The organism is Candidatus Harpocratesius sp. (assembly GCF_054039255.1).
On record NZ_JBPLBG010000019.1, the window covers coordinates 1 to 57,671 of the forward strand.

Consider the following 57,671-nt stretch of genomic DNA (forward strand, 5'->3'; position numbering starts at 1 on the left):
CAACCTCTCCTTCTCCCGGGCTTAAATGACCGACAAAAAACTTTTTGGGATAGGCGGCGGAAGTGGGAGGCTGAATTGGCAAAAAAGCGAAAAAACTTATAATTCTAAGATCTTAAAATACACTCAATTCTTTGGAGAATATTTAAGAATTATTCCATTAAGTGAAAAATAAATAGACAAAATGAATTTTTTGAATAAAGAATGATTTTTTGCAATAAAAAGGTGAATAAAAATGGATGAACTAGATGAATTATGGATAATACACGAATCAGGAGTGTGTCTTTATAATTATGCAATAGAAAAAAAAATGAATCCTGCACTTTTTGGTTCTTTTTTTGCAGCTATTAATCAATTTGGTGAAGAATGTGCAAATACTTCAATTGATGATATAACTATGGGCAACAATTTCCTTTCAAATTATAAAATACCAGAATATCATGTTACTTTAATTGGAAGATCAACAAAAACAAAGAAACGGAAAACAATGCAAAAAATATTAGAAAAAATCGCAAAAATCTTTAAAACTCAATATTCTCCCGAAGAAATTGCTAATTTTGATGGGAAGATAGATCGATTTAGTAATTTGACCGCGTTAATTGATTATTTTTTTAATCAACAGGAACATATGATAGAAGAACTTAAAATGATTTTTTAATTATGTTTTTTCGAAAAATTACAAAAAAAGGAGAATAGAATAAAAAGAAAAAAAACAGAATTTATACAACTTCAGTTGCACTTTTTGCATTCTTCTCGATAGATTTGGCTTTTTGCATCAAGTAAAATTCTTCTTTCATTAAATCCAATGCTTTAATCAATACATTCGAATTTTGGGCTTTGGTACGGTATTGTTTACGGATTGTATCTAAAAGATGAAGCGGGAAATATTTTTGAATGAAAAAATCGCTGATCAAACTATAATACTCGTTTCCTTTATCATCTTGAAACACCGCAATCATTCGATTTTCCCAGAATTTCCGAAGTACAAGATCTAATTCTTCAACTCCTTTCTTTCGAAGTTTTTCTAGATCATTCCGTGTTACCATTGCTTCCCTTAAAAGTTTCAAAACTTCATAACACTGAGGATCCAACATGATATCATCGATAATTTTAAGATTATCTTTATCATTTGGTTTGTATGCTTCAAAAAAGCTCCGAACTTCTTTAAGATAATCATTTTTTAAAGATTCTGGAAGATGTCGATCTACAGGATCTTTAATTAATTCCTTGGGAGGAATACGCAATATCATCAATCCTTGAGCAAGAAAAACCATATCAGACGATAAACCTTTTACAGAAGCTATTTTAACCAAGCCACTTTTTACCATTCCTGTTAAAATATTCTCAACATCAACGAATCCTTCACGATATTGATCTTTTAACCATATAGCAATTTCTGATTTACTTACGGCAGCTTCATCCCGAAGACGTTGAATAATCAAACGCTTAACCTCGCTGTTGTAATCCATACACATCCTTTGTTCATCTGTAAGAGTAGGATACACAGATAACCTTTGAAAAAGAGGAGGTAAAAGTGCATCAAGATTTCCTGAATCGAGATTTGGGATTATCTGACGCGAAGTTTCAGCTAATATTTCTTCATATACATCGCCATCTTCTTCAGCGGTAAGAAGCAAGATTATGTATACTGCAGAATCAGGTCCAGTATAATAGGATGCTAAATTAATAGCACCAGCAGTAATTGAAACAAGACCTGCTTCTCCAGTAAACTCATGTTGAGAATATAACTGCATTAGCGTTTTTTCTTGAATTTGTGTTTCCTTTGGATAAGCTCCGAGAATTTCCACACCTATTCGCTCATCCCAGTGCATGATAACCATTCCTGTGGGCATTTTAAAGACCTCCTTCTGCAGATGAACCTAATTCATCCATAGATTCAGGTGTTTTTGACTTTCCTACTCCCAGAATTGAAGTGATATCTAAGTCTAGTAGCTCCCAATAATCTTTGAAGCGATCAGAAATTTCTTCTTCGTAGGTTTTTGTAAGATTCTCATCAGATATTACTTTGTTTCCTGAAATCATCTTTTTAGTTTTATCTATTTGTTTGATAATCAGCGGAATTCGTGCATATCGAATATATCGGGTTGTTCCAGCAATTGCTATGGCAATTAAAGCCACACTACCACCAATATAGACAAAAATCTTAGGTACCCCTACTCCACCAACAGTAAATTCTGGAGGAGTAACCGAGATTGTGATATCAAAGGGTGCGATAGTATAATTTGCTTTTTCAACTGTGATTGTTGCTGTATCAGTAATAGCGGCCACTAAGGCGTTGTATTCTTCAGAATTTGTATCAATAACATATTTGTATAACCCAGGTGTATCCGTTTCTGGAATTGGAATATTTTTTCCTCGATAATGCATTGTAACGGTTGCACCCGTTAATGGTGCATTATCAACTGGGTCTGTCAGGTTAAACTCGATAACAATCATATTTCCTTCAGGAGTTTCTGCCACTTTAGAAGCAATTTGTTCTCCTAATTCAACCACAACTGGTCGTTCCTTGATAATTAAAGTTATTGTTGCAGATCGAGTTACGAAATTATTCTTTCCAAGATACACAGCAATGAGATAGGTTCCAACTGGTTTACTGATTGTATCAAAATCCATTCGGTAGTATCCATTTTCCATATCGGTTAACAATCCCGAATGTGTCCCAGAAGAATCTTCCCATTCAAAATAGGCAACATTTGCACCAGTTATAGCCGTTCCATCAATTTCACCGTATGTTATATAGAAATAATGAGTTGTACTAACATTAATGCTGATATCGTTTCGCAAGAATATAGTATTATTAATTCGTGTCTGAATTGGATCAATTACCAAATAAAATGTTATTATTTGGGTAGAATATTGGTACTTTTCAGCAGTAACATATAGGGTATAACTTCCAACACCTGCAAAATCGGTAGAATTTATGGCAATGGAATAGATCCCTCCTGCTTCATGAGATAATATTCCAGTCAATCCTGCTTGCTGACCAACATAGAATGAAACAGTACCATCTGTTATTCCAGTGCTTCGGTATAAATCTGTAAATTGAACAGTAATAATGAATTGATCCCGCCAGGTTACAGTATAATTTGTTTGTTCTGTGGTAAAGCTGGTTGGAATGACTAAAATATGGATTGTTAATACTAATTGCTGTGTTTCATATTGATTCTTAGTTGCAGTAATTCGGAATGTATATGTTCCAGCTTGGCCGAAATCAATAGACTGCAAATCAAATGTATACATTCCATCATTTTGTGGAAGTAAATCTCCATTTGGCATTCCTAACGAAGCAGCATAATAAGAGACAGTGGCATCTCCAATTCCTACTGGAGCACTTGAATTGATTAGATTATCGAATGATACAGTTAAATTCTCTGATTCACCCCAATATAGAGTAATTGTATCGTTTTCATAGGAAGAAGACAATTCAGTTGGAATGGTCATTATTGTAACCGTAATTACCAATGTCCGTGTGGCATATTGAGGCTTTGAAGCAGTAATTTCGAATGTATAACTTCCTGCTTGTCCAAAATCAAAAGAACTTAAGAATAATTCATAATTTCCATTCCCAGCATTTGAAAATGCACCAGAATCACTGTAATCTCCAGTCCCACTTACAACGTAACTTACTGTTCCACTTGAAATAGCAACCGGATTCAATGAATCATAAATATCAAAATAGCTTACAGATAATGTACAATTCATTTCCCAGTAAATGTAAATTTTTGAGGCATTCGTGGTGAAATTTACCGGTCGAATTCCGATATCAACATTAATTACAAGCTGTTGTGTTTCATACTGATTTTTTGAAGCTGTAATTGTAAATGAATAGGTTCCATTTGTTCCAAAATATGTTGAATTAAATTCGATTACATAAGCATTAAGAACAATTGAATAGAGAATTGATCCGTTATATTCAGGATGTCCTGTAACTGTGTATGTCACAGACCCATCTGTGATATTTTCTGAATTATCTTCATCAAAGTAGATAACGCTTATTGTAAAATTATCATTCCATGCTACAGCAATTGTGTCACTTGCAGTTGTTAAAGTTGTATTAATAACGGCAATATTTACAGTAATTGAAAGGCTTTGTGTTAAATATTGACTTTTTTGAGCGGTGACTAAATAAGTATAAGTCCCTGCAACGAATTGTCCACCCTCAATTGCATCAAATGAAATAGAATACCACCCAGTTCCTAAAGATGTTAAAAATCCAGAATCTGCAAAATCATTCGGTCCTGATGCAGAATAACTAATAGTTCCATCATTGATTGCAATTAAATTATAGAGATCTTCATAATATACTGAAAGTTCAAATGATTCACCCCAATTCACCGAAATTGACAAATGTTCTGCAGTTAACTTTGTTGGAATGATGTTAATGTTTACTGTAATTGTTACAGTTTGAGTTTCGTATTGATTTTTCATTGCTGAAATTACAAATGTATAGGTCCCATTGAACCCAAAATCAGTAGAATTCAAAGTATCTCGATAAGTTCCAGGATAAGATGCATAATGAAGTAAAGTTCCAGAACCAGAATAACCAACAGGACCTGTTACAGTATAAGAGACAGTTGCCCCGGTTGTGATTGGCACAGAATTTAGAAGATCACGAATATCTTCGAAATAAACTGAAAGTGTAAACTCCTCTCCCCAATAAACATTAATGTTTTCAGTAGAACTTAGATTTGTGGGAACAGTTTCAATGTATACTGTGATTGTAAGTGTTTGAGTTTGATGCTCAGATAATTCAGCAGTTATAGTGAACGTATAAGTTCCTGTTCGGTTAAAATCAATATCGCTAATGAAATCTTTTGAAAATACTCCACTACCAACATGAGGTAACGATTGAATACTTGTAGTTATACCTGAACCTGTAATAGTATAGCTAACACTTGCATCTACAAGAGGAGAACTATCCCGTGCATCGAGATAAGTAACTGCAATTGTAAAGCTTTCTTCCCAGAACAGAGTGATTGTTGTATTTGAAGTAGTCAAGGTTGTTGGAATAATTTCTATATTTACAATTACTGTTAAAGTTGAAGTTTGATATTGATCTTTTGTAAAGGTTATTTGAAAACTAAAAGTACCTACTTTACCATCAAAATATGAAGATGTATTAAATGAATCTTCATAATATCCACCTCCAACTGAACTTAAAAATCCAGATTTTGTGAAATTTTGACCTGTAACTGTAAAACTTACTGTTCCGTCATAAATACTAATCGGAGAGCCTGAATTTCTAATATCTTCTGCTTTAACTGAAATTGTAAAAACTTGATTTAATTCCTTATTATATTCTGATTGACTAGTTGAAAAATTAACAGGTATAATAAGAATTTCTACAGAAATACTAATTGATTGAGATTCATAATTTGGTTTAACAGCATCAATTTTAAAGGTATAGATACCGGCTTTTGAAAAATGAGTTGTATTAAATTCTATCGAATAAATTCCATTTCCGTCATTTATCAATGCTCCAGATTCACTAAATGAAGAACCTGTTATACTATAACTTACAGAAATATCACTAATTGGCAACGAGTTATGCGTATCAGTATAATTTACTGAAATAGAAAAGTTTTCAAGCCAGTATGGTGTTAAATCAGAAACTTGAGAAATAAAGGATGTAGGTAGAATATTAATTGTAAAAGATACCCACATTTGCTGTGTAACATAATTATCTTTCATTGCAACTACTTGAAGGGTATAATTCCCCACTTCACCAAATTGTGTTGAATTTATTTCTATTTCATAGATTCCAGTCGTTCCAATTTCATTAATCGTATATTCATGAAATGCTGAATCACCAACTATAGTATAATAAACGTTAGCACCAGAAATAGTCTGTGAATTATAAGTATCAGTATAATTTACAGTAACTGAAAAGTTTTCTTTCCAATACATTTGAATTCGATCAAGATAATCGTCAGAATTAATTGTTGTGGGTATTTCTACTACATCTAAATCAAAGTAAATAGTTTGAATAGTATGATTCTGCAAATTTGCTGTAATATCCACCCGATATTTATCTAATGAAGTGACTTTAGATGTATCAATTGCTACAGTATAATTTGTATAACCATTACCTGATTGCTCAACCATCGTTAATCCATGGTCATAATACCAATCCAAAATCACTGTAGCACCACTTAAATCTGATGAATCATCACTACGTTGATATGTTACTGTAACATTGAAGATTTCGCCCCATTTCTTCTCAATTATAGTAGATTTAATCGATAACCCCGATGATGTCTCGAAAACATCCGCTTGAGTAGGAACTTGATTAACAGTAATCCGAACTTCATCTTGATAACTTGGATCAGGATAACCGGCTTTTGTAGCTCGAAATCGTATAGTATATTGAGTGTCAGCAATTACGTGACTACTATTAAAATTAAACTCATATTCACCATCTTTTATCCAACTCATTTCACCTGATGCAATTAAACTTAATTCAGCGTCATAAACCAAATACTCCATTTTGTCAACAGGTAACGAAACAGGATCATTTGTGCCTTGAATGTAGGTATAATTAACTTGAATGAGTTGTAATTCACCCCAAACAAGAGTAACCGCAATTGATGGATCAATATTGGTAACATTAATTTGTGTCTCATAATTAGTATCTCGAAAATTCACCAAAACATCCTTCTGCACTTTTGTGTCCAGTGTAAATTTCTGAGTTTCACCCCAATCTGAAAGTGCATCTGTAGGATTGTTAGTTTGATTAATATCAGCTAAAGCACCAACAAATCTCACTTGTAATGTGAAATTTCCATAAGATTCAGGAGTATAACGGAAATACGTAAAATTAATTAAACCAGAAGTTGTTGTGGTGATATTTGCGATAGATTCACCACTTGTTTCATTTGCTAATAGAATAACAGCATTAGCTAATGGTTCTATTGAAGTACCTGTATCTCCACTAATATTCAATGTAATAGTAGAAATATTACAAATCAAAGTTTCAGTAGTGCGTAAATAATAACTCACATTAATAACACCTGATTGTAGTGGTGCCACACCACTATCTACTATACGAATTTTGAAATAGGATATCTCAAAACCATTTACATCAAATGATACATTTTCAGGGAAACTTCCAGATTCGCTGACTAAAGTTGATTCTACATCATTTCGATCATAACCTAATAATTGGTAACTGGTGATGCTATCTGAAAAATTATAAAGATCAACATGAATAGTTCCTAAAAGAGCATTATTAAAATCATCAGATGTTGTACTAAAAATAGCTAAAGTATTATCAGTATAATTCCCACTACCAACTAAATTCGCTTGATCAACTAAGCCATACTCTACCCAAGTTCCTGAACTCGCAGAATTTCTTGTAACAGTTCCACTCTGAATTTCAATGAAAGGATCTGCATAATTATATAAATCACCTAATTCAGTTGTGTCATAAAATACCTTGTAATCATAACTAGTTGAATCATTTTTATAGCGAATTGTTGTGTATCCATCTGAATCTAAGCTGCCGTTATAGACTGGTTGTCCCGTATCATAAAGAACAACAAAACCATGGTCAATAGGATCTCCATCATGATCACTTATTGAGAATTCCATTGACCAAATCGAAGAATTTATCGTTAAATTATAATTAAAATCGCTAAGTTGCACATTTTCAATGGATGCAATTGAAAATGTTACAGGATTAGCAACTCCTGATGTAGTATAGGAAACAGATACATTATAGATTTGGCCGATGGAAACGTCTGCAAAGCTCTTAACTCCATTGTTATCTGTATATCCTGTTTGATTCCAATCTCGTGTTTGGTTCCAAATTTTAACCTTAGCATTTGGGACAGGAAAACCATCTAAATCAAGTACTGTTATCCGGAAATTTGAGAAGACTGATTCTAATGTAGATGCTGATATACTTGCAGGAGTATTTGGATCTTTTGAGACTGAAACGTTCCAAATGGATAAATCATCATATGTCACTGGAAAATCAGCATAAAATTGATCTCCATCATTATCTGGATCATCTCCAGTTCCATCATCATCATCATGAACATAATAGATATAACGTAACAAATCGTTTGTGAAATGGCTTTGAACATCAAAAACATAATAGTGCCATGTATTTTGAGATTTCAAAAAACTTGTATCATAGTAATTTTGAGTTCCATATATTTGAGGTCCATAAACATATGAAGTAGATGTTGCAAATGATGTAGAAATACAGAGTTCTGCGCCTATGATATCATAATCAGTATAGGTTGGACTTGCAGAGGGAATATCATGTACATAAGCAGAATATGTAAAATAAAGGTATGAATATTTTGATGTATTTATTGGACTATCAAGTGCTTCTCTCAACCATAGATTACCTGAAGTAGAAAAAGCACCATTTCCACGTTTCCCATCAATTGTTGTATTTTGAACGTATGCATAATTTGGATTCCCACTAGCACCAGTTTGTCCACTGTATATTTCAAGAGTTGATTTATAAGTTTGAAATTCCGCTGCAGTATATTCGTATCCTTCATGGTGTAACCTGAAAGGTTTGTACGACATGCTACGTGAATAATCAGACTGAACTATTGGGTTATCAAAGGCATCTGTATTACCCAAACAAAAATATAAATAATAGGTTTTTGTACCAGAGAATGTTCCGCTGATTACCCATGCCAATTCGCCTTGATCTGTCAAACTTGAACCAGTATGATCATATTGAACAGGAATTGTTGATTTAACAATTGCTGAATCTGTCTGCTCAACTATTCGAAGATTAGTGGTATTTACTCGATCATTTTGAGAAAGAGGAATACCATTATCAACCAAAAATTGGCTAAAATTAAGATAATATTCTACAGGATAATCAGTTTGAGAAACCCCTCCCGTAGATACAGTGATTTTAATACGATATTCGTATATTTCATTCCACCAAGGAGAAACATCAGCAGCGGAGTTTGGAATGTAATTATCTGCTATCCGGTTTTCTCGGAGATTTGAAGTTTCTTGGAATGGTGAAAGTGTGTTTAAAGCCAAAGGAAACAATATAGAGGCGCTAATTATAAACCCAATAAGAATCGAAAAGAGTTGGCGCCTATCGAGATGATATTTCTTAAGCATAATTTGAAAACTCCAAAGTGTTTGCTCTTTTAATAAATGCATTACAAATATAAATTTCTTTTTTTTTTGCAACCATGATTTGCCATGCAAAAGAAAATATCTATTTTTGGACAGTTTAGTTTTTCTATTATTGGCCCGATTTTGCATTGTCATTTTTAATTTGAAAAAATGAAATAAGATTATGAAAAAAAACAACTCACTCGATTCATACACATTCGTAGAAAAAGAAGTACAACAAGCAATCGAATTTACTTCAAAGATTATTAGAGAAACAGGTGCCCGAATTACGGGAGACAATAGCACTCATAAAGCTGCCAAACTTATTGCAAATGAATTTCGGCAATACTGCGATACAGTAGAAGAAGAACCTTTTCCAGTTCACCCTAAAGCATTTCTCGGTTGGATTAAATTGATCACTGCTTTATACTTATTTGCCACAATTTCTGTGTGGTTTTCTATTCCCCTTATTTCAGGTTTATTGATTACAATAGGAATTGTGGCGATGGTAATGGAATTCTTTCTCTACAAAGAATTCATCGACCCCTTCTGGCGAAGAAAAATCGGAATCAATGTTGTTGGAAAAATTGAACCAGTAGGAGAAGTAAAGCAACAAATTCTTATTTCTGGCCATCATGATAGCGCTTTTGTGTTCAACTTTTTTGTGCATCAACCCAAATTATATCCAGTTCGATTGTATGGAGGATTGGGTTCAGTTGCGTTACTATGGTCACTATCATGGATATGGTGGATTATACAATTAACCACAAATAAGAATCCAACATGGGTTTTGGGTATTAAAATTTTTGCTGGAATTTCTCTTCTTTTAGTAATCCAAATGTGGTTTTTTAGGGGAAAAAAGGGCACTCCTGGGGCAGGAGATAATATGATTTCTGTTGCTATTGCTAATGAAATTGGAAAGAAAGTGGCTTATTTAAAAAAATCAAAAGAAAATTCTTCTGAATCGGCCTTAAATCATACTCGAATTTTAATTTGTAGCTGGGATGCAGAAGAAGTTGGGTTACGAGGTTCCAGAGCATTTGCAAAAAAGCATAAAAAAGAATTAAACTCCATCGCCACCTATAATTTCAATATCGATTGCCCGTATTATTTGGAAGATTTCTTCTTCATGACATCAGACGTTAATGGAACAGTCAATCTCTCTCAAGATATGGTAAGAGAATGTGTTGAAATCGCACATTCACTAGGATATCCATGTACATCAAAACCTATTGAATTCTTAACTGGTGGAACTGATGCTGGAGAAATGGCGAGAATTGGAGTAAAAGCAACAAATCTAATGGGAATGCCATGGGGTAATTCAAATCGTGCATCAGTTTATCATACCCCTGAAGATACAGTTGATAAAATCGAGCCGCAAGCAATTCAAGCTGCGATGAACATAGCTTGGCAATTTATTATAAAGAAAGAGGAAGAACTCAAGAATAACGAGTAAATATGTGAAAAGATTATAAATTAAATATAGAAATGCGAAAAATCTCATGAACATTTCTAACTTATTTTTTATTTTTCGTTTTTATTATGATTTCTACTTTGATTCAGAATTTTTTCCATGTAATGTGAATAAAGGATGTTAAATTTTTTCAACAATGGTCCATTGCTATTGGATTAATGAATCTTTGGCTGCTGGGAATATCTTGTTATATCTTTGCTTTTGGAATTGCCTTAGGACTACATATATTTCATCGATGGAATGATCCAAATAAGAGAAATTTTAGGATTTCTGAACTTACAGCCGTAATTTTATTTTTTTATCAAGGATTTCAAGTATTTAATCTTTTTACAAAGCCTACAGATAAAACAGCAGAATTTCTTACCTCCATCCTCTTTCTACTTCTTTCTCTTGAATTTTTTATATTATTCGGTGGAAATATACTTCCAAATATTATAAAAAAGAAAAAGAATTTTCAATATCGCGCAGAATATTCATACGAGAATTTTTTATCAGAAATGACGGAAAAAACGCAAAACTTTTCCAGTAAAGCCATTTTATTACGCGATCTTAGTCGTAAAGGTCTTCATATATTACAATTTTTAGGTGTACTACTTATTTATTTAATTTCTGAGGAGATCTATCCGTATCAACTTCTACAAGGGTTAACTTCATGGGAATTTCGTAATTATTTCTATTTCTTAATTAGTGCATTATTCTGGATGATAATGATGATTGGAGATATCACAAGGATTGAAGACTGGCGAGTTCTCCCAAAATGGGCATGGAAATGGTTCGGTACTTCTTTAGATTTGAAGCGTGAAAAATTTACCATAAATGGAGCGACACCAATTTTATTAGCAAATATGGTGTGGATTCATCCATGCATTCCCATTCAAGTTCTTTTAATTGCAGTTTGGATTTCATGTATCTCAGATGCATTGGCGGCACTCGTTGGAAAAAATTTCGGCAGGCATCCACTTCAAAGACTGGGGAAATTTCCAAAAAAAACGTGGGAAGGGCTGATTGCGGGAATTTTAAGTACTATTCTTGGCGCGATCGGGATTTTATTTTTCCTTCCTGCAAATATCCCATTTTTTGGATTGTTATTAATTTTAATTGGAACAACCACTGTATTTGTTTTCGCTGATTTGTTTTGCATCTATCTTAATGATAATTTAGTTAACAGTTTAGCTGGTGGCTTTATTGTATGGATAGTATTTTTGATTTTTCAATAACGGATTAAGAAATAAAATGAAATAATAGCAAAAAAATACTTAGAAGTAGTTGTAAATAATTGTAAATAATTGTAAACCTTATCTGCATTCTTCAATAATTATAGGAGTAGTGAAGTAATAATGGCTGTAAATATTTATTCAATTCCATGGTGGAAGAAAACTACAGTATACCAGATTTATCCACGCTCGTACTATGATAGTAATGGTGATGGTATAGGAGATCTTCCAGGAATTATTTCAAAATTGGATTATATTAAAGAAAGTGGGTTTGAAACTATTTGGTTTTCACCATTTTATGATTCTCCACAGCGTGATTTTGGTTATGATATTAGAGATTACCGAAATGTTGCGCCCGAATACGGAACTTTGCATGATGCTGAAAAATTAATTGAAGAAATTCATAACCGGGATATGAAAATCGTAATGGATATGATTTTAAATCATACTAGCGATGAACATCCATGGTTTGTTGAATCACGAAAAAATCGAGAGAATCCCAAAAGAGACTGGTATATTTGGCGTGATGGCAAAAAACCGAATGGAAAAGCACCACCCAATAATTGGCTATCACAAACTGGAGGTTCCGGATGGCATTATGATCCTTCAACTGATCAATGGTATTGGGCTGCCTTTTTACCCTTTCAACCAGATTTGAATTTCAGAAATCCTGCCGTACAAGAAGAAATGCTAGAAATTATGCGATTTTGGTTGGATAAGGGTGTAGATGGTTTTCGATTGGATATATTGGGATCTCTTTTTGAAGACGCAGATTTTCGTGATAATCCTTTTAAATTCAAGATTTTACCTTCAGATTCAGATCAAGGAATGCTTTTCAGATCTTCAAAAATGACCATTAATCATCCCGATACTATTGCCTTTACCAAACGTTTGCGTGAGTTGACTGATGAATATACACCTACCCGTTTTATGGTTGGAGAGGTTTTTGGTTCATATCAATCAATTCGGGCTTTTTGTGGTACTCCTGAAGCACCAGGCATCCACTCAGTCTTTCAATTTAAAACATTCGAAACACCATTTAGTTATGAAGGATTTTTACGATTACTTCAAGAAAGTGAACGTTGGTTTCCAGATCCATATATGCCGACATGGGTTTTTTCAAATCACGATAGAACTCGCCGAATTACAATTTTAAAAAATGATATCCGAAAAGCAAAATTAAATGCAATGTTTCAGTTAACAGTCCGGGGAATCCCGTACATTTACTATGGAGAAGAAATTGGGATGCGTCAAGGCGATATTCCATTTGAAAAGGCACAAGACGGTTTAGTTTCAAAATTTCTTAATTATCCAAAGTGGATCATTGTCTTATTACAAAAATTAACTGGAGGTGCCATCAATCGCGATGGTTGTCGAACTCCGATGCAATGGTCTTCATCTTTAAATGCTGGTTTTATTAATAATATTAAAAACTCTACAATTACACCATGGCTACCAGTTGATCCTGAATATAAAAAGATAAATGTAGAAGAAATGAAGCGCGATCTGGATTCTATTTGGCATTGTTATCACCGCTTGTTGGAATTACGTAAAAAATATCCTGCATTAGCAATAGGTACTATAAACATTTTTGCACCAGGAATTTTACCAAAAAATGTATTAGGATATAAGCGTTCAACAATTGTGAATGGAAAAGAGCAGAAAATATATGTATTTCTTAATTTTTCTAAAAAAGAAGTGAGTTTTTCCAGCCCAATCCACACACCTAAAATTTTATCTTCGACAACTGTATTAACAGTACCGATAAAAAAAGATGAGATAACTCTCAAACCTTGGGAAGGAATTGTGGTGCAAAAATCATAGAATCTACACCTCATAAAATTCATTCCAAATCCAAATTTCCTTTTCTTTTTTGCTTCTTATTCAAAATATTTTCATATTCTAATTATTTTCTTATTCAGACAATTTTTCTTGCTCAAAAATTAAAGTTCCTATCGGAACGTTAAAAATACCAGCAACAACTGAGCATTTCGCCTTTAACAAATAGAATAATGAACCTTTTGGTTTCAACTTAGATGATTTCGAAATACCTTCTAAAGACTCAAAATTTCCCTGCCCTTTTGAAATAATAAGATCTGCGTTCTGAAATACTTTGATAAATTCAGAAGATACTTCTTCAAATATTACTCCTGGAGATAAAGATCCTTCGACAACTTTACAGATTTCTGATAACCCAATTTCATCCGCTTCAATACGAGTAATATCATTAATTGCAGGTCCACCGCGCACACCATAAATTATTTGTATGCTTGGGTAGTGTTTTTGTATGAATTCTATAAAGATCTTATCAAATACGGCTTCACCGCAATTGTCACCGATGATAAATAATACTCTACTTTGGGTTAATTTCTGACGAAATTGCTTCATAATTTTAGAATTCAATGTAGCATCTTCAATTTTATTTAAATCTTCTTCTATATTAAAGTTGTGAGGTGCCCCAAAATCTATGGTATTGCCGATTACCATTAATTTAACAGCGGTAAATAGAGGATCAGAAGATGACTTCAATACTTGTTTTATTTTGGGAATTAAGGATTGGACAAGGTTATTATCTCGCTGTTTTATCGATCGATAAGGATCTGGGGCTTTAATTTCTTCAGCAATCGTTTGATAAACAATTTTTCCATAATAGGGAAGTTTTATATGGTTTTCATGGATAATTTTTCGCATAACTTTTTTTTGAACTTTTACAATCTCCCCATTTTCTATATTTGGTCGCAATAACCGCATACTTTTAAGAACTTGGGAGAGAAAACAGGACATACATTCTGCTTGAATTTCCATCGCTATTCTTAGAAAGTTTTCTCCAAATAAAAATTTAGTAAAAACAATGATTAAATTACCAATTGTAGATGATTTAAATGAAATACTCCTATAATGATTCTTCCCTTTGATTTCCCACAATTGTAAAATAAAATTTATAGAGATTTTAAATAGAAAGAAAATTTGGTTTAAATATGAAGACTCAAGTCCCTCAAAAATTCAGCTTGAAGGAAATTCGTGCGGCGGGATTGACATTAGATCAAGTAAGGAAGCACAAATTATTAATCGATAAACGACGGAAAGGTATGGATAATGAACGTATTACCTATTTAAAATCCCTCGGAATTCCTGCTCAATATACTGGACCTAAACCCCAGCCACCTAAAATAAAAACACGTATACCTAAAAAACGAAAAGTACAAATCAAAAAACCAAAAACTGTTGAAGTTAAAACCATAGTTAAACCAAAATCCGGCTCCAAGTCTGCTAAAAAACCAGCTGTAAAACCTAAAGTAAAACCTTCAGTTAAACCAGTTAAAAAAACAATTGAAAAACCTGTTGAAAAACCAGCTAAAAAACCAACTAAGAAACAAACTGAAAAATCTGAAGAGAAAAATACATTTACTAAGGATACTTCAAAATCTCTTGATCCTAAAGTGCAAGATGCAATCTCTAAAATCTTCAAGGATACACCATTATTCACTAAAAAATCAGATTTATTAGAAGCAATTGAAAAGCATGTTGCATCCATTACAGACATGAACACTAATCAAATCTTTGATAAGCTAAAAAATGAAAATATTATAAAGTATTCTCGCACAGCTCCTCGAGGATATTCACTTAATTAATTTTTTTTCCATTTCATTCTTTTTTCTATCCTTTTTCAATCCACAAATTATAGAATCCTATACAGAAAAAGACTTTTTTTATCTATTTCAGTTAACAAGCAAGGAACATTATTATTTATTTATAAAACTCCAAATTTACATCAAAATCGCGAAATGGGACTCATTTTGTAATTTTTTTTTGCAATATCATGGATAGTACGTATAAATGCCCTAAAATGATACGAATAAGCTTTTTTATGAAAAAGTGAGATTTTTACTTCTCTAAATATTGAAATAATAAAAAACACGAAAAATATGAAAAAATGTAAGAAAATAATTCAAAATTGTGATTTAAAGATTAATATTTCACAATCACATTTTCTGTATAAATATTTAATCATGATTTTCTTCTATTGTATAATCCAGTTAATGAAACCACTAAAACCCCCATAATTATTGGGGTATAAAATCCAGAAATTTTTAATCCAGAATTATTATCATCATCTGAAGTAAAATCCGAAGAAGTATCATCTGATGAAGTATCATCTGTTTGTGGCTCATCTGGCTGAATTTCATTCAAATTTTGGTAAGGCAAATAACCAGGATGATAAACAGTTAAATTAAAAGTGTTTAATTCAGATGAATTATAAGGAATTTGAATAATACCATCTAGTGAAGAAAATCCTTTAAAGATAACACTTTCATTTCTTGTGATTGTTATTGTTGCATTGACTATTGGCAAATTATTATTATCAGAAATCATTATATTGGTGGAATTTTGATAATAATCTTTGGTTACATTCATAATTTGAGGGCGATCAAACCACAGACGAACCTCTGGATCGCCCATTAAATTCATTTGCTTTAAAGTTTTATTTTCCCAATCTGGATAATATGGTCTATCTGAATTATAATAAAGTGGATTAGCTCTATCTAAGACATAATCTTCTTTTGCTAAAGCTAAAGCAGCTCCAGGTTGTGGATTAGCCATAAGTTGTTCAAAAAATCTGTAAGTTAGTCCATCAGAATACCACCCTCCAAACTCACGCTCATACCATTCATCTTCACCCCATACTACTTGACTTCCTCCAATAGCACCAATAGCAATAGTTTTTAAAAATGTTTCAGTTAAACAATCAGTTGGTGAATTAAAAGTACCTACACTACAACCTCCTAAATAATAAAAACCAAGTACATTTGCATTTGGGGCTAAATCATCATATGTTGTTATCAAAGGCAATGAGAGTGTTTCATCTATTGGAGAAGCATAATAACCAGTGCCATTCCTATCAAATAACCCATCACCATCATAATCCTTTGAAAATAAAGTTCGATACATAGAATATGGATTTCCATGGCCGGCAATTGCTCCAATAGAATAACCATGATTTAACTGCGCAACCAATCCCTCTTCAGAAATACTTTCATTTACAGAATATTTAGTTGGAACAAGCCCTTGAGTTTCTCCCATATAATAAGTGGACCAATTAGTATTGCTATTATTTAACACTGTTTTATCAATAAAGTGAGTAAAACGATTATAATCACCACCTAAATAATCGGGTTGACTGTCATTATCCCAATCTTCATCGAAAAACAACTGGGCGCCTGCCATTAGAGCAGTTCCAAACCAATCACCATCAGGAGGCGCACTTTCATACTGAACAATTCGATCAGCGAGAAATTTAAGTTCACTGTATGAATTTGCTGATAATCTCCCTACATAAACTTCTGGGTGATAATCGAGATTATCATCCAATTCTCCCCAAATTTGATTATTGTTTGAATCCCAATCGTTATCTAAGTCAGTATAATATGAATCACAACTTACATAATCACCATCATTATAATAATCTTCAGGTGCGTATGCTTCACGTGTTGGAACATCGTCTTCATCACCAGCTAAAAGTACCCATTTTGTTTGATAGTTTTCATGATAATCAGTAATACATGCTTTGATTTTTGCAGCTAAATCTATACCATCATAATTACTATTAATAAATCCAATTGGTATTATTACAGCTGAAACACCTTTCTGACTTTTCCAATTAGCCAATGCCTGCACTGCATCCACATTTTCATCAGGAACAATAATTAAATAGTCTACTCCATATAAAAAATCGGATGAATGAATTTCTAATCTGGATACGAATGGATTTTGTGAAAATTCATTTTCTTCATTTATATTTACATTTGTTTTTGAAATTAAATCAGTAAATAAAAACGAATTTATCGAACTTATTATTAAGAATCCAAAAAGAAATAGAAATATTCCTTTAGAATTCATCTGAACATTTATTGTAATTCTTCTCATGAGTTAGAATTCATATTGAACCGAACCATTTAAATTATATGGTCATTTTAAAAAAAATACACAAATATTCGAGATTTTCCCAAATAATTCCCATTTTTCAAAAATAACTATTTATACTAATCTTGCCTTTTGTATATTATAATTTAGTGAGAAAAAGTATAAGAATGTCAATCAAAGGAAAGAATAAAAACGCTTTTTTAGGAAAATATTGGCCTTGGCACTAATTCTCATAAGATTCTTTTATTTATTTTAGTCTTTCTATTTTCATTTAAGAAACTTTTTAGAAATCGATAGTTTTCTATTAAGATTTTTTTTATCGATTTTCTATTAAGTTGTGATTCTGAAAAAAAAGATATGAAATAAGAATGAAATGAAAAAATATGGGACACCAGTGCAATCTTTCAGCCATAGCGTAGGCTACCAACAATAATTTCGGATATTTATCATAGATTTTATATATAATCAAAGATAATTATTTTTGTCAATAGTAATTTATAACTATTGAAGAACTTAGTTGAATGATTAATATGTTATATAATACTAACCAAAGAATACACATGAATTGCAGGAATTCTGCACTATATTCATTGAAGTTGGTATTATCTATCTATTTCTCTTTTTGTTTATTAATTTCATTCACTTTATCTGCTTGGTCTTGGCAGTAATTGACTTAATTATATAGCACTTGATTTTATTTGATATTTTCAATTTAAAATTAAGATTTTGCTAAAAATTATCTACTTCTGAAAAGAAAATGCATATTTTCTGAAATGAAGTATTTTTTTTATTCAAAAAATGCAAAGAAATGAAGAAAATGAATTCAATAAAAACCGGAATAAAATACTTAATTGATGGAAAGAATTTAGACATCCATCATGCTTCTGCGATAATGCGGGAAATAATGGAAGGAAAAGCAAATAATTCTCTAATTGCCAGTTTTTTGACAGCTCTCGTAATTCGTGGTGAAAAACCTGAAGTTATTGCTGGTTCTGCTCAAACAATGAGAAATTTTTCTAAAAAAATATATCCAAAAATAAATGGAAGATTAGTCGATATAGTTGGAACTGGAGGAGATAAATCTTACACATTCAATATATCTACTTTAGCAGGATTAGTTGCTGCAGGGGCAGGAGTTTCAATTGCAAAACATGGAAATCGCTCTGTTTCTTCCAAATGCGGTTCAGCAGATCTTTTAGAATCATTAGGTGTAAATATATCACTTAAACCTAAGGAAGTCGAAAAGATTATTTCTGATATTGGTTTTGGATTTCTTTTTGCACCAAAATTTCATCCAGCAATGAAATATGCAGTTCCAGTTAGAAAATCATTAGGAATTCGGACAATTTTCAATATATTAGGACCTTTGACAAACCCAGCATCAGCATCAGGATATTTAATCGGTGTATATGATAAAGAGTTGATCCCCTTAATGGCAGAATCTCTTTTGGAAATTGGGGTTGAACATGCATTCATTGTAAATTCTTCCCCTGGCATTGATGAAATTATTCCAATTTCAGAAGTTTATTTTGCAGAAATAAAAGATAATAAAATTACTTATTATTCAAAATTTCCAGATGATTTTAGTTTACCAAAATTTAGTTTACAAGATATTCAAACAAAATCTTTAGAAGAAAATCGAAAATTAGCAATAAATATTCTGGAGAATAAAGAAAAATCCGTAAAAAAGGACATTGTAGTAATAAACGCAGCATATGGTATTTTAGCAAGTGGAATTACAAGTGATTTTAATCAAGCAAAAAAATTGGCAGAAAATTCTTTAGAATCGGGCAGCGCACTTAAGAAATTAAATGAATTAGTAAATAAATCGAATAATTTTAATCCAACTGCGTAAAAATCTGGTGAATTGTGATGGAAATATTGAATCAGCTGATCTTTTCTAAAAAAGACGAAATTTTAAAAATGAAATCTTACTGGAATGAAACTGTAATCAAAAAAAGCAAATCAGATAAATATAAAGAAAATGGTAAATTTCAAAGAAAAAGACTTTCTGAAATAATTCCTGCAAACTTACAATCTATTATTGACGATTTTGTCATTATTGGAGAATTAAAAGCAGCATCTCCATCCAGAGGGTTAATTTTACATTCATCTGATTTAAGAAATAATCTGACTGACAGCCTAAAACAAGGTAAATTTCATGATCCAAGTAAAGATAGTTCGATTTTTATTCCAACCATTAGAAAAATCCCTGAAAAAATAAATGCAATGCTTGCAGAAGGAATAACTGCACTTAGTGTCTTAACAATCAGTTATCTTTTTCATGGTTCCTATGGAAATTTAGAAATTGTAAGTAATACTGCACCTCTTAATATTCCTATTCTGCAAAAAGATATAATAATAGATGAAATTCAGTTGAAAATAGGAAAGAAATTAGGTGCTTCAAATGTTCTTTTAATTCCAAAGATATATAGTCAAGAAAGATTCTTCAAATTCTTCAAATCAGCAATTAAAGAAGGTTTAGAACCTTTAGTTGAAATAAATGATGAATTAGACCTAGAGAAAATTAAACCTTTAACTTCCTATTTGTCTTCGTTTGTTATTGGTATAAATAATCGAAATTTACAATCTTTAGAAATAGATTTAAATACGACGAAAAACATGTTTCCAAAAATTCATAAAATTTTTCCTAAAATACCCGTTATTTCTGAAAGTGGAATTCAATCTTTTTCCAATATTTTAGGACTATTAAAAACAGGAATTTCTGGAGCGCTAATTGGTACTACAATAACAAAAAATGGAGATATCAGTAACAATATTAGATTTTTACTCCGAAGAAAGGTCCCTTTTTTAAAAATTTGTGGAATTACAAGTGGAGATATTTTCACCCAGGTTGATTTTCAATATTGCAACGCAATTGGAGTTATTTACAATATTCCACATTCCCACCGTAATTTATCTATTGAAAAAATTAAAAAAATCTTTTTGCAAGTACCTGAATTTTTATCAAAAGTTATTGTCTGCAAAAATATCCTAATAGAAAAAATCTACGAATTAATAGATATTTTATCGCCTGATTTTATCCAAGTTCATGGTAAGGGTAAATTTAAATTAATAAGAGAAATATCGAAACAAAATCCATCTATATTAAAAAAAATCATTTTAGCAATTGAAAATGAAAATGATTTTTGCAAAATGCAAGAGGATATTCCAAAATTAGTTAAAGATCAAATATTTTCGTTTATTCTTGATGCAAGTGAAGGAAAAGCGAAAAGTCTTCATGTAAATTATGCGCGAAAATTGATTTCACAAAATTCTAATTATAGATTTATTATATCAGGAGGAATAAATTCCGAAAATTTCAAGGAAATTTACGATATTACAAATCCATTTGGAATTGATTGCAGTTCATCACTAGAAAATGAAAAAGGAGAGAAAGATATTCAAAAAATATCATATTTTTTAAATAAATTCAAGGAGGCATTTTACATATGAATATAACAAAATACAATGAAAAATATCCTTCAGATAATGGTAAGTTTGGGTCATTTGGAGGTATGTATATTCCCGAGACGCTTGTTTCGGCGATAAATGAGTTAAAAGATGCATACAAACAATTGAAATCAGACCCTTCTTTTATAAATGAGTTAAAATCAATTAGAAAGAATTTTATGGGTCGACCAACACCCTTAACATTTGCAAAAAACTTGAGTAAGAAATATCATTGCCAAATATATCTAAAAAGGGAAGATTTACTTCATGGTGGAGCACACAAACTCAACAATACAATTGCTCAAGCATTAATTGCAAAAAAAATGGGTAAAACAAAGTTAATTGCCGAAACTGGAGCAGGCCAACATGGATTCGCAACAGCAATAGCCGGTGCTTATTTTGGAATGAAAACGAAAATCTTTATGGGCTCTGAAGATATGATTCGCCAAAAACATAATGTTGAACGGATGAAATTATTAGGTGCAGAAATCATCCCTGTTAATTCAGGGACAAAAACCCTTAAAGATGCAATTTCAGAAGCATTACGATATTGGATTACTTGTGTTGAAGATACTTATTATTTAATTGGAAGTGTGGTTGGGCCTCATCCTTATCCATTGATGGTTAGAGATTTTCAAAAAGTAATTGGAGAAGAAATTCGAGAACAACTTAATAAATTAATACAGAAGGAACCCAATGCAATAATTGCTTGTGTAGGTGGTGGATCAAATGCAATTGGTGCATTTTATGAATTTATTGAAAATCCAAATGTCGAATTGTATGGAATCGAAGCTGCAGGAAAAGGTGCAAATACAGATTTCCACAGTCTTGCTTTAAATAGAGGAATAGAAGGAATTTTACATGGTTCAAGGCAATTGTTACTTCAAGATAAAAATAGAAATATCCTAAACTCGTATTCAATTAGCGCAGGCTTAGATTATCCAGGTGTTGGTCCTGAACTTTGCTATTTAAAATCAATTGGAAGAATAAACACAGATTACATCAATGATACTGAAGCGATAAAGTCATTTATTGAATTATCACGAATGGAAGGAATAATTCCTGCTTTGGAATCAAGCCATGCTATAGCTTTTGGATTAAAATTAGCATCAAAACTAGATGAAAATAATGTCATTGTAATTAATTTAAGCGGTCAAGGAGCAAAAGATATTGAAAGAGTGATTCCATTTATTTCTGGGCAAATTGAACAAAAATCACAACTAAAATCAACAAATAATACAAAAAAGGAACACAAGAGAAACTATCCTATTTTTACGGGAGGTTGTTTTTGCTGAATATGATAACTAATGCTTTTAATAAACTAGAAAAATTGAATGAATGCGCATTTATCCCCTTTTTAACGCTTGGAGACCCAAATCCAGAACTATTCATGAAAATTATCCAAAAAATTGCACAATTTTCTGATATTCTTGAATTAGGAATTCCATTTAGTGATCCTTTGGCAGATGGTCCCACAATTCAATCTTCAAATAAAAGATGCCTCAATAACCAATATTCGTTTGATAAATCATTAGAATTGTTAAAAAAAGTGAAGAATATGACAAAAAAACCAATAGTTGTGCTTACATATGCCAATGTTATTGGTATTGATGAAATTATGGAGAGAAATTTGAAAGATTTCAAGAACAATGGCGTAGATGGGATAATTATTGCAGATATACCCTTGGAAGAATCCGAGGAAATACAAAGAATATGCAAAAAAACAGAGTTAGATTTAATACAATTAATATCTCCTACAACTTCACCTGAAAGGATAAAGAAAATTGCTGGTATCTCATCTGGATTTCTATATATTGTATCACTAAAAGGAACAACAGGAGTAAGAGAAAATATTAATCAAGAATCAAAAAAACTTGTGAAATCAGTTAAATTTCAACTAGAAAGCATAAAAAAGAGAATTCCTATTTGTATAGGTTTTGGAATCTCAAATCCATCACATGTAAAAGAAATCTGTGAAGCGGAAGTTGATGGTGTTATTGTAGGTTCTGCAATTATTGATATAATAGCCAAGAATTTAAAGAAGCCAGAAAAAATTCTCCTTGAAATTGAGAACTTTGTTTTTTCTCTTAAAAAAGCAACAAAAACAGTAAAAAAAAGATGAATAATTATGGAAACAAATATAAAGATTTCTCAAATTGGAAAAATAAAAAAAATATTCCCATTTTATACATTTTTAAGGGAAGAATTAAATTTTACAAGAAGTGTTTTATTTGAATCTGCTCCAATAAATTCTAAAAATATTCATTACTCGTTTATTGGATTGAAACCAGAGTTTATGATAAAAATCCATAATGAAAAATTCTCTATTTTTGATGTGGTGAGTGATCAAGGTGAAAAAATCAAAAATGCACTAGAAACAAGCAAAAATTCTAAGAAAAAGCATGAATATTTTGAAGATCATACACCAATGATTATTCCAGAACTTGATCTCCTTAAAAAATTTTTTAAAACAACTCCAAATTCAATTCCGGAATTATTTCCAACAAAAGCTTTTTCTGGAGGTTTAGCAGGTTATATTGGTTATGATGTAATGTCAAAATATGTTGGTTATTCAAAAAACCAAAAGATCAATAGTATTTTTCCAGATATTATTATGGGCATGTTTACTAAAATATTGGCTTTTTCTCATTCATCTAAAACACTTTATGAAATTGAAAATAATATAGGATTTAATAATAAAATTTCCGAAATCCCAAAAATATTTAAAAAATTTAAAAAGAAATCTATAGAGAATTTTGAAAGAAAAGAAAGCCATTTAAAATTAGAACAAAATAGCAAATTATTAAGAGATTTCCCTTTTAACAAGATGAAATATTCATCAAATATAACAAAAGATGAATGGACAAGTATGATTTACAAAATAAAGGAACATATACTTGATGGTGATATTATTCAAGCAGTAGTCTCCAGAAAAATTTTTAAAGATTCTCATGTATCTCCGTTAAATGTCTATGAAATTCTTCGTGAAATTAATCCTTCACCTTATATGTACTTCTTAGATCTTGGAAAGATCGATAACAATAATCTTTGTATTTTAGGAGCAAGTCCAGAAGCTTTGATTTCAAAACAACAAAATATTTTAGAAACAGTTCCAATAGCAGGAACAAGAAGAAGAGGTAAAAACGCAAATGATGAGAAAAAAATGGAGCATGAATTAAAAACCAGCACTAAGGAAATTGCAGAACATATAATGTTGGTGGATTTAGCAAGAAATGATTTAGCAAGAATCTCATTACCAGGAACAGTTAAAGCAAAAGAATATTTTAAAATTACAAAATTTCCATCAATAATGCACATAACTAGTAAAATTCAGTCAAAAACCGAATATGATTCCATTTCTGTTTTGAAATCAGTTTTTCCTGCTGGAACTGTTTCTGGAGCGCCCAAAAAAAAAGCAATGCAATTAATTCATAAATATGAGAAGGAAAATAGAGGTCCTTATGCAGGAACTGTCGGTTATCTTAATTTTTCTGATGACATGGAGATGGCTATCAGCATTCGGACACTTTTTTTCCACAATCAACAATATATTGCTCAAGCAGGATGTGGTATCGTAGCAGATTCTAATGCAGATGAAGAATATTTAGAAAGTTCAAATAAATTAAAATATATGCTTGCAAGCATCTATTTAGCAGAAAATAAGAAGGATTGATCATGAAAAAAGCCAAAAAACAAGCACAAAAGATTTTGTTTATTAATAATATGGATTCTTTTACATATAATTTAGTTCATGACCTATCTTACATAGGAAATGTAAGAATTCAAGTTGTTTCAAATCAGTTAACTATTGAAGAAATAGAAAGAATTTCGCCGGACAAACTTATAATATCACCTGGTCCTGGACATCCAAAATATGATTCTGGAAATTTAATAAATATAATCCAAAAATTGTATAAAAAACTACCAATATTCGGAGTGTGTATGGGATTTCAAGTAATTTGCGAGGCATTTGGCCAATTAGAAAATGGTGAAAAAGCAATGATAGAATATGTAGGAAGAGCAAAAGTTGGACCAATGCATGGAAAAATGTCAAATATATTCCATAATGGAACAGATATTCTTAAAAACTTACCGAATCCACTAAAAGTTATAAGATATCATTCGCTAGCTGCAAAACCGGAACTATTTCCTAATTCATTACTTATTACAGGAATGGCATCTGATGGAACAATCATGGCATTAAAACATAAAAAATATCCAGTATTTGGAGTACAATTTCATCCTGAATCGATTGCAATGAGACCCTATGGATTTCAAATTTTGAAAAACTTTCTGAATATAAAATATGATTTCAACAAAAAAATAACAAAAATTATGGAGAATAGCGATTATGTTGCCAATATATGAATCCACTAAATCAAAAAAACGAATTTTTGAAACAGATATTGCATCAATCAGTCATTCAATTGAAGAAATAAGAAAAAAAGTGGTTGAAAAATTAAAAGCGAAAGCAAAAGAAATTAGAAAAAAAACCATAGAAATGATCGCAAATGCAAAATCTGGACATATTGGAGGTTGTTTTTCAGTATGTGATTTACTCATCGGTTTATATTACTATAAAATGCGAATTAATCCAAAAAATCCCCGTTGGAATCAACGAGATCGTCTAATTCTAAGTAAAGGGCATAGCGTACCCGTATTATATGCAATATTAGAAGATTTAGGTTATTTTAAAATAAAATCTACAGAAAAATTAAGACAAATCAATTCACGATTACAAGGGCATCCATGTATGAATATAACTCCCGGTATTGATATGAGTTCAGGTTCTTTAGGAATGGGATTGTCTGCAGGATGCGGTATGGCAATAGCATCAAAACTTGATAATCTTCATTATAATGTTTATGTTATTTTAGGAGACGGTGAAATGCAAGAAGGACAAGCATGGGAGTCAATCATGACTGCAAGTCATATGAAATTGGGAAATTTAATAGCAATTATCGATAAAAATAATCTTCAAACAGATATGGCTGTGAAATCTGTTAAAAATAGCGGTAATTTTTCAGAGCAATTTAACTCATTTGGATGGAATGTATACACAATAAATGGTCATGATTTTTATCAAATAGTTAAAACTTTTGATCTAATCCAACAAAATAACAAAAAACCTACAGTGATTATTGCAGAGACATGTAAAGGTAAAGGAGTAAAATTGATGGAAAACAACCCATATTTTCATGGAGCGATTATTATCGATAAATTTGAAAAAATTGCTTTGAATGAATTAGAACTTAAGGAGTAGATTAATATGGACAAGCTTTCATATTCATTACCTAGTAAAGAGCAAAACATGAAAAAAAATAAACTAAATTCACCCCATATTCCATTCACAGCACTCTCATATAATAAGATTAACGAAATTTTAGGAATTAATAATAATACCAAAAAAATGTCTCTACGAGAAGCATTTGGAAAATCTTTAGCTTATTTTGGAGGAATATGCAATTTAATAGTAGTATTAGATGGAGATTTGTCTCAATCAACAAAAACACACTATTTCGCTCAAAAATACCCTGAACGATTTTTCAATATAGGAATAGCAGAACAAGATATAGTTAGTATTGCAGCAGGTTTGGCAAGTTGTGGAAAAATTGCAGTTGCTTGCACTTATGCTACATTTTTGGTAGGAAGAGCTCTTGATCAAATTCGAAATATGGTTGCTTTTAACAAATTAAATGTAAAATTGATAGGAGCACATGCAGGGTTAGCTACAGGTGAAGATGGTGCAACACATCAAGCATTAGAAGATCTAGCAATTATGCGCGCTATTCCTAATATCAAAATATTCACTCCTTCAGATGCTTTTGAAGTTGTAAATATTATGAAATATGCATTATTTATTGATTCACCCGTGTATATACGAATCTCCCGACCAGAAATTAACATCTTGACAGATAAAAGCGAGAATTTTACCATCAACAAGATTAGAATAAAAAATACTATCAATAATCCAGTATGTGCACTAATTGGCCATGGAACAATTGTCAATCTAATGACTGAAGTGAGTAATCAACTAAAAAAGCACAACATTGAAGCACTTGTCATTAGTGTGCACACATTAAAGCCATTTGATATCGAGTCAATAAAAGATTTAAACTCTAAAGTTTCAATTTTTTTTTCTTTTGAAGATCATAATGTTATTGGAGGATTAGGTAGCGCAATAGCAGATGTACTATCTGAATTACCAAATTCGAAAAAATTAGTACGATTTGGAATTCATGATAAATTCGGAACCTCCGGTTCAATTGAAGATCTTTATGAATTCTATGGATTAACATCAAATCAAATAGTAAAAAGAATTTTAAAGGAGATAAATTAAATGAATGAATTAAAATTTGAAAAAACAAATCAAAAATCTGAAACAGAAATAAAAATAAAAGAGATGGTAATTGGAAATAAAGGATTTATGCTTGCAGCAGGACCATGTGCTATTGAATCACAAGAACAATATTTCGAAACAGCAAAGTTGGCTAAACAAGCAGGTGCAAATGTAATTCGAGGGTCTGTCTTTAAACCACGCACATCTCCATATTCTTTTCAAGGAATGGGAAAAGATGGTTTAAAATTGATAAAAGATCTTGGAGAAGATCTTAATATTGTTGTCGAAACAGAAGTAACAGATCCAAGAGATGTAAGTATCGTAAAAGATTATGTTGATATCATAAGAATAGGAGCCAGAAATATGCAGAATTTTGATTTATTAAAAGAAGTTGCAAAATACGATCTTCCTATTATATTAAAACGAGGATTATGCTCAACATATAAAGAATTTCTATATGCAGCAGAATATTTAATGATGAATGGAAATGAGAAAATCATATTGTGTGAACGAGGAATAAGAACTTTCGAACCAACATTGCGAAATACTCTAGATTTAGCTGGTGTAAGTTATCTTAAAAAGGTTACTCATCTTCCAATTATTGTAGATCCAAGCCATGCAACAGGAAAAAGAGAACTTATAATTCCTATGAGTAAAGCAGCAATTGCTGCAGGTTCTGATGGATTAATTATCGAAGTTCATAATAATCCAGAAAAAGCATTATGTGATGGTGCTCAATCACTCACTCCTGAAATTTTTAAGCAACTAGTTGAAGAAATTAAACCATATTTAACAATCGAAAAGAAAAAAATATAAAATGAAATATAGGGAATTTCTTATGTTAAGCAATCAAATTCTGCAAGAAATTATGGAAATTGATATAAAGATTATTAATTTAATCCATCAACGATTTAATTTCATTCCAAAGCTATTATCTGAAAACCAAAAATTAGAAAAAAATATCATCTTTTTACCAACGAGAGAGAATCAAATGCATCGAAAATATTGGGAGCACGCAATCAAATTAGGATTAAATCCTGAATTTATTCGAAAAATTTTTGATCTAATCTTCAATGAAATGGATGAAATTCAAGAAAGAGAATTAATAAATGAATATATAATGGAAAAATAAAAAAAATTAGATGAAAATACAAAAATTAGGCGAAATTTCCTTAAATATATTAAAAAAAAATTAATAAAAAAGAATTGTGATAATTTATGAATATAAAAGAAGAAGAGAAAGAAAATCAAAGGAAGATGCAATACTGTGTCAATAATTTTGATAGACCAATTTTTATTTCTTTTCCTATGATTGGTTCAAAATCTGTAGCACATCGAACATTGATAATCAGTGCATTCTTAGATAAAATTACTGAACTTGACAACATCCCATTATGTGATGATGTACTCATTACCATTAAAGCACTAAGAAAAATTGGTATTAGAATTGATATAGTTGATGGAGATTTATTAAAAGATAAATCTGAAAAAGAAAATTCTATTAAGAAAAATGCAATTAAAAAAGCAATTGTCTATGGAAATCCGATTTTCTCAGATAAAATACCAAAAATATTTAATTTTCAAAACTCAGCTTCATCTTTTCGGTTTTTTATGTCAATACTTAGTCTTTTCAATCAAGAAGTAATATTAACTGGAAATAGCCAAATGCAAAAACGTCCTGTGCATGATCTTGTTAATGTCTTGAGAAAAGGAGGAGCAAAAATTAAATATCTAAATAAAGAAGGTTTTCCACCAATCCAAATTAAAGGAACGTTTTCTGGAGGATCATATGATATTTCAACTTCTATTAGTAGCCAATTTGCCAGTTCACTGATATTGATCAGTCCTTTTGTTGCGAACGGATTGAATTTAAATTTGATTGGAGATTTTCACTCGATACCATATATTTCACAAACTTGCCAAATAATGCAAGAATTTGGATATAATCTTAATTTCAAACTAAAATCTAAAGAAGGAACCATATTTATCCCTCCAAATCAGATTCAAACAAATAATCAAAAAAAACAGAAAAAGCAATATAAAAGGGTAATAAAGAGAAGAAAATTCTTTATTGAAGGAGATTATTCTGGAGCGACATATTTTTTAGTTGCTGGGGCAATAATGGGAGGAAAAATTGAAATCTATAACCTCATCAAAGATTCACTCCAAGGAGATAAATTCATAATAAAATGTCTTGAAAAGATGGGATGTAATTTTACTGTTGAATCAAGTAAAGTTACTATGATAAAACAGCCTGATGTATTACTAAAAGGGATCACACTAGATTTAGGGAATAATCCTGATTTACTATTACCACTTTCTATTGCTGCAATATTTGCAGATAGCCCATCTGTATTTTATAATATTTCTCATGTAAAATACAAAGAAAGTAATCGAATATCTGCTTTAGCGGTTAATTTAAGAAAATTAGGTGTCCATTCAAGCATATCTGACAATTCGATTACAATTTTCCCAAATTTGCATCCACATGGTGGAATTATTGATTCATTCAACGACCACCGAATAGTAATGAGTTTTGCTGTAGCAGGATTGAAAATACATGGAATTATTTTAAATAATCCTCTTTGTGTCAATAAATCTTTTCCTGAGTTTTTTGAATATTTAGAGAAAATTAAAGTGTTAGAAGAAAATGCATAAAAATCATCATAATTTAAAATTTGTTAAAAATCTACCTGATATCATTCATGTTTCTCATCCAAAACTCGATTCCTACCCAATATACATTGAAAGTGGCTTATTTGAAAAGAATATTTTTGAAAAAATCATCCTAAAAATAGAAGAGATTTCAAAATTTCTTATTATAACTGATAATCATGTAAAGCAATTATACGGAAAAAAATTAAATGAAATTATGAAAAAAAACGGAAAAAATTGCAAAATAATCAGTTTTAGGGCAGGAGAATCATCAAAGACACTTGAAACATTTATTGAACTACATTCAAAGATAAATCTAGAACTAGACAGAAAATCTTGCATACTTCTCATTGGAGGTGGAGTTGTGGGTGATATGGGAGGTTTTGTTGCATCTACATATATGCGAGGAATAAATTTTATTCAAATTCCAACCAGCCTATTAGCAATGGTTGATGCATCTGTTGGTGGAAAATTAGCTGTAAATCATTTGCATGGAAAAAACTGTGTTGGTTTGTTCAAAAACCCAATTAAAGTTCTGATTGATCCTAAATTATTAAAAACATTATCTATGCCTAATTGGGCAAATGGTTTTGCAGAAATCATTAAGTATGCAGTTATTTTCCCTGATCCATTATTATCCTTAATAGAAAAATACATTGAAGAAAAATTCCTGGATGAAAAATTTTTAGATGATAATAACTGGGATTTATTAAATCAAATAATTAAATATTCTATACAAATTAAAGTAAAGATTGTTGAAACGGATTATTATGAAAAAAATCTAAGGAAAATACTCAATTTAGGCCATACTATAGGTCATGCATTGGAAGAATATTTCTCTTATGATTTACTTCTACATGGTCAAGCTATTACTTTAGGTATTATTGCAAATTTATTCATCTCATATAGACGTAATTATATTAATCTAAAATTAATAAAAAAGATGGAAATGATTTTTCAAAAAGTTAAATTAAAAATTAGGCTTTCAAAATTGAGATTATCAATTCAGATTTCAAAGATTGTGGAATTAATAAAAAATGACAAAAAAGCTGAAAATAACATCCCACAGTTTATTCTCATTAAAGGTTTAGGTAATTTATCAATAGAGAATAATATTTCTAAGAATGAAATAATTGAAGCACTAAACTATATAAAATAACTTCATTTGTATATGAATGATTATTTCCCATTTTTGCCCCATTTATTTATTTGAAAGCAAATAATTTATATTAGGTATTCTATTCCAACATAATTTATGTTCTTTAAAATTTAATTATTTAATATTTGAGAACATCATTACATTCTTGTTGGAATGCATGAATATGACCCCAAAAGATGAGATAACATTAGATTTCATTCGAAATCAAATTATTGGTAGAGATTATAGATTTAAAACACCATTTGGAACCAGATTGCTTACATATGCAGATTTTACTGCTTCAGGTCGAGCACTAAACTTTATTGAAAAATTTCTTATTCACGTACAACGTTCATATGCAAATACTCACACTGAAGATGATGCCACTGGTCGAACCATGACAGGATTACTCCACAATTCAGAACATATTATCAAAAAAGCATTTAATGCTGAACGTGGATACTGCATCATTGCTCATGGAACTGGGAGCACCGGCGCAATCTCAAAATTTCAAGAAATAATAGGTGTTCGTATTGCCCCTGCTACTAAAGCATTATACCAATCACTACTTGAAAAATACTTTAAAGAACATCCCAACATCCGCTCTATATATTCTGAAATTTCACAATTCGTTGAAGCTCATAAACCAGTCGTATTTATAAGCTCTTATGAACACCATTCAAATGAAATAATGTGGCGTGAATCTTTTGCTGATGTCATCGAAATTATTTTAACCGATGAAGGAACTATCGATTTAGAAGATCTTGAATCAAAATTATCCGATCCCCGCTATAAAGATCGATTTAAAATCGGCTCTTTCTCAGCTGCATCAAATGTCACTGGAATTGTAAGTCCCGTTTATGACATTGCACGAATATTACATAAGTATGATGCAATTGCTTGTTTCGATTTTGCAGCCAGCGCCCCATATGTTAAAATTGATATGCATAAAGATGATGAATGCTATTTTGATGCAATCTTTATTTCCCCACACAAATTCTTAGGCGGTCCGGGTGCCTCTGGAATTCTGGTTTTTAATGAAAAACTTTACAACACAACACTACCCCCAACCTTCGCAGCTGGTGGAACTGTTGATTACGTAAGCCCATTTGCAGTAGATTACACCAAAGACATTGAGACGCGTGAAAAAGCGGGAACCCCAGGTATCATTCAGACAATTCGTGCTGCTTTGGCAATTGATTTGAAAGATCACATAGGTATGGATATTTTAGAAAAAAAAGAAAGAGATTTCTGCCACCGTGGAATGCAACGTTTGGCAAAAATTCCAAATGTAGAAATTTTAGGCAATCAAGATCCAAACAAGCGCATTCCTATAATTTCATTTGTCATTCGTTACAAGGACGGCTATTTACATCCCAAATTCAGCACAAAATTACTTAATGATCTATTTGGAATTCAATCTCGAGCAGGATGTAGTTGTGCAGGTGTATACGGCCATCGACTGTTAAATATTGATCGTAAAACATCTGAAAAATTCAGAAAACTTGTTCAAAAAGGGCTATTTTCAATAAAACCGGGATGGACACGAGTCAACTTTCACTATTCATTTTCAGAAGCGGAGTTTCAGTTTATTTTAGATGCCATTGAATTTGTTGCAATCCATGGTTCAAAGTTCCTTCCACTTTATCAAATAGATTTAAATACAGGTGATTGGTTTTATCGCAATTTTGAGGATAAAGATCTCACATTTCGCCCCACTATTCAAAATATTCTTGAACTAGCTCAACGGGATTGTTTTGACGCAGAAAAAATTGATGCTGAAAATGAATATATATCATACATGAAATTTGCATATGATCAGATAAAATCGCTACACGAACCAAAAGATTTCAAAAAATACTCCGATCCGCTTGCAGCTGAACTTCAATGGTTTTATTACTGCCATTCTGTTTAATATCTGATCTATTTTCTTTTTAACTTGGTAAATGCATTCACAATTAAATCAAAAGTGATAAGAAATATAAAATTAGAAGATCCACAAAATTTATATTTTTTCTCTCGTTTTATAACTAAGAAAGCATTCCCTCCTTAGCTCAGTTGGTAGAGCGCTCGGCTGTAGTAAAATACGCCCAAATGAGAAAATCTTTGATGATTTTGGGTCAGTCTTGCATTTACCGGGATGTCGCCGGCTCGACTCCGGCAGGAGGGACTTTTTCTTGTTTTGAATGAATAGGCTGATTAATTTTATCTTTGCATTTTCAATTTTTCCAAAATTTTGCCCTACTTAATAAAATTAGGAATTAACTTGAATATATATTTGAATTCAAGGGATAAAAAAATTTTAACAATCTTAGTGCGAATAAGTTTAGATAAGCGAATTTTTCTTTTGAAATAAATAATGAAAATTCTTACAATCAAAGAGAAATTCACCTAATTTCAATCCTTTATTTACTAATTGTATCAATTTCTTAAAATTTATTGCCATTAAAATCTGAAATTTCCCCGCTTAATCCAAAATTCTTTAACTTTTTCTATCAAAATTTTCATTTAAACAAATTTGCACAGCATTCTCCAAGATGTTCTTTATATTATTCTATTTTCCAAAATAAGGAAATGATTTTACAGATTTGTTAAACAAGTAATTTGAATTATATTATAAAAATATGAGCACATAAGAATAGTTTTGGCAAGTTTGCATAATATTTTCTTCTTTTTAACATAAAATTTTTCTAATTAGCAATATCGTCTTTAATTTTTTAAAATATCACGATTTTCTTGAAGAAAAAACGATATACAAAAGTAAACTAATGTTTAACGATGTTAAAATGGAGATACGTAACATAAATCGGAGATGGGCCCAGATTGCTTCACGAATTCTGAGAATGACAAAAAAATAAATATGTTCATCGCAATTTTGCTAAAAATTGAAAGAAAATTGGATAGCATTTTAACACTATTAAGAGAAAACAACCGGCACTGCAAACATCAATTGTTTAACACTTATAATGGGATATGATTAAATATTTTGACGCTTGAATCTAATACATATCATAAAAGCATCACATTTAAATTTACGCAGAATAAAATAATAAATGGACATTTATTTATATTAAAATAATGTTCTTGAGGGTTGTTGTATGAATCGGCGTGAATATTTAGCTTGGTGTGTCATCCTTAGTATTGTATTTTCAGGAGGTGCCTATATTTACAGTTTTACTTATAGAACATCTTCAGATGTATTTGTTCTTCCACAGGAAACCTTAGGTAGCCCAGAAACAGCAGCATTACGAACAATTGGTTCTAGTGCTCTCTTACAAGGGTTTTATTGGGATGTCCCTGCAGGAGGAGTTTGGTATAATGAAATTACTGCAAAAGCACAAGAAATTGCAGATGCAGGTTTTGATTGTGTTTGGTTTCCACCACCTTCAAAAGCTATGAATGGTCCCTATTCAATGGGCTATGATCCATTTGATTATTACGATTTAGGACAATATGATCAGAAAGGATCAGTAGAAACTCGTTTTGGCTCCTTAGCAGAGTTAGAAACGGCTATCAACACCTTAAAAACACTTGGTGTTCATACAATGGCAGATATTGTAATCAATCATAATGGTGGTGGAGATTTACAATATAATCCAAATGTTGGTTATGATACTTGGACAGATTTTAGCAATGTTGCATCTGGGAAATTTTTAAGGGGATATAACGATTTTCATGTATCTACATATGAATACAGTGATGAAGGAGTATTTGGTGGATATCCAGATTTATGTCATGCAAATCCATGGGTATATAACAATTTAATTGATTGGGGGACTTGGTTACGAGATGATATAGGGTTTACAGATTGGCGTTTTGATTATACTAAAGGTTATCACTCGTGGATGGTTAAAGAATGGATGTATAACATCGGGGGATTTGGAGTTGGAGAATATTGGGACTCTAACCGTGATTTACTACAAAATTGGGTAGCTGGAACAGATTATCAAGCTAGTACCTTTGATTTTAACCTCTATTATACCTTAAAGGACATGTGCTTAGGAAATGGTTATTTTGACATGAATTCCTTGGATGGAGCTGGTTATAATTCATGGGATCCAATGCATGCTGTAACTTTTGTTGCAAATCATGATACAGATGAAATTTGGGAAAATAAAGAAATGGCTTATGCCTTCATCATGATGGCAGAAGGATATCCCAGCGTATTTTGGCGTGATTATTTTGACTGGGGTATGAAAGATTTAATTAATACTCTTTTATGGGTACGGATGAACTATGTTGCGGGAAGTACAACAGTTCTCTACAAGGATCAAGATCTTTTCATCATGCAAAGAAATGGATGGGATGGAAAACCTGGCGCAATTTTAATGCTTAATGACAACACAGCAACCTGGAAGGGCCAATGGGTGCAAACTAAATTTGGGAGTACTCGTTTAGTTGATGCAACTGGACAGGCAAATGATGAATGGACACAATGGAATGGTTGGGTCGAATTATGGGCACCCCCCAGCGGATTTACAGTTTGGATTCCTCAATAACATAAATGCTTCTAATAAAGTTGTTCCTTTTTCTTATTTTTCTTCCTTTTTTCTCTTTTTTTTTGTACATTATTAGTTCTTTTTTTTTAGAACATTATTATTATTATTATTTTCTGCAAACTTTTGTATATTTGAAAATTCGAAAATATCCACATCATATCACAATACAAAATGGAAATTTAACAAATTATAAGTAGAGATGTCAACTTCACAAGTGCGAATTCTGGCTCGACTTAATCGATTAATCACATTACAGCAACAACTTCAATTTTATGAAAAGAGTACTGATTATTACAAACAGGGATTAAATGCATTCAAGGCTTATGTTGAATGCGTGCGTGAGTTTAATAAACCACGTGATTTAGTCAACGCCTATATTCGCATGGCAAAATACTGCGAAAATATGGAAGACTTGCTATTATCTCGAGACTTATATCACGAAGCGATGGAGTTAATGATAACATTTCAAATTGGAACCAAAGGACATATTCGCAATTTAAGACAGAAAATCCAAACTCTTCGCCATTTTTATTAAGCCTTAGTTATTATATTATATCTTGTCAGCTAATAAAAATAAAGAATGTTTATATCTCTATATTAAAAATAATAATATACCATAGCCCTATCTCTCTTCCCCAATAAATCCTTCAATCGTATATTCTCCGTTTTTTTTTTTCACCTTTTCTTTCTTATTACACTTTATATCTATTTTCAATTAGCGCGAATTAGTTTACGTTATAAAAAATAACAAAAATAATAGGAATTTTATTCGAGTAATATACATATTTTTCTGTTTCCAATGAATCGCACAGAATTTGAAAGAAAATGGAAAATGTTAAAAGCAGAAATCTCTTAATAGTTGAAAAAAAGTAAAAATAAACGAAATATTAATTTTAAATAAGTATTACCAACTTGATCACTGCGGTACAAAATTATATAATTGAATTAATGCTTTTCCCTGATCTTGATCTTAAAAAAAAATCTCAAAGGCTTTCATGTTGGATTCAACTGGAATAAAACCATATACAATAATCAAAGCTTCAATTGACTCGACAGAACGATTCAAAGAATTTTATTAATCAAATGCTCTCAAAAAAAGCGCATTTATGATTTTAATTTTTTAAAAAATAAATTTGATATGAAATAGACAAACATGTAATTTTTAAATTGAATGACTTATCATATATGGGATGGGCTTGCCCTCCTATATCCCAAACATTCATGTTATAATTGGGAGATTCTAACTTTTCAATTTTTACACCTATTGTTGGAAAAGATTGAAATTTACGTCTAATAAATGCTTTCCTTATAAAAGATCAACTATGTTAGATTTCGCTGCATTATCTAATCCTAAAATGCTGATTTTAATCTATTATTTTTTAATATATGCCGCGCATCTATTCCATTCTGGTGATACAAGTGTAGCAACAAGAATCTATTTTCTTAATAATTTCAGATTAACATCTACTGTTTGGGCTATTTTTTCTATAGATTCAAAATTAATTTTAGAAAGAACACAGATTGTACATATTTTAATAGCCTCTCCTACTAAATAACTTTCACAGATCAAAAACTTATTCGCAGTTAAATAATTTTACTTAATTTACTTGAAAAATATTTAACTAAGAAGAACCTCATCAAATCATACTATGGATAATTCCAAACTTTTATGGAAACAACGCCAGAAAAAAGTGATATTCCGGAACCAATATATTGGGTTAAGAAATGATGAAGTTGAACGACCTGATGGGGAATTAGGGCATTATATTGTTATTGAAAATCGAAATTTCGTAAATGTTTTTTGTCATACTCCAAATAATACATTTTTGATGGTATATCAGTATCGTTATCCTTGGAAATGTTTTTCTTGGGAACCTCCATCTGGTATTATTGAAACTTTTAAAGGTGAAACCCCTGAAGAAGCTGCTCGGCGTGAGGTAGAAGAAGAAACTGGATATAAAGTAAAATCGTTAATAAAGCTAGCAAAAGTTCATCCATTTGCAATGTGTGCGGGATGGGCGCATGTTTTTTATGCAGAAGTTGTTCATTCTGGAAATCAACATTTAGATCCGGGGGAATTTCTCGTATTCGAGGAAAAAACACCAGATCAAATTGAAAAATTAATAGAACAAGGTAATTTTTTACATGGAATGTCGCTGTTAGGTTGGGAAATAGTTAAAAAACAGTTTTTAAAATAATGTTCTTCAATATTTAAAAGCATAGCAAAAGCTTTAATGCTCTGCGTATTGAATAAATACCTAAGAATCGCATTGTTCCTTTCGCTTATATCATAGCTACTAAAACATAAGAAAAAAGCATAAGAAAAAAAATAGGAGAAAAATAAAAGTGATCTTTACCGATGCTGACTTAATTCGCCTTCTCTTTACATTCTGGGCTGCTGCACATGTAGCACATTTAATTGCCTTTATTTTCGCCAATTTAGATGATATATTTATTTCAAAAATTTTCTTTTTGGGAGATCTTGCTGGATGGGGCTTAGTTTGCGGATTAACAGTTCTTATGATAAATGTCTGGCAAGTTCCACGTTGGATGATCTGGGGCTTTTACATTTTTCATATTCTCGTCATCTCAACGATCTTTTCTGATTTGGCCTTATATCAAGATTCAATCGCTCTAACAGATATCAAAGGATTAATTCGAGAAACGTTAATTGAATCCATCGTTATCCCATGGGGTGTAGGAATTGTGGTTGGCGTTATCAGCGCGGTGATTTTCGGGCTTTAAAAATAAATTATAAGGATCGGGCCCCCTTACTTTAATAAGGTTCATCTGTGTTAATATAATTAGAATAACTGATTAAGAATTGTGATTCATTATGACACTACTTCAAATATTTCAAATTGCTGATGGGATCCTTGATCTCTGGGTTAAAATCTTTGGTGATTCAGGGGCTTGGATGTTAATCTTCTGTGGCCTTATGGCACTTGTCTGGTTCTTTTATGAAGGTATGCGTCGAGGTTGGATTCGACGTAAGAAAGAAGATTGGGAAATGGATTCGGTATCCCGCTTTCTGAAATTCTTGATCTTTTTAGGTATTTTATTAGGATTGATTAACGTAATTACTGCTGTTATAACCATTTCTTTAGACATTCCTCCTTCTTATGCTTATCGTGATAATATCGGAAATCACTATGATTTACTAACCAGTATTAGTTTACTCGTGATGGGGCTTGCAATGTTTATTAAACCATTACAAGATGTGCCAATTGCAACCATTGTCGGACTAATTGCGGGAGCGGCTGTGGCTTTATTACTGGCAATGGTAATTCCTTCTGGATTTGTCTCTGATTCTACCTTAAAATGGATATTGGTTATTGTTTTTATAGCGATAACAAGTATTGTTGGAGCACTTTTGAAAGTATGGGTCGATGGAATTGAAGCAATTGCTAAACTTCTCTCATGGCCTCCAGTGGCATTAATTTTGGCCGCTTACTGTATTGTGCAGGGAATATTTGTATTAGTCGGTGGAACTAGCTTAATTATGTTTTAACAAATTAATGCGAATAAGTTTTTATTTTAATACATTTTTTCTCTTAATTTTTAATTACTTTTCATAAATTCTCTCTTAAATTATAGTAAGAAGGAGATTTTTAAGGTGGGTCTTTTTGTATTAAGATAGAGTATTTATGGCAGAAAAAAGGAGAGAATATGCGAGATTTTCAGTATCAGTTCCAAACGAACTTAATGAAGAATTTGAAATTCTGAGGAAAAAAATCCATTTAAGCAGATCAGATGCTGTGCGTCGTGGAATGCGTTTGCTAATTAATGCAAATATAGAACAAATTACCAATGCTGAAGATATTGAAGTGCTGGGAACCATTGCGTATATTGAAAAAGCACATGTTCATTCACTCATATCTAAATCATCTGTTACTTCTCATTCTCAAAGTAAAATTAAAAAAAATTCACAGAAAGATTCCAAGAAAGATTCTGAATTAAGATATAATCATAATCATAAACTAAATAATAATAATAATAATTATAATCATCATCATCATCATGATCTAGACTCCCAGCGAATAAAAGAAAAAAGTCAGATTTCAGGAGAACAATATTATTTTCCAGTGGATCAATTAGAATTCATCCAAATTAACGATCTACAGCATAAATTTTTAGAAGAAATCATTTCAACCACTCACATACATGCAAGTCGTGAAAAGTGTATGATTTTGATAGCTGTTAAAGGTAGACTCACTCGAATTAATGCTTTGATGCAAGAATTAAAATCATTTAAAACAATTCAAAATCTTCAATTTTTAGCGCTAGAAAAATATTCAATTAAAAATCAGAATAATTAAAGAAAATACAGAAATTTAATCTTTTCCCTTTATCCTCCATGGAGAGAAGAAATCAACGTAATATCACAATTTTGATTAAGTTTTTTATTTAATCCACCTGCTAAATTTATATCAACATCATCAATCAAACAAATTATCCCAACTTCTAACTGATTTCCTGCTTCATTCAAAATATGGTTCTTTTTTGGTAAAAAATAGGTTTCTTGAATTTGTTGTAAAGCATCCTTTAATCTAAGACCACTTTCTACAGAAATTTCTACCTCAGAAGCTCCAACAATATTACGGATAGTCGAAAAGAAGCGAAATTTAAGAATTATAGGTGGATCTATTTCACTACATTTTGATTTGGATTCTAAACTTTTTTGAGTCATCATGAAAAATAATGTCAGATCAAAAAAAAACTTATTCGCACTTATCAAATCATTGTCACATTTCAAGATATCAAGATTTGATTACCATAGCAAGAAGAATTTTAAATATATAGAAAGCGAAAATTACATACTAAATATTTTTTGGGGAGAAATTTTATGGCCAATTTTTGGAAAGAAGTTGATGAAAATTTAAAAAAAGGAAAAGGAGATAAATTAGTAAAGGTTCGGGCAAAGGATTTAAGCGATTTAAGAAGTAAGATGAGTGAGTTGGAAAATGAAATTAGTACTGCTCAAAATAGAATCCAAACACTAACTGAGATCAAAATAGATTTAACACGCCAAATAGATTTGTTACAACAAAGTAAAGCCTCACTTGATAACACAATACAAAATCAGCTTCAAACCCAAACTGAGATGATTCAAGAATTAGAAAAAGAAATTCAAGAATATCAAACAAAGTTGGCAACACTCCAAACAAAAGCTACAAAGAAAGATAGATTAATAATTGAATTCAAACAAAAATTAGATGAAGCAATAAATAAAATTAAAACTCAAGTTGCTGAAATTGAACAACAAAACCGACAAATTACTACTTTAGAAAATCAAATACAGTCCTTAAAAACACAAGTTTCTGAATCAGCTAATCAGAAAGAACTAGAACAAAAAATTGATGAATTAAGTAGAATTCAAAATCGATTAAAAGCAGATTTAAATGATAAAGAACAAAAAATTCAACTCTTACAGAAACAATTAAAGAAATCTAAACCAACTGAAGAAATTGTGGATTTAAAAAACCAATTATTATCCAAACAAACAGAATTAGAGAGAAAGGAATTAGAATGGAAGCAAGAACGACAAAATTTTGAAATGTTAGAGCAATCCATGAAAGAACAATTGCAAATTGCCCAAATTAAGATAAATGAAATTGAAGAAAGCAAAAAACTAGCAGAAGAGAATTTTGAAAAAGAAATATTACAATTGAAAAACACACACCAAGAAGAACTCGAATTAATTCAATCAGAAGCAAAAAAACCTCCTTTAAAAACAGAAGAAACTGCATCAGGAAAAATAACTGATCCACAAGTTCATGATTTAATTAGGAAACTGCGAATTTCAAATGCTAAAATGCAAGAATATCAATTGAAAGCGCGAAAATCATTAAAATCTCTCAGAATTATTGAAGAAAAAGAAAAGAAACTTGAAAAAGAACTTAAACAAATTAAAAATAATTCCATTTCGAAAAAAGATTATGATATCTTACAAAAAGATTATCAAGAAATGAAAGAAAAATTAGAAGCTTTAGCTCAAAATCGCGAATTACTTTTGAGTGAAAATGAATCATTAAGAATTCAATTAGAATCAAAGCAACCGAGTAAGATTGAAGTAAAAGCAACTAAAGCAAGCACTACAAAAGTCAAAACACCTTCTAGAAGACGAAAAAAACCATCAAGGCATATTGAAGAACCACCTGTTGAGATTGTTCATGCTAAACATATAGGACGTCTTAAATGTCCTCATTGTGGAAGTACAAAACTAAAGGTAATTGACGATAAATCAACTATAATTTCTTATGTACCCCAAGTAGTATATGCAAAGAAGACCGTTTGTACTCAATGTGGATATATTTTTTAAAATAACTTTTTTTCAATTTAATGTAGAAAATCTTAAATGTTAAAATTTGATTAGATAAAAAATGCTTTATTCTAAATAAATCTGGAATTTTTACTTTAATAAAAATATGAAATTAAAAAATCCTTTTTTTTCATGAGGTTCACAATAATCTTTCTCACTTATCTATCACTCTGATATAATATATAATACCATTCATCAGATGCTGAAGATTAATGTGAAAAGTCATGTTTTTTTATTATATCATAATCATTTCATTCGAAACCAAAGACTTTCAAAGTTTTTATTGGTTTAATTTGATGAAATTTTAAACCTATATCTGAAAATGATGCCCCAAAGGCTAAAGCCATTAATTCAGTTACATATAAAACAGGAATTTTTACGTCCATTTGATAAGCTTTTTTCATGGCGCGCTGTCCAACTTCCAACTGTTGAAAACAAGAAGGACAAATAACTGCAATAATATCTGCACCTACTTCTTGAATGCTTGAATATTTACGCTTCAACATACCGTTAGCTGCATCTTCATTTACACGAGCAACAGCAGAACCACAGCACATCAATTCTTCTTGATATTCTAATACAGTTGCACCTAATGCTTCCAAGATCTTTTTAGGATAAATTGGTTCCAATCCATCATCGGTATTTACAAGTTCATGTGGTCTGGAATAATGACATCCAGGATGAACAGCAATTTTCATTCCTGTTAAAGGTTTTACAACTAAATCTTTTATAGGTCCAATTCCAACTTGCTCATATAAAACTTCAATAAAATGATTGACTTCACTAGTTCCTTTAAATTCTCGACCAATTTCCTTTAATCGTGATTGAATGACACTTTTTTCTTCTGGATTTTCAAGTAATTCATGTCGAACTGCTTTTAATGTTTCAGAACAACCATTACAAAAACTAACAATTGGCCGATTATCTTCTTCAGCTAATGATAAATTCCGCGCTCCCAAAGTCAACCATGCTTCATGATTGGTACTTTGAACACCAACAGGATCAGGACAGCATCCAAATTCATTATTATCATATAGTTTAATTCCTAACTTTTCGAATACAAATCGAGCACTTTTTTCAATAAAAGGAATCCGATTCTGTATTGTACAACCAACAAAGATATCAAATTGAAGAGATTGTACAGTTTGTTTAGTAAATTCATTTGATTCTAATACCATTATGAAGAACCCTCCGAAAGATCAGATTTCGCATTTGCATGTTCTAAAATAAGCTTAACAGGAGTAAGATCCATTAGATGTTGGATTTCAGTAATAGATACTTCAGGTGAAGGTGATAATCCCAATTGTGCCCGTCGCTTGGCAATTGCAGGTTGCAATGGAACTGCTTTGCCATGAAGATAAACTTGATTTGTTTCACTAGTATAGGACTCAGGAATATTTCCAAAATCCGCTGCTGCATTTTTAACACTTATGAAAATTTCATGTAAATTCACATGTTGTGGACATACTTCTTGACATACTTCACACATACTACATTCCCAAGTATTAGGAGATAGATCCACAATTAATCTTTCTTCAAATCCACAATTAGCAAGTTGTATAATGCTACGCGGGTTAAATTTTCCACCTGTTTCAAGGGCTACTGGACAACTAGTAGAACAAGTGCTGCAATTATAACAAACCCTAAGTGAAACCCCAAGTTCAGAATCAGTAAATTCTTCCCGAAGGCATGCAGCAGGGTTATCTAACTCATGTTTTTCCATCGTAATGATCTATAATGAAACAAAAAAAATAAAATGATCTAAAAAAGAAGTAAAGCAAAAAAAAAAATAAAAAAGAAGAAGAAAGAACTTATTTTATTTCTCGTTTTCTTTCCCAATCATAGTTTGAGCGACTTCTTCAAAAAGTTTTTCTATTCCAACTCCATTTTTAGCACTGGTTTCGAAATATTTGTTAATACTAAATTCTTCCTGAAAATTATCTATGAAACTATCAGGAATTTTTGAATAACCATTTCCAATTAAATCACTTTTTGTTCCAACCAGAAAGAATTTAACATTTGGGTTTCCCCAAATTCCTCCTTCCTTTAAAATCTCAATCCAATTGTGCAGTCTTTGTAATGAATTTAATCTTACCAAATCAAATACGAGAATAACACCTTCAGCGCCTTTAGTATATTCTTTTACAATAAATCTAAAACGGTTTTGACCCGCAAAATCCCAGAGAAGCAGAGTTAAGCGATTTTCATATTCTTCATCGACAGTTCTTATCTTTTTAATAAAAAAATCACTACCAATAGTCATCTTTGTTGAATCGATGAATACATTATTTATATATCGATAAAGTAATGTAGTTTTACCAACACCACCTTCACCAAGAATTAATATCTTCTTTTTAATATGCCGAACAAGCTTTCCATTTGAATATAAATCAGGATCTTCTTTTTCATCTTCTTTTTTTTGTGGTAATTCAGACATTTTGATCGTGATCAATTAGCTCATTCATGTAAATAAGTAATTGCTTTTAAAAAGAACACAAAAAAAAAGGCAAAATAATATTAGAATAATTATAATATATTGATAATCAAAAGAAAGAATTATCGATAATACTTAAAGAAAAAAAGTAGAAAGACCTAATTTTTTAAGAATCGCTCAGTTTACCTTGTAAAAATTTATGGATCCCTTTAGCAGCAGTTTTTCCTGCACCCATTGCAGAGATAACTGTAGCACTTCCTGTTACAATATCCCCTCCAGCAAATACATTTGGAATGGAAGATTGCATATGTTTATTTACTTCAATATATCCCCATTTGTTTAATTTCAGATTGGGAATATTCTGAGTAAGTAATGGATTAGCACGGGTTCCAATTGCCATAATAACAAGATCCACCGGTATGGTATATTCACTACCTGAAATAGGAATAGGTCTGCGTCGGCCAGAAGCATCAGGTTCACCCAATTCCATCTTGATAACTTCCATTTCTTTTACAAAACCCTTTTCATCTCCAATAATCTTGGTAGGATTGCGTAAAAAGTGAAATTCAATACCTTCTTCAACAGCATGTTCGAACTCTTCGCGCCGTGCAGGAATTTCTTTTTCGCTTCTGCGATATACAACAATTACTTTTTCAGCACCAAGTCGTAAAGCAGTGCGCGCAGAATCCATAGCAACATTTCCACCACCAAGAACAGCAATTACTTTACCTGAATCAACCATCGTATCATAGGAAGGATCATACGCTTTCATTAAATTTACACGTGTGAGATACTCATTTGCAGATAATACACCATTAAGTTCAATACCAGGAATATTCAAAAAGATAGGTAATCCAGCCCCTACTCCAATAAAGAATGCTTTAAATCCTTGAGCCTCCAAATCTTTCAATGTATATAATTTTCCTACAACAGCATCTAGTTTTATTTTTACCCCACATTCGCGTAGATTATCGATCTCTTTTCTAACAATTTTCTTTGGTAATCGAAATTCGGGAATTCCATAAACTAATACACCACCTGTTTTATGGAAGGCTTCAAAAATAGTAACATCATAATCTAATTTTGCCAACTCACCAGCACACGTGAGTCCAGCAGGTCCCGCGCCGATGACGGCCACTTTAGGATTTCCACTTAAATCGACGCATGCGCCTTCATCAAATTCTCCAATATTCTTTACTTGTTGTTCCCAATCAGCCACAAAGCGTTCTAATCTTCCAATTGCTACAGGTTCTGATCCTGTAATTTTTCCAAGAGTACATTTTGCTTCACATTGAGTTTCTTGAGGACAAACGCGCCCACAAATAGCTGGGAGAACGTTTTTCTCTTTTATTTTATCAATTGCACCTTCAAAATCATGAGTGCTGATTTTTGCAATAAATTCTGGTATGGGAACTTCGACAGGACAACCCTTCACACATGGTCGGGTTTTACATTGAATGCAACGATTAGCTTCTTTAATAGCCATTTCTTCAGTATATCCCAATGCGACTTCGCTAAAATTATGCGCTCTTTCATGAGGATCTTGTTGAGGCATTAGGTTACGTGATTTTATAATTTGATATTTTCTCATTGATTTTCCTCCATTCATTCTATTCATTTTCCTTTTTTTTATTTTATTTTGTTATAATTTAAGGACATTCTCCCTTATTCTTTGCATTCTCCTTCAGCATTATCAGCCATTGCTAATAATTTGCATTCATGCTCGAATTTCTCTAAGCGCTCATGTTCTACGCGTTGAAATCGACTATTTCGAGCAATAAGATTATCAAAATTTACATTATGCCCATCTACATCAGGACCATCCACACATGCAAATTTAGCTTGCCCATCCAATGTCAAAAATCTACAACCGCCACACATCCCTGTTCCATCTACCATTATAGGATTAAGAGAAACAGTGGTTGGTATTTTTGGTAGATCTCCTTGACCACTAGTTAATCGAGCAACAAATTTCATCATGATGATTGGTCCAATGGCAATTACATGCGAAAGCGGTTTGTTTTCCATTAATTCTTTTAATCTATCAGTAACAAAACCTTTTTTCCCGTAAGAACCATCATCGGTGGTAACAATTACTTCATCAACAACTTGACGAAATTTATCTTCCCAGAAAAGTAGATCTTTTGTTCTTGCACCTAAAATAACAATTACATGGTTTCCTACTGCTTTAAACTCTTTAGCTTGTGGAAAAATAGGAGCAATACCAACACCACCACCAACTAAAACAACTGGATGCTCATATTTTTCAATATGTGCTGACTTGCCCAAAGGACCAACGAAATCAAGAATTTCTTCTCCAGCTTCCATTAATGATAATTCAGTAGTACTTTTTCCTATCTTCATTACAACAATGGTGATTGTGCCTTTTTCAACATCGTAATCAGCAACAGTTAATGGAAAGCGTTCACCATGTTCAGTCAGTCGAAGTATTACAAAATTTCCCCCATGAGCCTTTTTTGCCATATCAGGAGCCTCAACGACCATTTCAAACACGGATTGCTCGTTATTTAAAAATTTTTTTGAAAGAATTTTCCAACCCATAGTATATCACTATAGGGAAATCAAAAACGGTTGCCATTTAAATTTTTCAACCAAAAAAGTGGAAAATTGAAAAAATGGGTGCATATACCCACAAATAAGCAAATTATGAAGTTAAAGTGCCCTTTTTTTGCACAATGACTCATAACTTTGAACGAAAATAACAAGAAAATTATTTCTAAAAAATATGAAAATATAAAACTTATTCGCATTCATTTGCTCCTAAATGAATAGAGTATTGTAAATTGAGAAAATAGAGAAAAAAAATCTGCTAAATCACTTATTCTACTAGGGGTTTTACTTCTTCTTTTGAAATGTTACTTCTAATAAATTCTGATTCATCCACTAGATCAATCTCGTTAGTATTTAAATCTTCTTTTTTACTTTTTTCATCATAATGCATCATTTTAGTGAATTTAATAAGTAGAAAATATACAACTAATGAAATCGAAGGAGATATTAAGAAAATCCACACCACAGGAATCATTTCACCAATTAATCCCCAAATTATTAAGCCAATTGGATTCATAGCTTTGATAAGGGTGAACATTGTAGCAAACACTCTTCCCTGTAAATCTTTTGGAATTGTAGTCTGGAGAACAGAAATTAGTTGAGTATCAATATATGCGAGATTAATTCCCATTATAAAACATATGATAAAGAACAACCAAAACCAACCGCGAGGAACAAGAGCTAATCCTAAAAGCACCACAGAAAGCATCATTCCTGAAATAATCACCGATTTCATTGAGCCTTGTCGTTTTGATAGCATTAATAAAATAGCTCCAAAAATTAACCCTACTTGGAATAAAATTTCTACCCAGCTATATTCAGAAGCACCTCCATTATGATATTCTAAGATAAAAAGGGGAAACAAGGTAAAAACAGGTACCACAATAAAATTTGCTAAAGCAAACATTACAAAAACAGGAGATAATCCTGATTTTTTGATATAATTAAATCCTTCTCTAAAATCTTGTTTGAAGGATTTTTTATTATGATTAGTACTCATATCAGATACTTCTGAAGAAGAATTATTTATTATCGCAGATTCTTGTGTGAAAGAATTTGATTTTGATCGAACTGAAGGAATTTGAATAACTAATAGAACAATAGCAGTAGGAATAAAAGTAAATACATCCAACCAATAGATTTGTTCAATAGAGAAACTTGCAATAGCTACAGCCCCGATAGCGGGACTTGCGATATTCATCAAGGATGATAAAATTTGATTTAATGAGTTCACAAATTTAATTTTTTCTTTAGGAACCATTAAGGATGTAATTGAAATTGCTACAGGCATTTGAAATCCTTGACACGTTCCCCGAACAGCTAATAAAGCAATGATGTGCCATAATTGGGCGAGATTTAAATAAAAAAGAACAATTAAGACAAAGGTTCCTAAAGCTTGAATAAAATCTGCAAGGATGAGCACAGTATTTTTATTCACACGATCAGAAATTACTCCTGCAAATGGTCCAACCAAAATCATTGGAACGATAGATGCAATAGAAGCAAGAGATAGAATAAATGATGACTCTGTCCTTAGGGTTAAATACCATATTACAGCAAATGATACTATGTTTGAGCCAATCAAGGAAATATATTGAGAGATCCAAATCCAGATATATCCATGAAATGATTTTTTAGAGATTTCATCATAACTTATCATAATAAATCACTTTTATTTGAATAAAAGTAATGTGCAAATATATATAAACGATGTGTATGCCATTTCTTTTTTCTTCCGCATATGAATGAAAATATCCAAATGAAGAAGTATGCTTTTTTTATGTGTGTAATTCATATATGTAAATGTGTTTATAAATTAAAATCATCTTTAAATTAATCTTTTTTAACTCTGAAATACATCAAATAATGTAAAATATCAAAAAATAAATAATATCTCTAAAATGCATAAGTGGGAATTAGTTTAATCTATTTTTCTATCATAGATTTCTCAAGAAATAGCACAAATTTAAAATTTAAAATACACGCTTTAGAAACTAATCTACACTTATTGTTAATTGATTAACGAAAAAAATTATTACTTTAAATATAAAGGAATAATTTTAAATAGGAATATAAGAATTATCTATTAGTGAACAGCTCACTATGAGGTAAAGAGATTTACCAGCTGATCTGGATTTTAAACACTTTTGCTAAATTGCAACGGTGTATGATTCAATAATTCAGGTGAACAGCTCGCCTTTAAGGCAGATAACTGCCAGCTGATCTTTTTGTTCTTTCTTTTTTTTATTTTATCTCGAGATTATCTGCTTAATAATTACGATTTGATTAAAATAATTACAATTTCGAGAATATAATCAGATCTTCATAATTCTTTAGGAATAAAACATTTCCGCAATAAAGATTTCGAAACTTCACGATTGTTTTTACAAGCACAAATAAGATCCCATGATTTAAGCGCTTCAAAATACAATATTTCAACAATCTTTCCAAGTGAAATTAATTTTTTAACAAGTGGAACAAAATCACCATCACTACTGACTAAAATCCCCACATCATAAATATCTTCATAAGCATCGCTTAACATATCAACAGCTATCGAAATATCATCACCTTTAATCGTTCCTTTTGATCTCAAGATAAAATCATTTGGATTCACGATTCTATGTTGAATTTTGCAAAGAATTACTTCTATACTTTCTTTCCTTAAACGAGAAAAGAATTTTTGCTGTTCTCTATAAATAGTGGGATTTTTTTGCTGATTAAATGCTGATGAATAGTAATTGATACCAATTAATCGCCGATTCTTTGTAGTTAATCGTATCCCCATCTTAGCAAAATCAAATTGAAATTCTCGGTATTTTTTACCCATAGTTTTCAAACCATGATAAAAATTTGCCCCATCAATGTAAATTTTAACTCTAGGTTGATTTAAATGGATATCCCTGGCAATTTCGTTTCGCCTTTGCATAATTCTAATTTGCTTCAACATAAAATAAATCTATCACATTACTTTAACAAAGATGAAAAATATAGAAAAATTACCATGACATCCAAAGTGTGAAATACGATTTTATTACTTTTTTCTTAAGATCTTGCATTTGTTTTGAACCAATTTCTAAGAACTAACTAATGGGATGATCTTGTGCGAATAAGTTTTTTTTGCTTAAAGGATTTGATCATAAATCATCAAATTTCATATATCCATACTTCAACATTCTTTTTGATTTTTGTAAAGAACACAAAAAACAATGCACAAATTACCAATGGATAAAAATCCAAATAGTAATGAATCAAAAAGGGTTTCATTTTCTATAAAGTTCCCAATGGCATCAATTATTAATCCAAACAGCATGAAGATTAATCCTATGAAAAAGAAAACCATTTTTTTTCTATCATCTCCTTCAGTTTTCTTTACTCCAAGAAAATAAATCGTGAATATTGAATAAATTAGAATAATACCGATAAAACTTGCAAATATATTAAAAATTATAGGATCAAAATGAGTGTCCGCGTTGTGCACATCTATAACTTGGATATAGTTAGAAATTCCTAAAAGAAGAGCGATTCCACTTGTAATTCCAAGCATAAGATATTTTAAGATACGATTTGTAGTTAGCCAAAAACTCGAGTGAATCAATATTTTCATCGTGTAAAATAGAAACAGTAATGAAAAGCAAATCATAATCATTCCTATTTTTAATAAAACAATAATTGCCAGCTCAGAATTTGCAACAGAATAAATTATTGTTGAGAGAGCATATATTCCTAAAAAAAATGAAGAAAAACCCAAAAAGCGGCTTGATTTTGCATCATTTGAAGAGAAACCTTTTTTTAATAAAAAAAAGCTTGCTAATAATGCACTTATTGTAGTAATACATTCAAAAACGTAAGTAATGATTGCTGTCATAATACTTTACTTTCTTTTAAATATTAATAAAGATATGGATTGTATGGATGAATAGCTTCAAAGGGGAATATATTGTTAATTAAATGTAAAAGATAGGAGTCCGTTGTCATAAAAAAGATCTTATTTGTAGTGTAAATTAGTGCAAATAAGTTTGATCCTTTTTTATTTTTTCATTTTTACGATAAGTTATTAGCATTTTCTATTTGAAATAATACTATGGAAAAGGATCGCTTTCCATACTTTCGGACCATGCTAATGAGTTTTGGAATGTTCAGTTCGAATATTGCTTTAAGTGCTTACGTAATATATGTCCCACTTTTTGTTCGCCGAAATTTTTTAGCCCACTTTCCAAATTCTGGTTTAATCAATACTATTGTTGGTATTGTCATGGTGTTAGATAACATAATTGCATTATTCGTGCAACCTGCAGTAGGTTCACTCTCAGATAGAATTTGGGTAAAGCATTTGGGGCGTCGAATGCCCTTTATCATTGTTGGAATTCCACTCTCAGCTTTTTTTCTAGGACTAATTGGCACATTTGAGGAAACTTTGATTTGGTTGCTTATAGCAATTACTTTCTTTAACATTTCCATGGCATTCTATAAATCTCCTATGTTAGCACTCATTCCTGATTTTCTTCCATCTTCTTATAGATCAGAAGGTTCAGGTGTTCTTTCAGTTGTAGGAGGATTTGCCAGTATTTTAGGGCTATTCCTTTCAGCATATTTATTTCAAATTCATCATTCCTTAGCATTTTGGGTAATTGGGGCGATTATGTTAGTATGCTTGCTGATTTTAATACTTTCAGTGCACGAGGACCCAAATAAATATGTTGTTTCAAAAAAAACAGCAGAAGGATGGTCTAGAATTCTATATAATCTGCGTCATGAAAAGAATAAAGCACTAATATTTGCGTTAATTGCAGTTTTTCTTAATCAATGCGGATATCAAGTAGCCGAATCATTTCTGAGTACTTTTACAGTTTCAATTCTTGGATTTAGTGACACGCATGCAAATTATGTTTTAGGAACGCTGGGCTTATTTGGAGTTCTCTCTGCAGTTCCTGCAGGATTATTAGGAAAAAAAATTGGAGCGCGTGATGCATCTTTACTCGGATTAATTTTATTTGGAATTACAGTTATTCCGATGGCATATTTTGCATTAGTTTCTCCTGATGTAGTTGCGAATGTTTTTCAGCTGAATCAGTTCCAGATTGAATTACGATTCTTTATAATACTTCTTTGGGTTTTGGTTCTAGGATTTTCTTTAACTGTGATTTCCATTAATCTCCTTGTAGTGGTTTGGGACATGGCATCTGAAGATAAAATTGCCACTTATACGGGATATTACTACCTTTTTGTTCATACTGCTGCAATTGCCAGTCCATTAATTGCAGGTGTTATCTTTGATATACTTGCATCAATATTTCCCATTAAAGGTTTACAAGGTCTTTTCAGTTATGTTGGTCTTATGTATGTTGGAGCAATTGTCGCACTACTAGAAGTTCGTCGTATTCAAGTTGCAAAAGAATTAGGTTTGACACCAGAAGAACAAGAATTATTACGAAAGCGGGCGAAAAGACGAGCAACTTTATTATTACCATTGATTCTCTTTGGATTTGGTGCGCGACAAAATCCAGTAAAAGAAAAACGAAAGGAATTAAAGCAAGATTTGCATCTTTTTGAGAAAAGATTTCGAGAATTTATGAAAGATGGAGATCTAAATAAGAAAGAATTCCGAGAAGCTATTAAAGCATTAAAACAAGAGCATAAAAAGGAGATTAGAGCTTTAAAACGAGAATTAGCTCACGAAGAAGCGGCAGAAGAAAAGGCAAAAACAGAAATGCATCAAGATTTTATCTTATTTAAACAGCAATTCAGCGAATTCATGAAAGACGGTGATTTAAGCAAAGCAGAGCTGAGACAGGCAATCCGCGCTTTGAAGAGAGAACAAAGCAAGGAATTAAATGCTTTTAAACAAGAAATGGTTGCCCGACGAAAAGCTCAGATAAAAAAATATGAAGACATATGAAAAGAACTTAGGTATAAAAAGAACTTAGGTATAAAAAGAACTTTGATATAGAAAGAACTTTAATAAATATTAAATAGAATGATTCAAAATAAAGTAAAATCCATTTATTTATTCAAGAATTTGTGAATTTCTTCAGCTTGCTGCGAAATCCATTTTTTCATTTTTTCACTTTTCAGATAATCATCGATCTGTGCTTGTAATTGGGTATCATCTTCATCTGAAGGATCATTCTCAAGCCCATCTAAAACCGAATTGTAAAGAAAACTCCATAATTGCATCCGAACTTCTTCTTCTACAGAAGATCCTGACTCTAATATCTCGTCCCAAAATACTAACGTAAGATCGAGTTGATCAAGCGGGATGTTATCCAAATCAATTTCCATTAATCTTAATCACTCTCTATTCTTCATTTGGCTTTGAGCTTCTAAAAGCTTTTCGACTATTTTTTGATAAATGGGTTTAAAAGGGATTGATAGGGTTAAAACTTGAGAAAAGAAGAAAGAATTCTTAGGCAATCTTAGATTTAATATAATAGCCGCACTCTTGTTCAATAGTGCATTTATTCTATTTTGATTATTCACTAATAATAAATTATGCTTGTTATCAAAGTGATTATTATGACAATTTATTGGGCGCCTTTTCTTCATGCATATCAACCACCGTGGCAAGAAATAGAAATATTAAAACAAATCTATAACGAATGCTATGATCCGCTACTAAGCATGTTAGAACGACATGAAAATGCAAAAATAACGGTAAATATTCAAGGATGTCTTGTTGATCTATTAAATGGATTAGATTTGAAAAATGTAAGGGAAAGATTATCACATTTGATGCAAATGAAGCGCGTTGATCTCGTAGGTTCAGCGAAATTTCATCCAATTTTACCACTCATTCCTGAGCCAGAAGTTAAACATCAAATTACTTTGAATACAAAGACAATTCAAGCAAGTTTTGATCAAAATTGGCAACCGAAAGGATTCTTCCCACCAGAGATGGCAATTTCTACAAAAGTTATTCGTATGGTGTCCGAACTAGGTTTTAATTGGATAATAATGGATGGAATTGCTCACACTGGACAATGGCCCCAAAATTTTATTCAAACTCAAAATTATTCTCATGACGGCGCGAATACAACAAAGATCTGTACGTTTTTTAGAGATACTTTAATATCCAACATGATCTCATTTAAAAACATCGATGCAAACGGTTTCATTGAACATCTCTTAACCATGTTTCCTGATCATAAAGAACACAATTATTATGTTATTACAGCTCAAGATGCAGAAACCTTTGGACATCATCATAAATATTATGAGACGAGCTTTTTAGGCAAAGTTTTTTCATTAATTGAAGATAGAGATGAAATTGAAATAGTATTTATCTCCGATCTTTGTAAGATATTTCCTCAACGACCCCAAATACCTCAAGCAATTCGACCATCTTCTTGGAGTACAGAACTTTCTGATCTTGCCTCAAATGTTCCTTATCCACTTTGGGCTCATCCGCTTAATCCAGTTCACAAATTTCAGTACAGATTACTAAAAGCACTTTATCAACTTATGGCATTGCTCGACTATCACATGCCCAATTATCAAACACACATAAATTTCATGCATTATTATAAAACAGCGCGCTATTTTTTCGATCAATCCCTGCATTCTTGCTGGCTTTGGTGGGCCAGTATGCGACCAATGTGGTCACCTAATTTAATATACAAAGGTTTAGATTTAGTATGGAAAGCTTCACTAAATGCGCAGTTAGCATTGATTAATGCAAAAATTGGCTCAGGTGACGAATTTTACAGTATAATTATTGACAATGGTGAAAGAATCATGGAAGAAATGATCGAACAAGAATTAGCTGGGCAACGTGTTCGAACTTTTGGAGATGCAACTGTATAAAATAAAAGACATATTAAATAATAACTCTTTGATTAAAGAGATACAATTCCTAATAACCTAATATTTATAACTAAATTGAACATGATACTAAATAGTGAATTAATATGAATCGATTAGTTGAAGCTCTAGCACAAGCCTATGTAGGCGAAAGTCAAGCGAGAATGCGCTATACAGAATATGCAAAAATTGCTAAAAAAGAAGGATACGAACAAATTGGAAATATTTTCCTTGAAACAGCCGATCATGAGAAAACTCATGGCAAGAATTTTTACCGAATGATTCATAAAGTGTTTCAAAAGTTGAATATAAAAGAGGAAATGCTTGAATTAAATAATGTAGCAGTACCTGTTGTTAAAGGTTCACTAAAGGAAAATCTTCGAGCAGCTATTAATGGTGAACATCACGAACATTCTGAACTATATCCAGAAATTGCTAAAATTGCTGAAGAAGAAGGATTTTCCGAACTGGCGGTACAAATTCGAGCAATTGCAAAAGCTGAAGAACATCATGAACAAAGATATCGCAAACTGTTGGAACAAATAGAAAAAGCAAGTATGTTCAAAAAAGATGGAAAGGTTTGGTGGCTCTGCCTTGAATGTGGGTATTGGCATTATGGTGAAGAGCCCCCAGAAATTTGTCCTTCGTGTTTGCATCCAAAAGCCTTTTTCAAAAAGATGGATGAAGATTATTAATATTAAAGTGCGAATAAGTTTATTTTCACACTTTCAAAGGAATTTATTTTTAGATCTTTGAATAAAATCTTTTTTGTAAATATTTATCCTATTTATTTATTTTTTTAATATAATTATTGCAAAAGAAAATCTAAATCCTATCTCAAAATTCTAATTTTTCCAATAAAAACAAAAAGTTAAGCTGTTTACAACTTAATAAAATAAATTCTCACAGCAAAAGGAAAATAACGGAAATTCGAGTAATTAATTTAATAATAATTATCCATCTGAACAAAACATATGTATTTATAAAGTAAATTTTTATAGAAAGAAAAGAAATAAGAAAAAAAGATCAAACAACAGGTATATTAAGCTTAAGCCTTCACAGTTAAGGTGATTGTTGCTTCATAACCAGCCAGTGTTCGGATCTTCAGATAAACTGGTTCATCTTGGGTTAAAGTGATGCCATATATACTAGGATCAATATTTAAATAGAATAATTGAATCGTTGTATCATCTGCAACACCACCAGTTAAAGTCAAACCAGTCATTGGATTATTATCTTCATCACGCAAATCAATTCCACCAACAGCAGTTAAATTCAAATATTGATAATCGTTTGAGTCTCCGGTTAAAGAGAACATAATGCTATCAATATTAACAACCTGCTCGTTTTCAACTTGAATAACCAAATGAATCAAATCATCACCTACAGATGCATAAGTTTCATCAATTTGGTGAGGATAGATTTGACCAGGAGGAACTATTGCAAAAACGGGTTCAATTGTTGGTAGTATTGAATTGATAGTTGATACGCTAAATCCATTAACATCTTCATCGATATTTACCTGAACTGAAAGAGTATTGGTTAAATTAACTGCAAATGTCGAAATTGGAAATTCGATTACTGCAATTTCGTCAGGTAATAAAGATAAACTTCCCTCACGCACCATTGTTTCATTTAAATCAATTGTTTCAGTTCCGTTAATCACAACTTGATCAAGTGTAATTGGATCAAATCCAATGTTCTTTAAGGTTAATCGGACAGTCTCATTAGTAAACGCAAAGCTTTGTGCATCAGTTGAATTAATAATTGCTACTTTAGGAGTGGCACTACGAGGAACAAAGAGAGCGCTATTACGGGTGACTCTTTGTCCATCCACTGTAGCTGTAATTGCAATTAATTTCGGTTCATTTAATTCAACGTTTGAAACTTCGGCTCTAATTTTTCTTGTTTCACCTGGATTAACAAATAACAGTTGATAGTTATCTCCTTCAAGTGGATTTACATATTCACCTTGAGCATTTTGAATGTCATAAATACTAATTGTATCATCAGGTGTGATAATATTCTGCAAAGAGAACATTTTATCTCCTGTATTTGAAATATCCAAATAGAGTGTACCGTTATCTAAAAGATAAGAATTATTATTATAATTAACGTATACATTCTTTGAAAGAGAAGATGAAATTGGTTGATAAGTACTTTGATCAAAACGATACTCAGTTTCTGGTAGATCAGATAAAATCGAAGGATTAAACCCGATTGAATATCCCACATTTGATTGTGAAATGATGCTTTGTACAGAAGGCCCTCGAATAGTATAAATAGACACTGAAGCATCTTGACTGAAATCAGTAGCAATAGGTAAAGTTAATCCCGCCAACACTATTTCTTCTGTTGAATTTGGTACAACCAATAATTTTCGACCAAGAATTGATTCAATTTGAGTTTGATTATATACTTCACCAGCAATGTGAATTTCGTTTATTTCTAATGGAAGTTCACCAGTGTTTTGCAAAGCTAGATGCGTTGAATAATCACTTCCTGTATATTCAAAGTATGATTGGCCTTTGTCGATAGAAATTGCGCCCAACTTGGGTAAAACAACTGTAGTAGAAACACTTGTATTTGAAAATGAATATGTTGAGGTACTTCCAGAAACTTTCATTTCAGCTTCAATATGATATCCATCATTTAATCCAAATTGCTCACGATCAATTTCAGTAGAGTCAAACCATACATAGCGAGTATCACCTGGTGCAAATTCTTCATTG

Annotated in this window: 44 protein-coding genes and 1 tRNA gene (1 of these 45 running past the window's edge); 29 read left to right on the forward strand and 16 right to left on the reverse strand. The window is 31.4% G+C overall.

What is annotated here, in order from left to right:
- Positions 1–232: 232 nt before the first annotated feature.
- Positions 233–655: a hypothetical protein gene (locus tag ACXLDF_RS04060; protein ID WP_457557216.1), complete on the forward strand. Its 423-nt coding sequence runs from the start codon at positions 233–235 to the stop codon at positions 653–655.
- 61 nt (positions 656–716) lie between these two features.
- Here the strand turns inward: ACXLDF_RS04060 and ACXLDF_RS04065 are convergent, their stop codons facing one another.
- Entirely contained in the window at positions 717–1,850 is a 1,134-nt protein-coding gene (locus ACXLDF_RS04065) for a hypothetical protein (RefSeq protein ID WP_457557217.1), read from the reverse strand.
- Between the two features lies 1 nt (position 1,851).
- Positions 1,852–9,120: a hypothetical protein gene (locus tag ACXLDF_RS04070; RefSeq protein ID WP_457557218.1), complete on the reverse strand. Its 7,269-nt coding sequence runs from the start codon at positions 9,118–9,120 to the stop codon at positions 1,852–1,854.
- A gap of 181 nt (positions 9,121–9,301) precedes the next feature.
- On the opposite strand from ACXLDF_RS04070, the gene ACXLDF_RS04075 reads away from it, so the two are divergent.
- From ACXLDF_RS04075 to ACXLDF_RS04085, 3 genes are all read left to right on the forward strand, one after another.
- A complete protein-coding gene (locus ACXLDF_RS04075) occupies positions 9,302–10,573 on the forward strand; it encodes a M28 family metallopeptidase (protein WP_457557219.1) in 1,272 nt (423 codons plus the stop codon).
- A gap of 176 nt (positions 10,574–10,749) precedes the next feature.
- The gene (locus ACXLDF_RS04080) at positions 10,750–11,808 is read left to right on the forward strand and encodes a hypothetical protein (protein ID WP_457557220.1); all 1,059 of its coding nucleotides are present in this window, start codon (positions 10,750–10,752) and stop codon (positions 11,806–11,808) included.
- A gap of 120 nt (positions 11,809–11,928) precedes the next feature.
- The gene (locus ACXLDF_RS04085; protein WP_457557221.1) at positions 11,929–13,629 is read left to right on the forward strand and encodes an alpha-glucosidase; all 1,701 of its coding nucleotides are present in this window, start codon (positions 11,929–11,931) and stop codon (positions 13,627–13,629) included.
- 90 nt (positions 13,630–13,719) lie between these two features.
- Here ACXLDF_RS04085 and ACXLDF_RS04090 read toward each other — a convergent pair whose 3' ends face one another.
- Entirely contained in the window at positions 13,720–14,610 is an 891-nt protein-coding gene (locus ACXLDF_RS04090; protein WP_457557222.1) for a damage-control phosphatase ARMT1 family protein, read from the reverse strand.
- Positions 14,611–14,783: 173 nt separating this feature from the next.
- On the opposite strand from ACXLDF_RS04090, the gene ACXLDF_RS04095 reads away from it, so the two are divergent.
- Positions 14,784–15,437, forward strand: coding sequence for an eL13 family ribosomal protein (locus tag ACXLDF_RS04095; RefSeq protein ID WP_457557223.1), 654 nt, complete (start codon positions 14,784–14,786; stop codon positions 15,435–15,437).
- A gap of 376 nt (positions 15,438–15,813) precedes the next feature.
- Here the strand turns inward: ACXLDF_RS04095 and ACXLDF_RS04100 are convergent, their stop codons facing one another.
- Positions 15,814–17,730 carry a C25 family cysteine peptidase gene (locus tag ACXLDF_RS04100; protein ID WP_457557224.1) on the reverse strand — a complete coding sequence of 639 codons (1,917 nt, stop codon included), beginning with the start codon at positions 17,728–17,730 and terminating at the stop codon, positions 15,814–15,816.
- 814 nt (positions 17,731–18,544) lie between these two features.
- On the opposite strand from ACXLDF_RS04100, the gene trpD reads away from it, so the two are divergent.
- The 16 genes from trpD to ACXLDF_RS04180 all read left to right on the forward strand — a co-directional run bounded on the left by trpD (position 18,545) and on the right by ACXLDF_RS04180 (position 36,347).
- On the forward strand, positions 18,545–19,582 hold the full coding sequence (trpD, locus tag ACXLDF_RS04105; RefSeq protein ID WP_457557225.1) for an anthranilate phosphoribosyltransferase: 1,038 nt from the start codon (positions 18,545–18,547) through the stop codon (positions 19,580–19,582).
- A gap of 17 nt (positions 19,583–19,599) precedes the next feature.
- A complete protein-coding gene (gene trpF / locus ACXLDF_RS04110) occupies positions 19,600–21,183 on the forward strand; it encodes a phosphoribosylanthranilate isomerase (protein WP_457557226.1) in 1,584 nt (527 codons plus the stop codon).
- A complete protein-coding gene (gene trpB / locus ACXLDF_RS04115; RefSeq protein WP_457557227.1) occupies positions 21,180–22,475 on the forward strand; it encodes a tryptophan synthase subunit beta in 1,296 nt (431 codons plus the stop codon). The genes trpF and trpB overlap by 4 nt, the downstream gene beginning before the upstream one ends.
- 2 nt (positions 22,476–22,477) lie before the next feature.
- Positions 22,478–23,302 carry a tryptophan synthase subunit alpha gene (trpA, locus tag ACXLDF_RS04120; RefSeq protein ID WP_457557228.1) on the forward strand — a complete coding sequence of 275 codons (825 nt, stop codon included), beginning with the start codon at positions 22,478–22,480 and terminating at the stop codon, positions 23,300–23,302.
- A 6-nt stretch (positions 23,303–23,308) separates the two neighbouring features.
- Entirely contained in the window at positions 23,309–24,853 is a 1,545-nt protein-coding gene (locus ACXLDF_RS04125; RefSeq protein WP_457557229.1) for an anthranilate synthase component I family protein, read from the forward strand.
- A 2-nt stretch (positions 24,854–24,855) separates the two neighbouring features.
- Positions 24,856–25,548, forward strand: coding sequence for an anthranilate synthase component II (locus tag ACXLDF_RS04130; protein ID WP_457557230.1), 693 nt, complete (start codon positions 24,856–24,858; stop codon positions 25,546–25,548).
- Positions 25,532–26,443, forward strand: coding sequence for a transketolase (locus tag ACXLDF_RS04135; protein ID WP_457557231.1), 912 nt, complete (start codon positions 25,532–25,534; stop codon positions 26,441–26,443). The genes ACXLDF_RS04130 and ACXLDF_RS04135 overlap by 17 nt, the downstream gene beginning before the upstream one ends.
- A gap of 6 nt (positions 26,444–26,449) precedes the next feature.
- A complete protein-coding gene (locus ACXLDF_RS04140) occupies positions 26,450–27,520 on the forward strand; it encodes a transketolase family protein (RefSeq protein WP_457557232.1) in 1,071 nt (356 codons plus the stop codon).
- The gene (gene aroF, locus ACXLDF_RS04145; protein WP_457557233.1) at positions 27,521–28,336 is read left to right on the forward strand and encodes a 3-deoxy-7-phosphoheptulonate synthase; all 816 of its coding nucleotides are present in this window, start codon (positions 27,521–27,523) and stop codon (positions 28,334–28,336) included.
- 22 nt (positions 28,337–28,358) lie between these two features.
- Positions 28,359–28,652: a chorismate mutase gene (locus tag ACXLDF_RS04150; RefSeq protein WP_457557234.1), complete on the forward strand. Its 294-nt coding sequence runs from the start codon at positions 28,359–28,361 to the stop codon at positions 28,650–28,652.
- A gap of 86 nt (positions 28,653–28,738) precedes the next feature.
- Positions 28,739–30,178, forward strand: a complete 1,440-nt coding sequence (aroA, locus tag ACXLDF_RS04155) for a 3-phosphoshikimate 1-carboxyvinyltransferase (protein WP_457557235.1) — start codon at positions 28,739–28,741, stop codon at positions 30,176–30,178.
- On the forward strand, positions 30,171–31,334 hold the full coding sequence (gene aroB, locus ACXLDF_RS04160) for a 3-dehydroquinate synthase (RefSeq protein WP_457557236.1): 1,164 nt from the start codon (positions 30,171–30,173) through the stop codon (positions 31,332–31,334). The genes aroA and aroB overlap by 8 nt, the downstream gene beginning before the upstream one ends.
- 163 nt (positions 31,335–31,497) lie before the next feature.
- Complete coding sequence (locus tag ACXLDF_RS04165; protein WP_457557237.1) at positions 31,498–33,228, forward strand: aminotransferase class V-fold PLP-dependent enzyme; 1,731 nt, start codon at positions 31,498–31,500, stop codon at positions 33,226–33,228.
- Between the two features lie 128 nt (positions 33,229–33,356).
- Positions 33,357–33,483 (forward strand) — tRNA-Tyr (locus tag ACXLDF_RS04170).
- 928 nt (positions 33,484–34,411) lie between these two features.
- A complete protein-coding gene (locus tag ACXLDF_RS04175; protein ID WP_457557238.1) occupies positions 34,412–35,812 on the forward strand; it encodes an alpha-amylase domain-containing protein in 1,401 nt (466 codons plus the stop codon).
- Positions 35,813–36,011: 199 nt separating this feature from the next.
- Positions 36,012–36,347, forward strand: a complete 336-nt coding sequence (locus tag ACXLDF_RS04180) for a hypothetical protein (RefSeq protein WP_457557239.1) — start codon at positions 36,012–36,014, stop codon at positions 36,345–36,347.
- A gap of 577 nt (positions 36,348–36,924) precedes the next feature.
- On the opposite strand, the gene ACXLDF_RS04185 is transcribed toward ACXLDF_RS04180, so the two are convergent.
- A complete protein-coding gene (locus ACXLDF_RS04185; RefSeq protein WP_457557268.1) occupies positions 36,925–37,122 on the reverse strand; it encodes an ADP-ribosylation factor-like protein in 198 nt (65 codons plus the stop codon).
- Positions 37,123–37,461: 339 nt separating this feature from the next.
- Here ACXLDF_RS04185 and ACXLDF_RS04190 point away from each other — a divergent pair, with 339 nt between their 5' ends.
- The 4 genes from ACXLDF_RS04190 (at position 37,462) to ACXLDF_RS04205 (ending at position 40,131) form a co-directional block, all read left to right on the forward strand.
- Positions 37,462–38,010, forward strand: a complete 549-nt coding sequence (locus tag ACXLDF_RS04190) for an NUDIX hydrolase (protein WP_457557240.1) — start codon at positions 37,462–37,464, stop codon at positions 38,008–38,010.
- Positions 38,011–38,158: 148 nt separating this feature from the next.
- Positions 38,159–38,557: a hypothetical protein gene (locus ACXLDF_RS04195; protein WP_457557241.1), complete on the forward strand. Its 399-nt coding sequence runs from the start codon at positions 38,159–38,161 to the stop codon at positions 38,555–38,557.
- 91 nt (positions 38,558–38,648) lie between these two features.
- A complete protein-coding gene (locus tag ACXLDF_RS04200) occupies positions 38,649–39,323 on the forward strand; it encodes a hypothetical protein (protein WP_457557242.1) in 675 nt (224 codons plus the stop codon).
- A 136-nt stretch (positions 39,324–39,459) separates the two neighbouring features.
- Positions 39,460–40,131 (forward strand): CopG family ribbon-helix-helix protein, encoded by a 672-nt coding sequence (locus tag ACXLDF_RS04205; protein ID WP_457557243.1) that lies wholly within the window; start codon positions 39,460–39,462, stop codon positions 40,129–40,131.
- A gap of 29 nt (positions 40,132–40,160) precedes the next feature.
- Here ACXLDF_RS04205 and ACXLDF_RS04210 read toward each other — a convergent pair whose 3' ends face one another.
- On the reverse strand, positions 40,161–40,505 hold the full coding sequence (locus ACXLDF_RS04210) for a ubiquitin family protein (RefSeq protein WP_457557244.1): 345 nt from the start codon (positions 40,503–40,505) through the stop codon (positions 40,161–40,163).
- Positions 40,506–40,658: 153 nt separating this feature from the next.
- Between ACXLDF_RS04210 and ACXLDF_RS04215 the strand changes: the two genes are divergently transcribed.
- Positions 40,659–42,134, forward strand: a complete 1,476-nt coding sequence (locus ACXLDF_RS04215) for a coiled-coil domain-containing protein (RefSeq protein ID WP_457557245.1) — start codon at positions 40,659–40,661, stop codon at positions 42,132–42,134.
- A 251-nt stretch (positions 42,135–42,385) separates the two neighbouring features.
- Here the strand turns inward: ACXLDF_RS04215 and ACXLDF_RS04220 are convergent, their stop codons facing one another.
- The 8 genes from ACXLDF_RS04220 to ACXLDF_RS04255 all read right to left on the reverse strand — a co-directional run bounded on the left by ACXLDF_RS04220 (position 42,386) and on the right by ACXLDF_RS04255 (position 51,007).
- The gene (locus tag ACXLDF_RS04220; protein WP_457557246.1) at positions 42,386–43,312 is read right to left on the reverse strand and encodes a CoB--CoM heterodisulfide reductase iron-sulfur subunit B family protein; all 927 of its coding nucleotides are present in this window, start codon (positions 43,310–43,312) and stop codon (positions 42,386–42,388) included.
- Positions 43,312–43,857, reverse strand: coding sequence for a 4Fe-4S dicluster domain-containing protein (locus ACXLDF_RS04225; RefSeq protein WP_457557247.1), 546 nt, complete (start codon positions 43,855–43,857; stop codon positions 43,312–43,314). The genes ACXLDF_RS04220 and ACXLDF_RS04225 overlap by 1 nt, the downstream gene beginning before the upstream one ends.
- Before the next feature lie 93 nt (positions 43,858–43,950).
- On the reverse strand, positions 43,951–44,571 hold the full coding sequence (locus ACXLDF_RS04230) for a Rab family GTPase (RefSeq protein ID WP_457557248.1): 621 nt from the start codon (positions 44,569–44,571) through the stop codon (positions 43,951–43,953).
- A gap of 163 nt (positions 44,572–44,734) precedes the next feature.
- Positions 44,735–46,159, reverse strand: a complete 1,425-nt coding sequence (gene gltA, locus ACXLDF_RS04235; protein WP_457557249.1) for an NADPH-dependent glutamate synthase — start codon at positions 46,157–46,159, stop codon at positions 44,735–44,737.
- Between the two features lie 74 nt (positions 46,160–46,233).
- Positions 46,234–47,130 carry a sulfide/dihydroorotate dehydrogenase-like FAD/NAD-binding protein gene (locus ACXLDF_RS04240; RefSeq protein WP_457557250.1) on the reverse strand — a complete coding sequence of 299 codons (897 nt, stop codon included), beginning with the start codon at positions 47,128–47,130 and terminating at the stop codon, positions 46,234–46,236.
- 277 nt (positions 47,131–47,407) lie between these two features.
- The gene (locus ACXLDF_RS04245) at positions 47,408–48,799 is read right to left on the reverse strand and encodes an MFS transporter (protein WP_457557251.1); all 1,392 of its coding nucleotides are present in this window, start codon (positions 48,797–48,799) and stop codon (positions 47,408–47,410) included.
- 663 nt (positions 48,800–49,462) lie between these two features.
- Positions 49,463–50,068 (reverse strand): LabA-like NYN domain-containing protein, encoded by a 606-nt coding sequence (locus tag ACXLDF_RS04250; RefSeq protein WP_457557252.1) that lies wholly within the window; start codon positions 50,066–50,068, stop codon positions 49,463–49,465.
- 240 nt (positions 50,069–50,308) lie between these two features.
- Positions 50,309–51,007, reverse strand: a complete 699-nt coding sequence (locus tag ACXLDF_RS04255; protein ID WP_457557253.1) for a hypothetical protein — start codon at positions 51,005–51,007, stop codon at positions 50,309–50,311.
- Between the two features lie 216 nt (positions 51,008–51,223).
- Here ACXLDF_RS04255 and ACXLDF_RS04260 point away from each other — a divergent pair, with 216 nt between their 5' ends.
- Entirely contained in the window at positions 51,224–53,038 is a 1,815-nt protein-coding gene (locus ACXLDF_RS04260) for an MFS transporter (RefSeq protein WP_457557254.1), read from the forward strand.
- A 104-nt stretch (positions 53,039–53,142) separates the two neighbouring features.
- On the opposite strand, the gene ACXLDF_RS04265 is transcribed toward ACXLDF_RS04260, so the two are convergent.
- Entirely contained in the window at positions 53,143–53,421 is a 279-nt protein-coding gene (locus ACXLDF_RS04265; RefSeq protein ID WP_457557255.1) for a hypothetical protein, read from the reverse strand.
- A 234-nt stretch (positions 53,422–53,655) separates the two neighbouring features.
- Here ACXLDF_RS04265 and ACXLDF_RS04270 point away from each other — a divergent pair, with 234 nt between their 5' ends.
- Complete coding sequence (locus tag ACXLDF_RS04270; protein WP_457557256.1) at positions 53,656–54,942, forward strand: hypothetical protein; 1,287 nt, start codon at positions 53,656–53,658, stop codon at positions 54,940–54,942.
- A 104-nt stretch (positions 54,943–55,046) separates the two neighbouring features.
- Positions 55,047–55,634 (forward strand): rubrerythrin, encoded by a 588-nt coding sequence (gene rbr, locus ACXLDF_RS04275; protein ID WP_457557257.1) that lies wholly within the window; start codon positions 55,047–55,049, stop codon positions 55,632–55,634.
- A gap of 353 nt (positions 55,635–55,987) precedes the next feature.
- On the opposite strand, the gene ACXLDF_RS04280 is transcribed toward rbr, so the two are convergent.
- A protein-coding gene (locus tag ACXLDF_RS04280; RefSeq protein ID WP_457557258.1) for an STT3 domain-containing protein crosses the window boundary here: on the reverse strand, positions 55,988–57,671 show its final stretch. The gene runs 2,366 nt beyond the window's last position; only the last 1,684 of its 4,050 coding nucleotides appear in the window; the start codon falls outside the window, past its right edge; the stop codon is at positions 55,988–55,990.

Bases quoted from the DNA above. Each gene is read 5' to 3' on its own strand.
- ACXLDF_RS04060 (WP_457557216.1), top strand. From the start codon at position 233: ATGGATGAACTAGATGAATTATGGATAATACACGAATCAGGAGTGTGT.
- ACXLDF_RS04065 (WP_457557217.1), bottom strand. From the start codon at position 1,850: ATGCCCACAGGAATGGTTATCATGCACTGGGATGAGCGAATAGGTGTG.
- ACXLDF_RS04070 (WP_457557218.1), bottom strand. From the start codon at position 9,120: ATGCTTAAGAAATATCATCTCGATAGGCGCCAACTCTTTTCGATTCTT.
- ACXLDF_RS04075 (WP_457557219.1), top strand. From the start codon at position 9,302: ATGAAAAAAAACAACTCACTCGATTCATACACATTCGTAGAAAAAGAA.
- ACXLDF_RS04080 (WP_457557220.1), top strand. From the start codon at position 10,750: ATGAATCTTTGGCTGCTGGGAATATCTTGTTATATCTTTGCTTTTGGA.
- ACXLDF_RS04085 (WP_457557221.1), top strand. From the start codon at position 11,929: ATGGCTGTAAATATTTATTCAATTCCATGGTGGAAGAAAACTACAGTA.
- ACXLDF_RS04090 (WP_457557222.1), bottom strand. From the start codon at position 14,610: ATGGAAATTCAAGCAGAATGTATGTCCTGTTTTCTCTCCCAAGTTCTT.
- ACXLDF_RS04095 (WP_457557223.1), top strand. From the start codon at position 14,784: ATGAAGACTCAAGTCCCTCAAAAATTCAGCTTGAAGGAAATTCGTGCG.
- ACXLDF_RS04100 (WP_457557224.1), bottom strand. From the start codon at position 17,730: ATGAGAAGAATTACAATAAATGTTCAGATGAATTCTAAAGGAATATTT.
- trpD (WP_457557225.1), top strand. From the start codon at position 18,545: ATGAATTCAATAAAAACCGGAATAAAATACTTAATTGATGGAAAGAAT.
- trpF (WP_457557226.1), top strand. From the start codon at position 19,600: ATGGAAATATTGAATCAGCTGATCTTTTCTAAAAAAGACGAAATTTTA.
- trpB (WP_457557227.1), top strand. From the start codon at position 21,180: ATGAATATAACAAAATACAATGAAAAATATCCTTCAGATAATGGTAAG.
- trpA (WP_457557228.1), top strand. From the start codon at position 22,478: ATGATAACTAATGCTTTTAATAAACTAGAAAAATTGAATGAATGCGCA.
- ACXLDF_RS04125 (WP_457557229.1), top strand. From the start codon at position 23,309: ATGGAAACAAATATAAAGATTTCTCAAATTGGAAAAATAAAAAAAATA.
- ACXLDF_RS04130 (WP_457557230.1), top strand. From the start codon at position 24,856: ATGAAAAAAGCCAAAAAACAAGCACAAAAGATTTTGTTTATTAATAAT.
- ACXLDF_RS04135 (WP_457557231.1), top strand. From the start codon at position 25,532: ATGTTGCCAATATATGAATCCACTAAATCAAAAAAACGAATTTTTGAA.
- ACXLDF_RS04140 (WP_457557232.1), top strand. From the start codon at position 26,450: ATGGACAAGCTTTCATATTCATTACCTAGTAAAGAGCAAAACATGAAA.
- aroF (WP_457557233.1), top strand. From the start codon at position 27,521: ATGAATGAATTAAAATTTGAAAAAACAAATCAAAAATCTGAAACAGAA.
- ACXLDF_RS04150 (WP_457557234.1), top strand. From the start codon at position 28,359: ATGTTAAGCAATCAAATTCTGCAAGAAATTATGGAAATTGATATAAAG.
- aroA (WP_457557235.1), top strand. From the start codon at position 28,739: ATGAATATAAAAGAAGAAGAGAAAGAAAATCAAAGGAAGATGCAATAC.
- aroB (WP_457557236.1), top strand. From the start codon at position 30,171: ATGCATAAAAATCATCATAATTTAAAATTTGTTAAAAATCTACCTGAT.
- ACXLDF_RS04165 (WP_457557237.1), top strand. From the start codon at position 31,498: ATGACCCCAAAAGATGAGATAACATTAGATTTCATTCGAAATCAAATT.
- ACXLDF_RS04175 (WP_457557238.1), top strand. From the start codon at position 34,412: ATGAATCGGCGTGAATATTTAGCTTGGTGTGTCATCCTTAGTATTGTA.
- ACXLDF_RS04180 (WP_457557239.1), top strand. From the start codon at position 36,012: ATGTCAACTTCACAAGTGCGAATTCTGGCTCGACTTAATCGATTAATC.
- ACXLDF_RS04190 (WP_457557240.1), top strand. From the start codon at position 37,462: ATGGATAATTCCAAACTTTTATGGAAACAACGCCAGAAAAAAGTGATA.
- ACXLDF_RS04200 (WP_457557242.1), top strand. From the start codon at position 38,649: ATGACACTACTTCAAATATTTCAAATTGCTGATGGGATCCTTGATCTC.
- ACXLDF_RS04205 (WP_457557243.1), top strand. From the start codon at position 39,460: ATGGCAGAAAAAAGGAGAGAATATGCGAGATTTTCAGTATCAGTTCCA.
- ACXLDF_RS04210 (WP_457557244.1), bottom strand. From the start codon at position 40,505: ATGATGACTCAAAAAAGTTTAGAATCCAAATCAAAATGTAGTGAAATA.
- ACXLDF_RS04215 (WP_457557245.1), top strand. From the start codon at position 40,659: ATGGCCAATTTTTGGAAAGAAGTTGATGAAAATTTAAAAAAAGGAAAA.
- ACXLDF_RS04220 (WP_457557246.1), bottom strand. From the start codon at position 43,312: ATGGTATTAGAATCAAATGAATTTACTAAACAAACTGTACAATCTCTT.
- ACXLDF_RS04225 (WP_457557247.1), bottom strand. From the start codon at position 43,857: ATGGAAAAACATGAGTTAGATAACCCTGCTGCATGCCTTCGGGAAGAA.
- ACXLDF_RS04230 (WP_457557248.1), bottom strand. From the start codon at position 44,571: ATGTCTGAATTACCACAAAAAAAAGAAGATGAAAAAGAAGATCCTGAT.
- gltA (WP_457557249.1), bottom strand. From the start codon at position 46,159: ATGAGAAAATATCAAATTATAAAATCACGTAACCTAATGCCTCAACAA.
- ACXLDF_RS04240 (WP_457557250.1), bottom strand. From the start codon at position 47,130: ATGGGTTGGAAAATTCTTTCAAAAAAATTTTTAAATAACGAGCAATCC.
- ACXLDF_RS04245 (WP_457557251.1), bottom strand. From the start codon at position 48,799: ATGATAAGTTATGATGAAATCTCTAAAAAATCATTTCATGGATATATC.
- ACXLDF_RS04250 (WP_457557252.1), bottom strand. From the start codon at position 50,068: ATGCAAAGGCGAAACGAAATTGCCAGGGATATCCATTTAAATCAACCT.
- ACXLDF_RS04255 (WP_457557253.1), bottom strand. From the start codon at position 51,007: ATGACAGCAATCATTACTTACGTTTTTGAATGTATTACTACAATAAGT.
- ACXLDF_RS04260 (WP_457557254.1), top strand. From the start codon at position 51,224: ATGGAAAAGGATCGCTTTCCATACTTTCGGACCATGCTAATGAGTTTT.
- ACXLDF_RS04265 (WP_457557255.1), bottom strand. From the start codon at position 53,421: ATGGAAATTGATTTGGATAACATCCCGCTTGATCAACTCGATCTTACG.
- ACXLDF_RS04270 (WP_457557256.1), top strand. From the start codon at position 53,656: ATGACAATTTATTGGGCGCCTTTTCTTCATGCATATCAACCACCGTGG.
- rbr (WP_457557257.1), top strand. From the start codon at position 55,047: ATGAATCGATTAGTTGAAGCTCTAGCACAAGCCTATGTAGGCGAAAGT.